The organism is Oscillospiraceae bacterium, assembly GCA_009780275.1.
GTDB lineage: Bacteria > Bacillota > Clostridia > Oscillospirales > UBA929 > WRAI01.
The window spans coordinates 57,672-115,342 of record WRAI01000002.1 but is presented as its reverse complement, the minus strand read 5'-3'; the positions used below and the strand labels follow the sequence as shown (position 1 = coordinate 115,342).

Here is a 57,671-nt window from a genome sequence, read left to right as displayed (position 1 = left end):
GGAAGGTGTTTTTTCAAATATCGAAAACCGCGTTGACCCCGGCACGAAATTATTGATACGCCAACCCAAACGAAAATTACGCAAACTGTATGATAAATTGCCAAGTGCGCTACTGCGTCGCTGCCCGCTGACAATGCATAAAAAAGCGCGAAACATCGGCAGTACATTGCTCTATGTCAAGCCAACATATGCTGCATAAGACATGCCGGCTCGCAGGCTGCTGCTCTCGGCGTGTCGCATGGAAATGGTTCATTGCCGCTATGGTCATTGCTTTACTTGCGCTCACTCTATGGCGGTTCGACAGCCAAAGTTTATTGCATAGTCTCCGGCACATCCCACTATGGTTGATGGCGTTGTTGCTTGGTCTGCAAATTATATCACAACTGCTTGTCAACACGCTGTGGCATAGTATTGCCAAACTGACGAATACGCCTATCTCGTTCGGGAAAATGTTCAAGATAAACAGCCAAGGTGCCGTCGTCGACGCCATCACCCCCGGCGTGAAATTCGGCGGCGAGGTCACGCGTGGCGTGCAAATCAAGCGTGTTGCAAACTGTGACGGCACGCAGGCGGCAACTCTTGTTGTATTGCAAAAGTTGTTCAGTCTGACCGCTTTCTTTTTCGCATTGCTGTTTGCCATCGGAACGCTGACGCGCCAAGTGCCAGTGTTGCAAGCGTGGGCAACACAAATGTTGTTCTATGGCGTTTCATTGGCGTTGCTGCTGCTGTTTCTCGGCATTTTGCTCGCTCCGCAAGCCGCGCAAAGCTATATACAGAAACGAAACGCTCTGCGCTTTGCATGGGCGCGTAAATTACGAGGTTTTGTGTTGACCTTGTTGACGCAAGTCGAAGCTGTCGGCAAGCATAGAATGCAGCTAACAGCACTCTTTGGCCTGTCGCTGCTCATCTGGCTGCTGTATCCACTGAAATTATATTTACTGGTAGTGCAGTTCGCGCCTGACATTTCAATTGTCTATATCGCCGCCATCGCTTTTGTCGCCTATATGGTCGCCATGCTGCCGATATTCCCCGGTGGACTTGGCGGCTTTGAGGGGACCATGACCGCCTTGTTGGCGGTGTTTGGGCTTGCAGCGGGCGATGCTGCTGTGACAACAATACTGTTCCGTTTCGTCACTTTTTGGTTTGTCATGTTGATGGGACTGGCTGTTATTGCCGTTGGTAAAGCAGCGCAGCACATGAGGAGACAACGATGAAAAAACATATCCCAAACATCTTTACACTGCTCAACCTGTCGGCGGGGCTAACGGTCATTTTGCTATTGTTGCAGCCTGAGCATCCGCACAAACAGCTTATTGCGCCGGTGTTGATTGTTATGGGCGGCGTGGCTGATTTCTTTGACGGATACCTCGCCCGTAAGCTCAACGCCGTAACCGACATGGGCAAACAGCTCGACTCTTTCGCTGACATCATTACTTTTGGCGTCGCACCCGTTTGCCTGGTCATGTATCGGATGCCGCACCAATACTTTACATGGATAGCCGCCGTCTGCCTGTTGTATGTTGTGGCCGGCGCATATCGCTTGGCGCGGTATAATTTGAACGATTTTCGTGACCATTTCATCGGCTTGCCCATCACTGCCGCCGGCATAATCCTCGCCGCATACTGCTCCATATACTCGCATTGGACCAATGAGGCACCCCCCGTAATAAACGCAGCAATAACAGGCATGGTCATGCTTTTGTTGGGTATTATGATGGTAAGTCGTAAGAAATTTCGCCGATTTTGCGACATTTTGCGGCAAAAATAGGGTGAGTAAAGACACAACCTTTCATACAAGCCGGACGTTTGTTCCCGGCTGCGATGTAGTCGGGTTGCCGAAAATGAAAAACGAGACTGCCTATGCATTACCCTCTGCAAATTCCATGGTTTTGCCGGTATGAGCAGAACTGATTTCCATTTTTGCCCGTTTGTTTGAGCATGCCAAAACAGCGTTCAAAGGTTACTTGTAGCAATTGCTTGTGGAAAAGAGCCAAATGATTTTGTTTAGATGTTTGATGCGTTATACCGATCGCCGCCGTATGTACAATGCAGATGCCGCGGTATCTGCTATAATGAACTTGCATTCAAACAGGAGAGACATACTATGCAACATGGGGCTTTAGCTATCTGCAAACTTACGTGTTGCGTGCAAAATATTCACGTAATGTGTAGTTGACTTATGATCAAAAGTATAGTTCAATATTGTCAGAAGCGCTTCTAAAAATATAGATAATCAGAGAGGTGTAAAAAATGACAACCTATCTTAGTGAGAAATTCAAACAGCTGCGGAAAAACCGCGATCTAACGCAAGAACAAGTCGCTGATATTTTCGATGTGACATCGCAGACTGTCAGCCGTTGGGAAACAGGCACAAATATGCCAGATATAGGGCTACTGCCGCATATCGCCATTTTCTTTAAGGTTACAGTCGATGAGTTATTGGGAACCGAGGTGGTACTTGGTGAGCAAAAAGTTTCGGAGTATAAGCGGGATATTCGCAATTTGCTCAATATCGGTAAAGCAGATAAGGCTATTGAAATGGCGCGAATCGCGTTAAAAGAATACCCTGTGAATTATTATTTGCAAAACCTCCTTGTACAGGCGTTGTGTACCGTCGATGCTGAGACGTTTAAGCAAGAAATCATAGCTGTCAGCGAACGGGTTATGGAATATTGTCCCGACCCCAATATCTGCCTGGATGCTAAATTTCAACTTTTTAATCAATATGTCGAATGGGATATGAAAGAAGAAGCGGAAAAAATCTTGGTTACATTGCCGTCTGAGGCGTGGTACACACAAGATGTCAACGCCGGCTCTGTATTAGAGGGCGAGGAATGGCTGCAGAACCAACAGCTCCAGATTGTGCGCTTTACCATTTTATTGTGTGATTTTATAAAAGGTTATGCTCGCAAAGCCGATTTGGACACGCTGCAAAGAATCAAGTGGTACAAGGCGGCAATGCAAATTGAAGCTTTGACAGACTCAATGCGTGACGATGGTGGCGATTCAGTTGAACGTGCATTTCGACACCTCGATGTTGCCGAGCTATACTGTGAGGCAGGCGATATTGAAAATGCCTTAACATGTGTAGAAAAAGCAACGCAAAACGCCATGAAGCATCTTAACATTATGTATAAAACCGAGTCACTGTTTGATGTTGTTAGGGGCACTGAGCGGTTTGTGGCATGCTTTGAATTGCTCCGGGCCAATTCGGGGGCGTTGAAGCACTGACATCGAAGCATCGTTATGGCATAATTGCTTTGCGTGCAGATCATGCATTGCGCGAGTTTGAAAAAGCAGAGGCGTATTGGGAAAAATCCTTTGCGCTTGATGATGACATGCTTGACAGTCGTTATTCGCTTGCCTTCTGTCTAAAAGACCAAGGGAAACTTTTGAACTGATTTTGAAGCAATTGCGCAAAAAAGGCTATGAATATGAAACACGTTTGGATTGAGGAAGAATTGACGAAACTGGCTAGTTGAAATGTCACAATATAAGCATTTTCTATTTAAAGATAGCAACAGGGCGCGGCCATATCGCCGCGCCCTGTTATTTGTTCAACTTTCCATCTGCTTGCCTAAGAACCCCGATACCGTTTGCACCAGTTTCAGCTCAGTTTCACTCATCTCGGTGGCGGCATCGGTTGATATCAACACCACGCAACCTGATACGTCGCCCTCGGCAAGGATGGGTGACGCCAAACCGACTAACGCACGATTGTTGCCGTCAACGATAGAAATTCCTTGTTCTCCCGATTTATGCAGATGAGTTTGGCGATCTTCCATGATTTTTTCCACATCTTCACTCAGGCGCTTATCTTGCAAGTCGCGACGCATCGGTCCGCTGGCAGCAATGACTGTATCACGGTCAGTGACAACGACTGAGAAGCCGCTTGTTTTGTGCAGTGTCTCGCAAATTTGTCCGGCAAAAGATGATAGCTCGCCCAGTGGCGAATACTTTTTGAAAATGACTTCACCATCTCTGTCAGTATAGATTTCAAGCGGGTCGCCCTCTCGAATACGCATAGTGCGACGAATTTCTTTAGGGATGACAACGCGCCCGAGGTCGTCGATACGGCGTACAATGCCTGTTGCTTTCATGTTTATTTCCTCCTAAGTCACGGTTGAAATGACCGGTTAATCGAAGCAATGCATCCTAGTATTCGTTAATTTTGGCAGATTATGCAGAAATGTGGTAAGTTGGTGAAGCTGGTTTTCATTATTATTGTCTGAAATGGTAGATTTTTAGATTCATTTTTGATATAATGGCCGCAGTAAATGTAGGGAGGTTCCTATATGAAGTCGCAAAAACCTTTGACTGCGGGTAAAAGCGTTAGAAAAAAAGGCTTGCAAGTAAGCTCTTATTTTCGCGCGCGCATTGCTGCTCTTATCATGACTTTAATTGTCATAGCGGGACAAACATGGATAGCGTATGCGATAAATCTTGATTTTATTTGGATATTACCACTTATTTCAGGTGTGATGCTAACTTCTTCTATACTTGCCTATTCGGGCAGTCATAGGAAGCCTTCGAGGTTAGCACGTGCGCTGTCAATTGCGGTCGTTATTCTTTTGCCATTGATAAACTTGATTTGTATGGGGTGGTTTATTTACGATATGCTTAATCCGGCGACCGTCACGCTCTCTCACGAATTGTTGTTGGCAGGCTTTGCCTTGTGGGTCGTAAATATCGGCGTTTTTGCCTTAGCATATTGGGAGCTTGATACGGGTGGTCCGGAGGTTCGCGCGCTGGGGTTTGCGACAGTATTTCGCAATAAAATTTATCCCGACTTTGTCTTTCCGCAGCAAACATCAAATGATTCGAGGCTGGCACCCGAAAACTGGACGCCGGGATTTATTGATTATCTTTACGTGTCAATTACAACAGCAACTTCGTTCTCGCCTGCTGCATTGACGCCATATAGCCACATGGCAAAAATAATGGCAGGCGCAGAGGCGCTGGTCAGCTTATTTATTCTTGGTTTAATCGTTACGCGTGCGATGTCGCTATCGTATTGAGAAAGGGCACCGTTATGGAAATGCTTTTATTTTATAGCTACTTAAAATATCAGAAAGAGATTGAAGACAGCACAATAAAAAAAATATTATGTCTTCCTTGGTTTAACATTGCACTGCCTACTTTAGCAATAATTGGTGCTTTCGCCTCTATTATTTTCGCATATATTTTTCAGGAGGGATTCATACTTCTTATACCACTGGCTCTTTTATTGGTGCTTGGTGTCATTGGATACCTGTATGTTAAGCATGTTCAGATTATCAATAGCAATAACAATATTTTTGATTACAGAAAGCGGTGCAGTCAAGTTTTTGAATGGCTGAAAGGACAATCAATTTTAGAAAGATCAGAGATTCAAGAATATCGAAATAGACTTTCTGCTTACGTAGAAAAAAACCAAAATATCATCGCCGCTAAAAAACAACGCTTGGATAGATGGATGCAAACATTATTGATACCTGTTACATTGGTTGTCTTTTCTGCATTTATTAGTGAGCAAACCGATACATCTAGAATAATGGAACATACTTTTACGTTTATCACAATTGTTATTGCAAGTTATAGTTTGATTTTGTTGATCAACTACACAAGTCAGATATTTACAAAACAAAAACTAGAGCGAATACAAAGATTTGTCGATGACTTACAGGGCGTGCTGGATACACAGTTTAGAGAAAAATAGTCGTAGGTGAGAATATTTATTTAGATAAAGACTTTCTTTCCATTGCCAAAATATTTGCCGCTTTAACAGCTGTACGTATCGCCTTCTCCGGGTCGTGACATGCCGAATCCGTCGCGCTCGGCTTAGCGTGCATTTGATTCCATACCACCGACAATACACACCCGCTTCTGGCGCCCAATATTTGGCAAACGATATACAGTGCTGCGCATTCCATTTCACTGGCCAGGCAGCCCGCTTTTATCCATGCGTTCCATTTGGTCATAAGCTCATCGCCGGATGGCATACGCTCAGGGCTATGTTGCCCATAAAAGGAATCCTTGCTTTGCACAATGCCTGTGTGATATGTAATGCCTTCGGTTTCTGCGGCAGCTACAAGAGCATTTGTGGCATCTAAATTTGCTATGGCAGGAAATTCTATCGGTACATATTCTTTGGACGTGCCCTCCATGCGAACTGCGCCCGTGGCGATAACAACATCGCCGCCGGCAACATTGATATTCATGCCACCGCAAGTTCCAACGCGTATAAAGTCACGAACGCCGGCTCGGTATAGCTCCTCAACGCAGATTGCCGTTGACGGACCGCCCATGCCTGTTGACATGACCATGCACGTTTCGCCGCATGGCAATTCGCCCAGCCAAGCCGTGTATTCCCTGTTCTGCGCGTAAAAACGGGGTTGATTTAATTGCCGCGCAATTTTCTCTACACGCGCCGGGTCGCCCGGAAGTAGTGCAATTTTAGCACCATGTGAATTATTGATTCCAATGTGATATAGTTTTTCCATAATCGCTCTAATCCTTTATGTCATTCCAGTGAAAAGGCAGTAATTCTCGAAGCAGAACTGATTTATTTTCAGCAACAATCACCCGCGCGTCTGCGTTAGAAAAGTTAATCTGCATAAGCATTTCGCGGCAACGCCCGCAGGGCGGAAGTATTGCGCCGTCATCTCGAACCGCAACGATGCTCACAACGTGCGTTTCGCGATTTTTGAGCATCTCCGCAATCGCTGAATGCTCGGCACAAAACCCTAAACTACAAGCCACGTCAATGTTTATGCCGGTATAAATATTCCCCTGTTCGGTTAGAAGAGCAGCAGATACTTTCCCAGCGGTATTCCCTTCAAAGCCATGTAACGCGTATTGTCCGACTATGTCTTTAGCGTATTCAACCAACTTTTTGCCCATAATTGCTCCTTTTCTAACGGTTTATCGATTTCAAAGGCACAATAATTGTATCATGCTTTCTCTATTTTTTCAACCCGCCCCTGTCATGTGTTTAGTTGCCACAACCAACACTTCTATGCTATCATGTATGGTATGGGTATAAAAGACATATGCAAATCGCTCGCAGCCAACAATGATGAGTATATTTTTCTATCCGCCATTTGCGATAAAATGGCGGACTGTAGGCGCAAAAATATCTTGACTGCTACACGATTTTTAGATTCTCGCCAACAAGCATTGGTACAACAACTGCTCTCGCGGCTGAATTACAGGGATTATCATTTTGATGGCGGCGTTTTGGACGCCGAGCGAAAGACATGTATATTCCTGCCCGATTATTCCACCGAGCATGAATTGTTCCGCGTTATCCGTGCAGAAAAAGCCAAGCAAGATATGCTCACGCACCGAGACTATCTCGGCTCGTTGATGGGCTTACAGATTAAACGTGAGTGTATCGGTGATATTTTTGTGCATGACAATGGTGCAGATATTGTTGTGTTGAGCGAAATTGCCGAGTATGTTATGATGAACTATCAAAAAGCAGGGCGAAAACAGCTCATACTTTCGTATATCATGCCCGATGAAATTTGCACAGGCTACAATGACTTTGCAATCAGTACAGTTACGGTATCTTCCCTGCGGCTGGATTGCGTTGTCGGCGCGGCTTGGGGGATGTCGCGAGCAGTCTCATCATCGCTCATAGAAAAAGGCGGCGTTGCGTTGAATGCCGCCGAATGCATAAAGTCTGACAAATTGCTGCAACCCGGAGATAAAATCACAATCCGCGGCAAGGGAAAGATTGAAATCCTCGTTGTTTTGGGGTATAGTAAGAAAGGTAAGATTTTCCTGGAAATTAAGCAGTATGGGTAGTTAATGTATTCTCATCATCATAAACGATGAGATATTTAGAGATATAGTTGATGTATGGTAGACTTTGGTATAATTTTATTAGCAATGTATAGATGTGATAAATGTTTTTACGAAGGAGCTTGTTTATGGATAAAAATATACAGGCTTGGAATGATGCGGCCCGTTCTTACTCAGCATTTGAAGACACTTCTTGCCATTCACTTTTTTGCAGAGCGTTTATATCTAAACACTTTTCGGATGTCGACAAACTAAATGTTCTTGACGCGGGATGTGGCAATGGGGAGTATACACATATTTTAAGTCAAAATGGCGGTATCGTCACAGGCTGTGACGCTTCGGCAGAAATGATAAAAATAGCTAAAGAGAAGTATCCGCTATACAATTATGAGGAAGTAAATATCATGGGAGCAATGCCCTACGAGAATAATGCTTTTGACATCGTGTTTTGTCACTTAGTATTGATGGACATTGACCCCATAGATAACGCAATTTCAGAATTTTACAGAATAACCAAAAACAACGGAAGACTTTTTTTCTCCATCGTTCACCCCGCTTTTTATCGTGCAGAATGGGAGAAAAATGAACAGGACATTGTGCTGTCCAAAAAAGTTTTCGATTATATTACACCAATAGCTGAGCAACAAATGTTTTGGGGTGCTACCATGCACTATCACAGACCAATCTCTTATTATCTCAATACAGTGGCAAAAGCTGGCTTTACTTTGAAAGAAATATTGGAGCCTAAGGTATATGGAGATGATAAAATACCTGATATTCCGTTATACTTATTTGTAGAATTTCAAAAAGATAAATGAGTCTAATAAACACACATAGTCTCAGCCACCTACCAGTCGGTGGCACAGAAAAATTTACATCTTTGGAGGTAATGCGCGACATGAACTTTAACGAATATCAAGCCTTAGCAATGAGAACGGCTGGTGACTATTCAAAAGACAGTTTGATTTTGAACGGTGTGATGGGGCTGTGCGGTGAAGCAGGGGAATGCATCGATATTGTCAAGAAACATAAATTTCAAGGTCATGCGTTGGATGCCGAAAAATTATTGGACGAAGCTTCTGATTGTTTGTGGTATTTAGCCATCATCGCGTCAGGCTTAGACATTACGTTGGAAGAGATTGCTATCCACAATGTAGAAAAGCTTAAAAAGCGTTATCCTGATGGCTTTGATGTTAGCAAAAGCAGAATTAGACTGAATAAGGAGAAATCTCTATGAAATACATCACCCAAGCTTTTGATATGGGCGCCGATTACGCCGTCAAGTTTAACATCGATGACATTGTTTTCGATCCACGAGTTGTGCTGAAATGTCTGTTTGGTTGCTCTACCTATGGCAAAAATCACACCTGTCCGTACCAAAAGTCGCCGCTCAGTATGGACGAGTACCGCGAGCTGTTCCAGCGTTACAATTGGGGCGTGGTTATCGGTTGCCGCGACAAACACCTTTCGCAAAAAATCTCATTTGAAATTGAGCGTGCCGCTTTTCTCGATGGCTATCATTTTGCCTTTTCGCTAAGCGACTGTGGGCTCTGCAAAGAGTGTGCAAAAGTGCATGACAAGGACTGCCACAACGTTATGAAAGCGCGCCCGGCGTTCCATGCTGTTGGTGTTGATGTGTTTAAGACTGTACATGGACTGGGCTTGCCGCTGGACGTATTACAAGCACACGATGAGGTTCCGCACTGGTATTCCGCGGTGTTTATTGAGTAAGGCGGAGTATTACAAATTGCTGCTAAAAACGGAATTGTGAGTAGCATAAATATGCTGCAGTTATATCGTAGACCCATAATAGATTATGATGAACATATCGCCCAACTCGTCCTCATAAGGTTACAGAGGAGGCGATTGCATGAACATAAAACTTACCAACACAGCTACCTATGCCACAGCGGTTATCACGCTGGTGAACATCACCTCACAAATCATCGCGTTTTTCTATCGTGTCGCACTAGTGCGACTGGTCGGTGCCGAAGTCATGGGACTATATCAGCTTATCGTGCCGGTTTACGCCGTCATCATGTCGCTGGTGGCAACCGGCTTGACTGTTGCTGTCAGTCGCCTGTCGGCCGAGTATACCGCCGTTGGGCAGTATGAGCGCACGCATCAATTGGTGCGTAAAGCGTTGCGGCTATTCTTTGTGGCGTTTTTAATCGTTGCGGCAGTTGTCGCGCTCTTCTCCGATGGCATATCTGTCGTGCTCATCGGTGACGCACGAACACATCTCGGGCTGCTCGTATTGCTCGCTTGTATCTTTTTCACCGGTGTTGAAAATATTTATAAAAATTATTTTTATGGCATCAAAAATATCCACCCACCCGCGCTGAGCGAAATGGTTGAGCAAATCGTGCGTTCGTGCGCGGTGCTGTTCTTGGTATGGCAATTTCCGCAGCAACATGCCGAATACACCATCGCACTCATTGTTGCGGGGCTGGTCGCCTGTGAGGTGGTGAGTTCTATGTTGCTGCGGTGGCTGTATATGAGGCACAAACGCAACGCAAGGGCTGGCATTATGTGTTCGCAAAATGGCGTTAATATGTGTGGGCGACAGGGTGCCGCCCCTGCACATCGCCGCGAAATATTAAACATCGCCATCCCCGTATCAATCTCCGCCGTTGCGCTTAACCTTATCAGCTCGGCAAACGCTGTCATCATCCCCGAGCGATTGATGGCAAGTGGTTTATCGTCAATTGACGCGTTGTCGCATTACGGCGTTATTTTCGGCATGGTGCTGCCGCTTATCGCATTGCCCATGGCCTGTATCGGCGCATTGACATTGGTGATGTCACCTCGTATTTCCGAAGCTGTGGCACAGGATAATAAACGCCTTGTCAGCCTGTATGTCAGTCGTTCACTGCGTGTCACAACCATTATTATGCTGCCGATGTTGACTTTGTTGGCACTTTTCGGCCAACCCATTGTCAATGCACTCTTTGCCAATAGTGTTGATTTTAAAATGATGGCGTTGCTATGTATCAGTTTCCTTTTTTCGTCGTATCAAGTTGTCACGGCAAGCATACTCAATGCCGTCGGCAAGCAAAAACGCGCTGCGGCAAACGTCATGGCAGCAGGGTTGGTGCAATTACTTATCACGTGGTATACCGTGGCACAACCGTCGTTGCGGTTGCTCGGTGTAGTGATTGCCATGCTCATCGGCGGTGTCATGGCGCTGCTGCTAAACGCTCTTGACGTACGGGCATGGCTGCGCAAAAAATCGGCTTGACCTAACCAGCCGCTCCGTGATATACTGACAAAAGAAAATGGGGGAGGTGTGCCTGTGAAAACATTGTCAATTTTATTGCTGATTGTCGCGCTGACGCTTGCCGCCTGCACGACAGCGCATGCCCCGACAGCTGCGCCCCGATCCGCGCCAAACCCCGCTGTACCGACAGAAGTGCCGCTGCCTGCACCCACGCCGCAGCCTACACCAAGACAACCCATAGTTGCGCTGACGTTTGATGACGGCCCTGCGCCGCACACCGAACGTATTCTGGATGTGCTGGAACAGCACAGCGGGCGGGCAACGTTTTTTGTTGTGGGTCAACGGTTAAGCACGCACCGTGATACAGTGATGCGTGCGTTTGAAATGGGCAATGAAATCGCTAACCATACTTGGACGCATCCGCATATGACTTCGCTGACCGATGAGGCCATCATCAATGAGATACAATCTACCTCTGCCGCCATCGCTGCCATTACTGGTATGTCGCCTCCAATATACCGGCCTCCGTTTGGGTTAGCCGATGAAAGAGTTATCGGCATATCCGCAGAGTTGGGCTATGCGGTCATAAAATGGACTGTCGACCCAATGGACTGGCGTGACCGAGATGCTGATGTCATTGTAGAAAGAATTATGGACCAAGTGCAAGACGGCGCCGTGATCTTATTGCACGACATACACGAGACAACTGCCCACGCCGTCGAGCTTTTAGTGCCCCGACTGCTCCAAGAGGGCTTCCAGCTTGTAACGGTGTCCGAACTGCTTGATGGACTATATGACGGCATAGAGGCCGGTACAGTCTTTGGCTCATATGATGCAGGACGAATGTGGGGATAGAATAATTCTGTCGGAGGTAACTAATGCTGGCTCTTAGCTCATCCTGCTGTCCGCGCGAACAGCTTATTCCAATGCTGCAACGACTGCAAGACAACGGCTTGCATGACATCGGCATCGAAATCTTTTACGACGCACTGCCGCTTTACGATAACGCCAATATTGCCGAACTTCTGCGTCCGCAAATTGAGCGGCAATTGGTCAGCTTTCATTACCCCATGGACGGCGTGCGCTTGATGTGTGATGATGTTGACGGCTGGGCGTACAAGTATAGCATTACGCGGTTGCGTGAATGCCTGCGCACCGCACAGCTGTGCAACGCCGAATATATGGTCATTCACGCCGCGCTGTACGGCGAAAAAACGCCGCAGGCCGAGCGGGAATCCGTGCGCCTGCGCTGGCGTGAGCGTTACGTACAATGGGCGGCATTGGCGGCGGAATACGGCGTGAAATTGCTTGTCGAGAATTGCGGCAGTTTGCAAAGCGACAGCGTACTGTTCAATCAAGAGCAGTTTGCTGAACTGTTTGCCGAGATTCCCGGCATGGAGTGCCTTGTTGACATCGGACACGCGCAAAATTGCGGGTGGGATATGCTTGCGTTAATCGAGCAATTGGGCGATAAAATCAAAGCCTATCACCTGCACAACAATGACGGCACGGAAGACAAGCACTGGCCGCTGAGGGACAAGCGCGGCGCGATAGATTACGACCCGATACTGCGCAAAGCCGACAAAAACGCGCTGATGATAGTCGAATACGGACGCTGGACGTTTGATGATTTGGAGTACATTATCGAAGAATTAAAGTGGCTGAGGAGTGAGTATGGATATTAAACTCATCGTCACCGACCTCGATGGCACACTGTTGCGCGAGGACAAAACCATCAGCGATTACACGCAAGATGTGTTGCGGCGTGTGCAAGCGCGCGGGATTAAAGTGGCTTACGCCACGGGTCGAGGGTGTCATTCAGTCGAGCTGTTTCCGCCCGGGATGTTTGACGGTTGCGCGTACAATAACGGTGCGGTTTCGATGGTTGGCGGCACGGTTGTATACGAGCGGTTCATTCAGGCTGAAACGGGTCGTAAGTTGCTGATGGCTTGCGATAATCGCGGTATGGTAACCGGCGCGCAACGCGGCAGGAAGCATTATACAAACTTTGATGTACACAAACGCTGGGGGTTGGATTTCGAGTTTGAAATCGTTGATTTTGAGCAATACAATCTTAACGCCGAGAAAATCTATGTTGAGGAGTGTGTCTCAGAAGATGCCGAATTCATCGAAAACCATCTTCCTGATGAGGCCTATGTAATCCTTGCCCGCGACGGTTTGGCAATGATTATGCACCGCGAAGCGCGCAAAAGCAACGCCGTTATGGCGTTGGCGCAACACTGGGGCATAATGCCGGCAGAAATGGTTGCATTCGGTGACGATTTGAACGATATTGATATGCTAACCGCTTGCGGCACAGGCGTTGTGATGGATGACGCCATCGACGAGGTCAAAGCTGTGTCAACCGTTCGTGCCGACACAAACGAAAATGACGGCGTGGCAAAATGGCTGGAAGCAAACGTGTTATCTTCGTAGGGGCGGCACACCGCCGTCCATACAATACAAAATACACCACATAAAGGAGCAACCCACATGACAAACCAAGACCTAAAACAATTTGCACGGCTCGCCGTAAACGTCGGCGTAAACCTGCAAAAAGGCGGCACGCTTGTCGTCAACTGTCCCGTTGAATGCGCCGATTTTGCGCGGCAAATTGCTGAGGCCGGATACGACGCCGGTGCGCGTGAAGTCGTCATGCGCTGGAACGATGATATGCTGACGCAAATGAGATATCTCCGCGCCGACGATGCTACGTTTGACGAGTTGCCGAACTGGATTGTTGAGATGTACAAAGAGTTTGCCGACAAAAAAGCCGCGATTATCAACGTCTACGCCACCGACCCCGAACTGCTAAAAGACGCCGACCCCGACAGAATTATGCGCGCGAACAAGGTCAGCAGTGCGGGCTTGAAATTCTATTCCGACAGGCAAATGGCGAACGAGTTTGCATGGAATATCGTTAGTGTGCCGACTGTCAGCTGGGCAAAGCGCGTATTCCCCGATAAGAGCGATGATGATGCAATGGCGGCGTTGTGGCAAGCTATTTCCGTTGCGACACGCCTTGAAGGTGATGCGGTGGCAAACTGGCGCAAGCATCTCGAAATTATGCACAAACGCTCGGAAACGCTCAACAGCTACAACCTCAAAAGCCTGCACTACATCAACAGCTTGGGCACTGATTTGACACTGGAATTGCCCGACCAACACCAGTGGATTGCCTGCGGCGAAAAGAGCGCTGACGGCGTACAATTTGTCGCCAATATGCCGAGCGAAGAGATTTTCACGCTACCAAAGCGCGACGGCGTGAACGGTGTATTGTATTCGTCCATGCCGTTGTCGCTTAACGGTAATATTGTCGACGGCATGAAGTTTGCCTTTGAAAACGGAAAAATTGTCAATGTAACCGCCGAAAAAGGGCAAGAATATCTCGAAAACGAACTGAACATCGACGAGGGCGCACGTTATTTGGGCGAAATTGCGCTTGTGCCGTACGATTCGCCGATTTCTAACATGAACGTGCTGTTTTACAACACGTTGTTTGACGAAAACGCGTCATGCCACTTTGCGTTCGGTAAGGCGTACCCATGCTTTCGCGATACGCCGGACGAAGAGACGGCAAAAGCCCGCGGGCAAAATGATTCGTTGACGCATATCGACTTCATGGTCGGCACGGCAGACTTGTCGATTGTCGGTACAGACGTTGACGGCAAAGAGATTCCGATATTTGTCAATGGCAACTTTGCATTTTAACGGCGAAGAGCTTTTAGGTGCGCATAGCTGCGTTGTCGTACGTGACGGCGCAGCTTTGCACACATTGCAAGGCAAGGGCTTGCGTCCGTTGTTGCAATTGCACGCCAACCACGCCGATGATTTGCAAGGCGCAAGCGTTGCCGACACTGTTGTCGGACGAGCCGCCGCGGCATTGCTGATTGTCAACGGCGTTGCGGTTGTTTACGGAAAGCTAATGAGCCGTGGCGCATACGATTGGTTGACGGCGCACGGCATTACGGCAACGTACGGGCAACTGGTCGAAAACATCCGTAACCGCGATAACACAGGCGTTTGCGTGATGGAGTTGCTGGTTGCCGATTGCATCGAGGCAGGGGAGGCTGTGAAGAAAATTTTGGTTAAAGTAAAAGGGACGCAATAAGCGTCCCTTTTGCAAATTCATTTTTTGTCAAGCGATTGTGTGGTAACGCTATCGCCTACCATCCTCGCCAGGTATCTGCATCTCTGTCATCCCAGAACCGATAGTCGATGTTGATGACCTCGCCAATCACATCGCCGTTGCTGTTGCGCAGGAAATCAACGTGGCAAGTGTCATCTTGATACAGGAAGAAGTAATAGAATGTCTCGGGGCTGCCGTACCAGTATGAAAAGTTCTCAAATTCGCCCAGTCGTGCGCCGGTGCGCTGTAGATATTTTTCGCTGTAAATAACGTTGAGCAAATAGCCACCGTTGCGCCAGTCCGGCGTATGGCGATAGGAAAGATTTGCCGGCACAAATGATGTACCCGAAATAAATGCTGCATTGCCGCCGATTTCCGGGTGCACAATTTCGGCCGCAACGATTTGCCCTGTCGTTAGGTTCTCAACCTCCATGTTGGCCATGCCATCGGAATACCAAATGGTAATCCGCACGTCATCGCGCGGGATCCACGAGCCGTTGTCATAGTCGGCCTCAACGATAGGCCCAAAATCGGTCAACCCGCCGTCTTTATTGGCCATAAAGACACGCCATACTCCGTCATTGGCATACCCCGCATAAATACCTGCGTCAACGGTAAATGTGGCATTCTGCAAAGCAAAGAAAATGTAAGCGTTGAAGCCCTGCCCGGGCTCGCCTGAGCGATCCGACTTGCGGAAGCGCGCTTGACTCAAGTCTATCACGGTTGTTACGCGTCTAAACCCGTTAAACGAATATGGTACTTTGTAAGTGTAGCCGCCGCTGTTAGGCTCCCACATATGCGGGTCGGGTTCATAGCGTTCATCTGTGGCAAAAAAACGGTAGCTGTTGTCAAAAATCGAACCATCACTGCGCACCGCATGGGTAAACGGATGATTATCGAGAAAATCCCGCGCCGATATTTCGTCATATACAACGTTGATAAACCGTGTGTGCTGGAACAAGAAGATGGCATTGGCTTCGCCCTCGGTGAACACGACACGCCCACCGTCTTCCTTAACCTGTGCGCCTGTGCGGCGGAAAGTTTGCTCCATGGCGTGAAACACGCTCTCAAATTCGCCCAAATTGCGCCCGTTGGCCGCTATGACCTGAAAGTTTCTCACGTCACGGGACTGTGTTTGCCCGTCAATACTCAGCCATTCATCCCGGTTAAAGCGCACAATTCCTTGCGCCGATTCGCCGTTGCGTTCAATTGTCACAATGTAGCCGGCGTCAGTCTGCAACGGCGCAGATATAGCCATATCATCTATCTCTTGACCGAACACTTCGCCGTCAATGCCCTCGATGGTGAGTGTAGTCGGATGGCTGACAACCTCGTCTAACGCAACAACAAGTTGCCATGTGCCGTCGTTGTGCAGCAGCGCGTTAACGCGGCGGCCTTGCGTGATTTCACCGTTACCTTGCGCCTCTTGCAGGGTGTTTTCCCACCGCGCATCGGTTCGGTCACAAGCTGTCAGCAGAAGCAGAGCTGCCGTCAGGATAAGTGCGGTGAGTAAGATAGTTTTTTTCATGGGTCAAATTCCTTTCTTTATGCAAATATCACTTAACTCACAAATATCACATTTCGCTCGTCGTGCCACGCAGACCTCGCGCCCGAACAATACGAAACGATGACATAAGTCGTTTTGTGCGTCCGGCGTGACGATTTTTTTCAACTGTTGTTCAACTTTTGCCGGGTCTTTGCTGTTGCACAATCCTAAGCGGTTGGAGATTCGTATGCAATGTGTGTCGGCGACAATGGCAGGCTGTCCATATACATCGCCGAGGATTAAGTTCGCCGTTTTGCGCCCTACGCCGGGCAAGGCGAGCAAGTCATCCATATTGTCTGGCACAATACCATTGTGCCGCTCTATTAATATCTGTGCGGCCAGCACAATATCCTTTGCTTTGGTGCGAAAAAAACCGCAGGGCTTGACAATGGCTTCTATGTCGGCAATATCGGCTTCGGCCAAAGCTTGAAGCGATTTATACCTACCGTATAGAATTGGTGTAATGGTATTGACTCGTGCGTCGGTGCATTGTGCCGACAGCCGCACAGCAAAGAGCAATTGGTAGTCATGCTCGTATTGCAATGAGCAAAGCCCGTCGGGATAACGCGCAGCAAGGCGCTCAACAACAGCAGCGGCAAGTTCTATCTTTTTCATGGTCGTATCCCCGTCCTGCGTCCGCAGACGCCATTGTCAGCGTGCGATTATTTTCTCATATCGCGCCATCACTTCATTCATAGCATCCTGCCAGCTGAAATAAACTTCTCGTTGTGCTAATATGCCCATATCGTGCAATTTCTGCGGTGCGTTCAGTAATTCGGAAATGGCTCGTGCCGCTTGCGCCGCATTGTCGTCAATATGCAAGCCGTTACGCCCATGTGTTACGCCTTCGGCAACGCAACTACCGCGCAACACCACGCCGGGGCACGCTAACGCCGCTGCCTCTTGCACGACCAATCCGCTGGTATCAAAATCAGACGGGAAGAAAAATACGTCAGCCCGCGCATAGTATGCCCGCAGCAGTTCGCGGTCACGCACCGCGCCAACAAAGATAACATGTTGAGCTAAGCCCATGGCGCGGCAGGTATTTTGAATCTCCTTTTCGTCTTGACCATTTCCCACAAAGAGCATACGAAAATCACGCCCGTCTTTTTGCAATTGCGCTAATGTATTGAGAATCAGTCGAATCTTCTTATACCAAATCATACGCCCGACAAAGAGAAATATGGGTACATTTTCGGGCAAGTGATGGGTGCGATTGACGGTCTGAAGCAACGACGCCTCTACCGGTTCAGTTGGCATGGTGCAACCGTTGCGCATGATATGTATATCACCGTTGTAGCCCAAGTTTTGCAAATCTAGGGCTGCGCCTCGCGAAACGGCCCACACTTCATCGAAAGAGGAAATGCGCCGGACAACAAAATTTTGCATAAATGTTCGGAATTTTTCCGGTACAGTGCGTTCAAAGTCCTGCGCGTACTTAGTATGATAGGTGTAGACCGAGGGGATCTTGCATGATTGCGCCGTTTTTTTAGCCAAAAGGGACAGCGAAAAGGGGCTGTGACAGTGCGCCAACCGTAATGGCATTTTTTTGAGTTTGGCGATGGTGCGCATTGCAATGGGTGTGGCTAAACGATACGGGCCGATTGCCTTGCTCGTTTTGAGCGATGGAACGCGTAGAACGGGGTAAGGATAATTGTCAACATGGTGCGGTGCTTTAGGTGCAACAACTACGCAGTCGTCGTTGCATTGCAAATACTCGGCATATCCGGCAGTCAGCACTGATACGCCGTCAACAATGGGCGCGAAAGCGTCGGAAAATAAAGCCCACATGCTAAAAATGTATCATTGCGACAGGATTGCTCACGATACCAACCAAAAACCATGCAATGGCGCCCAACAATGCCAGTAAATGTACGATAACAAGTGCGCGACCCAGTGTACGCTTACCTATATCGTGGCTTTTCAATCCCCAAACCACAGCGCAAATTAACCCGATAACGGGAACACATGCAAGCAATACCATCATCACAGCAAACCAAACCGTCAGCGTCGTTTCGCCGGATGGTGAACCGTAGCTGAGAGCAGGTTCAAATGTTGCAGTGTCAGAGCCTTCGGAAGGCTGGAACGTAAAAGAAAGAGGCGCGTCTTGAATCACCTCAGGCTTGTTAAGATGATCTGAAAGGTCGGGCAATGCACCTGTTATTTGTTTGATATTGCCGGCCGCCGCACCGAGGTCGGGCGATGCATGGAGGATGGTATCACTGAGCGGTGTAGACGGCACACCGGTATCTTGTTCGCTTTGGTTGGTGTTAGATGTAAGTTCAAGTGTTTGAGATGCCGGCATAGTTTGCAACAAAGCCTCGCTGTCACGCGTAGGCGGCATTGTCGGGGAGGGGGCGTGTTGCGCAGCAAGGTGCGGCATCTGATGCGGCATATCGTGCGGGGCAGTGTGCACCTGCGGCGGCATCGTTTGAGGTTGATGTGTCATCTGTGACGGAATGCCGAAAATATTTTGCGGCAAATGAGTTTGTGTTTGTTGCTGAGTACATGGGGCGATCATAGCCTGTTGTTGAGGGTGCGGTATCGATAAAGGCTTGGGCACGCAGAGCCGCTTTCGAGGGTCGAAAAACTGATAGCCAGATGCTTTGGGGCGGCTATCATTCCTGGGTTGTGTAGCGATTGGCGGTGGCGGGGCATATTGCCGAGGGTGGCTGTTACGCTCATGCGGCATGCCGCTTGGTTGTTGTGGGGCGACTGTCGACCCGCACCAAGGACAAACAGTGGCCTGTTCAGATATTGTCGCTGTACAAATGTTACATCTCACGGGCGTATCCCCCCCCCTCTTCGTAGGGTTATTTTAAAATAGTATACCCGAAATTTAAAGGAATGTCAATTTTTTCTATTGACAAACAAATGTTCGCATGATATGATGTGTACAAATGAGGTGGTGTTTATGCTGGAAATTGAAACAAAATTGCAGTTGCCCGACGGCTTTGATGCGGCGCAGATTTTGCGCGATCCGTGGTTGCTTGATTTGATTGACACGCCGTTTGTTGAAACACAACATCGTGCCATTTATTATGACACAGCCGATGGTTTATTGGCACAGCGGAAATGGGCGTTGCGTGTGCGGCGTGAGGGTGACGTCTATCGCGTTGCGCTCAAAACGGGAACCGAGAACATCGACATTCGCAACGAATGGCAATGTGAGGCTACCGAAATTGCTGGTGCGCTGCCGAAATTGGCGGCATTGGGCGCACCGGCAGAGGGATTGCAAGTTGAGGAGTTGTTGCCGATTTGTGAAATCAATTTCACACGCACGCATGGTGTGATTATCCTGGGTGTTTTGAGCGCGGAATTGGCGATTGATATCGGCGAAATCATAATTGGCACAAAATTCGCACCTATTTGCGAATTAGAATTGGAATTATTAAGCGGCGACGTGACAAAGTTGCAAGCCTTAACAGGCATATTCATTGCGCGGTACGGTTTAGCAAGACAGCCGCTGAGTAAACTAGAAAGAGCTTTGTCAATTAGGAATGAGTAGGGGTGCACATTGCGCACTCCTACCCTGTGACTGAAAGGAGCATTCCCATGACAGTACAAGAAAAACTTCTAATCCTTGGAGAAGCGGCGCGGTATGACGTGTCTTGTGCTTCTTCGGGGAGCAAACGTGTCAAGGAAAAGGGCAAGGTCGGCTCGACGGCGAACGGTGGTATTTGTCACTCATGGACAGCCGACGGGCGGTGTGTGTCGCTGCTCAAAGTCTTGATGTCAAACGTTTGCATTTACGACTGCGCCTATTGCCACAACCGTGTCAGCAACGATGTGCCGCGCGCAACATTTACGCCCGAAGAACTGTGTGAACTGACACTGGGGTTCTATCGCCGCAATTATATTGAGGGCTTGTTTTTGTCGAGTGGTGTGGTGAAGAACCCCGATTACACTATGGAGTTGATGGAGCGCACATTAACGTTGCTGCGCGAACAGTTTGCGGGGTATATTCATCTCAAAGTTATTCCGGGGGCGTCGGCGTTGATGATTCATCGGCTTGGACTGCTGGCTGATCGTGTGTCGTGTAATATTGAGTTGCCGTCGGCGAACTCGCTGGCATTGCTTGCGCCGCAAAAGAAGCCGCAGGCTATCATTGAACCCATGCGGCTGATTAAGACAGCCAACGCGCAAGCGCTTGAAGACGGCAAGAAATTTCGCAATGCGCCGCAATTTGCGCCGGCGGGACAGTCGACACAGATGATTGTCGGCGCGACGCCGGACAGCGATTTGACCATCATGACCTTGGCGCGGGCGATGTATCAAAAGATGCGAATGAGGCGGGTGTATTATTCGGCGTATTTGCCGGTAGGCAACCATCCGATTTTGCCCGTGTCTGATGTGCCCGTGCCGTTGTTGCGTGAGCATCGGTTGTATCAGGCTGACTTCTTGTTCCGATTCTACGGATTTGAACCGAGCGATTTGGCTGACGATCGCCACCCAAACCTTGACATGGCGGTCGACCCTAAGGCGGCGTGGGCGTTGCGCAATATTCATCATTTCCCCATCGAAATCAATACTGCCGACCGTGAAATGTTGATGCGTATTCCCGGCTTGGGGCAAATTTCGGCCGACAGAATCATTGCCGCGCGGCGGCTTGCGCCCGTACAGTGGGATCATCTCAAAAAGCTGGGCGTTGTGATGAAGCGTGCGCAGTATTTCTTGACAGCGGCGGGTAAATTTTGCGGAAAATTGCAGCCCGACAGCCCGTTTTTACGCGATGTGTTAAGCGACCTGCGTGACCCGGAGCAGACATCGATGTTTGATGCGCCAAAAGCGTTGCCGGCGCATGAAGACGCGCCAAAAGTAATCATAGGGCGTGACACCCGCGGCGCGCTGCTGTACGAACAACCCTCGCTGGCGGATAGTCTGCCGCCATCCAATTCAATACGGCGCATTGATGGCAATGCACCTTACGCGGCATTGCCGCAACAAGCTCATGGTTTTGCTGTATGACGATACCTTTGACGGATTGTTGACCGCCATTTTTGACGCGTATCATGGCGAGCACAGCATCCGTGCAAAAGGGCGAAACGACGAGTTAACGCTGTTTGACTGTGTTGAAGTTGTTACCGATACGGCGAAAGCCGACCGCGTTACGGCGGGGATGCAAAAGCTTGACGGCGAGTTGCCAGGCCTGGTTTACAATGCTTTTTTGAGCCAGCTACCCAACATTGAAGATGTGATTTTAGAGGTCTTGCGCTTGGGTTTTTCCACGAAAAAATCACCGCTGCCGTTGCGGCAAATTCGTTGTGTTTGGCAATTGCAGGACGCGGCGCGCAAGGTGGGGGGACAGGCGGGCAAGCTCATCGGGATACTTCGGTTGCACCACGTTCACGATAATTTGTGGATTGCCGATTGCGAGCCGGACTATCATATTCTGCCGTTGATTGGGCAGCATTTCCACGAACGCTACTGTGATTCACGGCTGATTATCCGTGATTTGCGACGGCGTTTGGCGGTGGTGTCGTCGCCGGATGAATGGCAAATCATGCCGTTGCCGCCGGGCGAAATCGAGCCGATTCCCGAAGACAAAGAAATGACTGAACTTTGGCGTGGCTACTTCAATATCCTCGCCAATCCGCAGCGCAAAAACCTAAAACTCCAACAGCATTTCGTGCCGTTGAAGTTTCGAAAGTTTATGAATGAGTTTGAGTAGGGGGCGAAGGGGGTCGTTTGATGATATAGGGGCGATTATCAATCGCCCGTGTGAGGATGAAATCATAGCACTTGGGCTATTTCTATGCGGCAGGCGAACAGAGTTCGCCCCTACAATGTGGTTTGATATGAACAACCACAGGTTGTGCGCTGCATATTCGCAAACACCTCACAAATCTCCTCGTGTATCTCCCAAACATCATCACCCAAATTGCTGATAACGCAGACAAACAGCCCATTGCCATCATGCGAAGACATAAAGCTGACGCCTGGGTCGCTACCCTGGAAGTAGGGGAGTTTGCCGTCCAGCCAAAAGCCAAAACCGTACTCTTTGCTCTCTACTTGTGGGGCGAGCATCTGCGCGGCGGTTTCCTTACTGACAATCTCTCCCTTTAAGAGATGCGTCCAAAAACACTCAACATCATCGGCGGTGGTAAACGCGCCACCCGCACCTGTGCCTTTGGCGTCGACGCTGTAAATGTTGGTATAGTATTCGTCGCGCGCCTCGTCGTGGATGTAAGCGTTGGCGCAGCAGGCGGGCAGGCGGTCGAGTTCGTAATAGCCTGTACCGCTCATACCACACGGCTCGAAAATGGCTTTCGACAGGAATTCATCAAAAGGAACGCCCGTGACTTGCTCAACCACCAGTCCTAAAACGACGTATCCCGTGTTGTTGTACTGAAACTTTTCTCCGGGGTTGTACATCATGGGCTTGTCGATAAAGAGCGGTAGAAGATCAGTTGATGCGCGTACGCGATAGTTGGGAAAGTTGATCCACAGCTCTGCGTATTCCTCCATCACTGATTCGTCAAAATAATCGGGAATGCCTGATGTGTGGTTGAGCAGTTGCTTGACGGTTATCTTTTGGGAAATTTCTTTTAAGTCAAAATCTAAAATGTCGCCGATACAACTGTCGAGTGAAAGTTTGTCGTCCTCTATCAGTCGCATGATTGCTGCCGCGACAAATGCCTTGCCTGCGGAAGCTGTTGCAAACCGTGTGTCGGTTTGATTGGGTCTTTTATTTGGCAAGTCGGCGTATCCGTAAGCCTTTTTGAAAACGGATTGTCCGTCTTTGCTGATGGAGATAACGCCGTTAAAGTCCTTGCCGATGATTTTTTCGATTTCTTTCATAGAAACACCACCTTAATATACGTTTTTGTAAAATAAAATCTCCCTGCCATTCGACAGGGAGATTGTCAAGCGCAAAAAACGAACCTAGCGCAAAGCAAAGAAGCTTATTACTTTGCGACTTTTGCCAACTGGCTCTTCATGCGAGCTGCCTTGTTCTTATGCATCAAACCTTTGGCAACACCGCGATCGATGTCGCTTTGTGCTGCGGCGAATACTTCCGGCGTGAGTTGATTCTCCTCGGCCTGTGCGGCTAATTTGGCTTTCTTCACCGTGGTGCGCAACGCCGAGCGCGCGGCACGATTCTTTTCGGTCTTGGCAGCGGTCACCGCCACCCGTTTTTTGGCAGACTTGATATTGGGCAAGTCAACCACCACCTTTCCTTAAAGATTTGCCGCTGAAACAAACGGCAGATAAGCATTATACCATAGTGTTTTGGAAATTGCAACCCCTAAATTTGGAGGTTGTTGCGTAGCGCAGGAGGGGGAAATACCCGCTCGCAGAAGACAATTAAAACTGCCGTAGAAACCGCATATCGCCATCATATAACAAGCGCATATCATCAATGGCAAACCGCCCTAGCGTTAGGCGTTCAAGTCCTACGCCGAAGGCATAGCCGCTGTAAATTTCCGGGTCAATGCCGCAGTTACGCAGCACAGCAGGATGCACAACGCCTGCGCCCAACATCTCAATCCAGCCCTCGTACTTGCAAACGCGACAGCCAACGTCTCCGCCGCAAATATAACAAGAAATATCAACTTCTGCCGATGGTTCAGTAAACGGGAAATGATGCGGTCGGAATCGCGTACGGGTTTCTTCGCCGAAAATGTTTTTCATCAGCACTTCTAACGTACCCATCAAGTCAGCCATTGTCACACCCTTATCCACCACAAGGGCTTCCATTTGTGAAAAGTTGGGGCTGTGCGTGGCATCGACTTCATCCTTGCGATACACGCGCCCGGGGCTGATAATGCGAATGGGCGGCTGTTGCGCCATCATCGCACGAATCTGCACTGACGATGTGTGCGTACGCAGAACCATTGACGGAAACCCCGTTGTTTCGTCAATCGGCGCATCCTTGATATAAAATGTGTCCTGCAAGTCACGCGAGGGATGGTTAAGCGGTGAGTTGAGTGCATCGAACACATAACGAGAAAACTCAATCTGCGGTCCCTCGGCGACTGAGAAGCCCATTCCTAAGAATATATCGACCAACTCGTCCTGTACAATCGACATCGGGTGCTTATGGCCTGTCACAGGCATTTTGCCCGGCAGGGTAACGTCAATGGTCTCATTTGCCAGTGCCTCCGCCAGCAACGCTTGTTGCAGCATTTCGGCACGGTCGGCAATGGAATTTGTCAACTTCTCGCGCCATTCGTTAGCAACTTGCCCAACAAGCGGACGCTCGGCTTCCGACAATGCGCCCATGCCGCGCAATACGGCTGTCAATTCGCCCTTTTTGCCCAGCACTTGTACGCGCAAGGCTTCCAGCTCGGCAACGGTCGCAGCTGATTCAATTTTTGGTAACGCCGCACTACATAACGTGATAATTTGTTCTTGCATGATGGCCTCCTAGATGCTTGGTTGTTCGCTCAAAAATAGGTAGTGGTATACGCCGCTGCCGGAGGCACCAACATGTGCACCGGCCCCGATAAATCGATGTTCCGGTGACAAGATATACCTTTGATGCCCCGGTGAGTTCATCCAAAGATTTACAAGTGTTTCAGCCGTCATGCCCAAGTGAGAGCCCCAAGCAAAATTGCCGCCGTTCCACCGCAATCGCGCGCCAAAAGCGGCCGCAATATTGGCCGATGCACCATGCGTCGCGTCCGGCTCTGCGTATGGGCCGACATTGTGACCCGCTCCGGGAAATTGTGCTACAGTTTGGGCATAAAATCGCGCGGCGTGCATCAATGAGGCGTCGATTTCAACGGCAATTAGTTCGTGATCAGCGCGTATTTCATTGACGATCTGCACGACTTCAAGTTCAAATGCGAATGCGCCGCCCATGGCGTTGTATTTGGCAATCCATGCTGCGCGTTCGTCGGCAGTCAAACGCCGATCGGGCAGAGTGATAGACATTTGCGGGAAGCCTTCCGGTGGTGGCGGGACAGGCCAATCAACATCCAACATTCTCACCATCGCAATAATCAACTGCTGTGTTTGAAACGCAAAGTTGGGATTAAAGATAAAGGCCGGCGTGCCAGGAGGTGTGCCAGCAGAAGCTGTGCTTGTCATAATGCTGTGATAGTAAAGAAACGACACCGGCTCGCGAGCCCAAGATTGAATACCGCCTTGCCCGCCGCCGATGTGCCAGTCAGCAAAGTCAGCAGCATCCGAGAAGCCTGTCGTTTGATAGCCCAGAGCTCTCATCATGTTCATCAGACCGACGGCAGCCTGTGCGCGTGTCAACGTGCCATTGGGATTAAAGCCAAACACGCCGCCAAATTCGCCGCCCGTTAGGATACCCAATCGTGCCAAAGCCATAATTTGTGTGTATTGCGGATGGCTGTCGGGTACATCAGGAAAAGTTACATTGGAGATTTCACCGCCGCGGATGACAAAGTCGACTTCGATTTGTGCCAACGTATTACTTGTATACACTTCCATAAACGCCGCCAGCAACTCGGCAATATACCAACGTGGTGCGCCGTCACGGTAGAGGACGCCATCGGGCAATGGCCCGTCAATAAGGCCGATCTCGCGTGCATCGTTCATGTAAGTGACGGCCCAGCTGTTGGGCGTGTCGCGGCGGGGAAGGATGTTGAACGGTTGGCCGTTGGGCATGGTGGTGGTATGGAAGCCGCTCTCCCAACTAGTGCCCCACTCCGGGTGAAGAACTTCACGACCCCAGACACGCAGGGTGCCGTCGCTATGCACGACAAAATTTTGGTTAAGTGCGAAGGAAATGTTGTTTGCTATTTGCCGCGAATGCCACCCAGTGCTTGTGTGCATGACATCCCATATTATGCCGCTATCATCCAATACCCAAAACGCCCAATCGGATGCAGCGACGACTTGTGTTATACCAGTTAATCCGGACACTTGGACCGGACGCAGGAAGCGCATATCTGAATTGCCGGGATCCGACCAGATGAGATTCGGTCCCCATGCCCATACTGTGCCGTCGGCGCGCAACGCGACGCTGAGAGCGGTCTCGTTGCCCCAAGAGGTGTCGACAGCGTAGATAGACGAAACATTGGTCAAACCCGGCACTTGAATGATGTCGCCGAATTGCGGCTCGCGATTAGGGCCGAATTCGCGCCAAAAGCTGGAATATGCGTAGTTGACATGCCACTCGTGGCAGTACTCGCACCACCACTCGTCGTTGAGTGTTGGTCTAAATGCTGTGGCCCATACCGTGCCGTCTTCTAGCAGGATGAGTGCGTGACACGTGACAACGCTCATGGCCGCGGCTCTGTCAGGAAACGACAAGAAGCTGGAAACCGGATTGGTGTCGTTCCAGTGCCGCTCAAAAACGCTGCCATCGTCGAGAAGCCATAGGCCGCTGCTCGAAGTCCAACCGCTGTCAACAGGACTCGCACTGCCCCATGTGCCTGTCCATGTGTCTTCCCAAACTTCCTGGAGCGTGTAGTTATGAGCTCCATCCAAGTAAATGAAAAACTGCCATCTTGTGTCGTCAACGCGGCGTATGGTGCCGTTGGCATAGAGTGTTGTCACATCGGTAATCCATGGCACTTGTATTGGTTGCGCTCGATTGGCGGGGATGGGCTGGGTGATATTACCCACACGGATATTGTTGGCGTTGCGGTCAAGATTCCATGTCCAGACCGTGCCGTCATGGCGCAGTGCCAGCATATGATTCCACTCAGAACCCGCAATGGCAACAATGTTGCTTAAGTCGGGCACTTGTGTGGCTTTGTTGAGCCGCGTGTAAGTGTAGCTGTCCCATTGGGGAATAAAGGTTCGCTCGCGCTGTACAACACGCCATACCGTACCGTCATAGCGCAAGGCATAGTCGCCTGCCATCATGGGCTCGACGCGGAAAGGTACGGCGCTGTCTATTGCTTGCGCGGGTGTTTGTGCCATGGCGGCGGGCAGCAGCGCCAACAGCATTGCGCAGGCCAGGAATAGGCTTATGATTTTTCTTGCTCTCATGGGGTTGTCTCCTATGCATTCACAAATTTGTGCGTCAGTATTGCAGCAAGTATAACACACTTGCCGGGCATCGTCTAGATAAATTCATATCGCGTTTCGCGCGCAAACAGCCGCTCCAGTACTACGGCGGTATCGGCGTGTTTATAAATAATATCGTACACGGCTTGACAGATAGGTAACTCTATTTGCTGCTGCTGTGCCAATTCAATGAATGCAGGCACGGAATGGTAACCTTCCGCCAGCTTTTGGCTCGGTTTGCCTTGGATAAACTGTTCGCCATATAAGCGATTTTGACTGTGCGGGGAAAAGAGTGTTGCCTCATAATCGCCGAGGTGGCATAAGCCATAAGTTGAGCGGATATCACCGCCAAGTTTAGCGGTTAATTGTGAAATTTCGTATGCGCCCCGTGCCATCAACGCGCCTTTGAGGCTGCTGCGTCCCGAGCCGTCAAGCATGCCTGCCGCAATGCCGACAACGTTTTTGGCTGCCGCGCCGATTTCGTTGCCGATTAAGTCATTGCCATAATAGATACGGATAAGCGGACTGGAAAAAGCATCGGCGGCATCGCGCCGCAGTGCGTCGTGCTGGCTGTCGATAACCATGCAGTTGGGGATGCCGGCAGCAAAATCCTGCGGATGTCCCGGGCCGAGCCATACGGCAGTAGGGTAATTTTCGTCCAGGCATTGCGTCGCGACTTGGCTGAGCCGTAAGCCGCTCTTAGTTTCTAAACCTTTCATGCACAAGACAATAGGGATTTGCAGCTTCTGTATTTGGCATTCATTCAACACATCGCGCAGCGATTGCGCTGCGACAGCGATGAGCAGATAGTCGCAATTTGATACAACAGTAAGATTGTCTACCAGAGCAATATCATTTTGCAACGTGACAGTGGCATTGCGGCGTGAGGTTTGTAATTGCCGGAAACGTTCCGACTGAGTCCGCCCCCAAAGCGTTACGGCATGTCCTAATTGCCGTGTGTACCATGCCAAAAACGTTGCCCAGCGACCGCTGCCGAGTATGCCGACATGCATATATGTATCCTCCGATTATGTTATGAGGACATTATAACACAGCGGCAGGGATAAGTCTATGTCGAAATTTCTGATATAAAAAAAGTCTTGCAAAATGAAAATAAGTATGGTACAATTACTAAACATGCGGGTGTAGTTCAATGGTAGAATTCCAGCCTTCCAAGCTGGCCGCGTGGGTTCGATCCCCATCACCCGCTCCAAAACGCAAGCCCCGCCTAACTGTTGCATTTTCAACGGTTTGGTGGGGTTTTTGCTTGCCGATAGTTATCCAGTGGTGCATGACCATAGTGCGGTTTAGGGAGGGTTAATGTGGGTTGTTGGTGGACAAACTGGTGGACAAAGACAACTCCAACATTGAAATAATTTATCTTTTCCTACACACAAGAATGTGGAATGCATTTCAACATGTTTCGAAAATGCTTGACATGCGCTGAACAACATGCTACAATTTGGCTATTGATACACATTACACAACAGTATCACACAAACAATGCACATGTTTACATATGTATTGATGTTGTGTATAATCCATGTGTACAGAAAGGGTACGGATAATGGTTATAGCAATAGCAAATCAAAAAGGCGGTGTGGCAAAAACGACGACCGCGCACAATCTAGGGGTTGCCCTCTCACTTTTGGATAAGAAGGTTTTAATGATTGACCTTGACAGCCAAGCGAGCTTGACTATTTCAACAGGAGTTGAACCAAACGACACGGCAGACAACAGCATAGTTTCAGTATTGGCTGATGGCAAGGAAAGAATCAAGGATTGCATCCATAAGACAAGAAACGAAAACCTGTACATTATTCCATCGGTCATCGACCTTGCCGGGCTGGAAATGCAATTATTCGCAAGAACAAGCAGAGAAAAAATACTTGCACGGGCAATCGAACCGATACGCAATGACTTTGACTTTATCATCATTGACTGTCCCCCGCAGCTTGGCATTTTAACAGTCAATGCGCTATCATGTGCCGATGGCATTATAATCCCCGTTAAAACCGACTATTTGGCGTACCGGGGCATAAAAGACCTCGAATACTCGATAAGCGATGTGCAAGAGTATTTGAACCCAAACGCAAAGATTTTTGGGGTTATTGCCACCATCTATGAAAAGGTGTCAAAGGACGATAGGAGCGTTTTGGCAATGCTAAATCAGGAATATAACGTCATTGGTGTTGTCAGCAAAAAGGTCATGGTTAAAAAGGGCGTATATGACGGTATAGCCGTCGTTGAACTTGCCCCGAGTAGTGATATTGCACAATCGTACAAAGATGTTGCTAAAATGATTGTTTCGGGTGAATACAGAAAGACGGTGAGCGCATGAGTGACAAAAACCTTAGTGGCATTGAGCAGCGAGAAGAGCGGCGCAGAAGTAGCATTGTCGCCTCTATTGCAGGGGTTGATAAAAAGTCATTAGACGAATCTACCACCATGTCGGCCGGTGCGGTTGTTGTTAAACGAAAAGGCGAAATCCGCGACCGTAGGAAGCAATTTGTGTTAAAGCCATCTACCCACGACATGGCAGAAGCGAAGTGCAAAAAGTTGGGCATTTCAATGAATGAAGCCATCAACCAGCTTTTAGAAAACTGGATAAATAGCGATTAAAAGGAGAAATAAGAAAACATAGAAATGTATTATGGTTGTGTAATACATATACACAATTAAAATGTGTAGACAATAAATCGCTGCATAACATCCAAACAAAAAGGAAACTTCGGATTTGTCAAAGTTTCCTTTTTTATCGCTCAATATTTTTTTGTAAGTTTTTTGCCTGCCTGTTCTCTGCCATGCGCTTGCTCTGATCTGTGCATCGCTTTTTCTTATCCTGTAAAGAAGGCTTACGCTCAATAAACTGATGATACTTTTCAAATGCTTCCATTGTAAAGTATTTTGCCATCATCGTTTGTTGGTTCGGATGGATATATGTATCAATGATGTCAAAAAGCTCTTTTTCGTTTTGAATGCCCAGCTCTTTCATCAAAAAGATACTATCATCCATATCCTTGGAGTTGGCGCGCGCTGATGTCAGCTTCATAGCAAGTAAACTCTCAGCATCGACACTCAGTACGGTAAGGTTGGAATAGGATAGGTGCGTTTGAAATTTCATCTTGTCGGTGACAAACCCCTTTGCGCCGTCATTGAGCCAATCCTCGTTAAGTGAATGTTTTTCGGCTATGTCACTTATAATTGCGCGTAAGTCTTCTTTGGGCGCAAAGATAGCATCAATGTCATAGGTAGACGTCCTTGCGTTAAACACCATGGTCATGGCGGCTCCGCCGACAACATAGATGTCACCATGTTTGTTTTCGGCGGCGAGCCGGCTGTTGATTTCCTCAAAATATTTGAGTATATCCTCTCTTGTCAGCTCACGCATATCATTACGCCCTTTCAATGGCGTTTGCACCGTGGAAGATATTTTTACTTGCAAAGGTAATAGGAGTGTCTTGGATTAAAAACTCTTGAAACTCTTTGTTTTTCGTGTCGAACGCAAAGACAGGGTGCGGCATCTTATACTGTGGGTCATCCACCCATTTAGGAACAGATAGGTTGTTGACAATGGCGAGGTGATGCGCCACTGCCGCCAAAATGCAGAGGTTTACTTGACCGGCATTACTAGATTGCGGCCGGGCTTCAAGCATAGCGCATTGTTCATCACTACGCTTGAACTCATCTAAGAAAGAGCCAAGCGCAAAGTTGAAGTCTTTATGCTCTATAACATCGGTTAGGTTCATTTTGCCGCCTCCTTCTTTTTGCGTATGTTAATTATACCACAATCTGCGTTATATAGCAATATCGCTATGCGGTTGTGTGCTGGTGTTGTGTATAGAGAATACACAATTCATATCTTCCTCGCTACAACAACAAGCCGATAGTCCGGCCGTGTATTGATGCAAGTAGAAAGTGTAATTAACCTATCACCATATGTAGCAGTAACACCGGTACTATTCACAGCAAGTTCCTTGCCTCGACGCACAAATTCGTCAAACTCATCTTCAACGGCAGCGTTGACAAACATATGGTATGGAAATGCAGTCGGGTTGGCGATGAATACCGTAATTATCTCATACCGTCCAAAGCCGGCAATGGTGTCAAAATTGATAATCGGATGTTCGGCAAGAAAGGTCGCGTTCCTATAATTCATCAACGAACCAAACATCCTACTGTTACCCATATTGTGTGCAAAGATAGTAATGTTGTCGCTCTGTGGTTCAAGAGTGGCATACTCAAAAATATATGGTGTGCCGAAGCGACAACGCTCACCTCGGAAGTTACGCCGCAAGTAAAAATCCGGCCGCCCCGGCGTATGCATGACAGGATAATTTATTGATGTGCCGTCAATAGAAATCCAACCTATCATATCGGGGTTTTGTGAAAACAACGCACCGTATTGGTCGAACACTGTCCATTCAGCCGGCGCATCATCGGTGTAGTTTGGTTGTCCCTGAGGCGGGGAGGGCGGCCTTTCGATTTGTGAAGTTAGCCGGTCGAATTGCTCCGCAACTTCTCGTTCTTCGGAAACATGACGCCAAATCTGTGACCCTGAAAAAGCAAAAACGCCAATCAATAAAATGACTATACAGAGCCATAAGGGTGAGAAACGACGATGGCGTTTCATTGGTCTGCTCCTATAATTTCTCGTACACCGTCAACGGCTACTATGCGTTTTAGCAAATCCTCGAATACGCCTTGGTCAGCTCCATCGCAATCAAAATATTTTTCTGCCAGTGCACCGTTTTGAATTAAGCGGCGGGTACGCTCTTTGCGAGCCGCTTCGGTTTTCTTTTTATTAAGGTCTTTCATCTGTGCATCAATTTGTTTAGCTCTTTGTTCGGCGGCCTCTTTCTTTAATTCCAATTCTTTTAATTTTTCCTCGATTGATTTCTTAACTGTTGCCATAGTCGTTTCTCCTTTTCTGAACGGTAAGTGCGATTGATTTTTCAATCCAAGAAACAAAATCGCAATGCGATTTTCCCTCCTTGCTTTTCTAAATCAATTTATTCGCCCCGTATGCTTTAACGCATTATATCATAAGATAGTTGCTTTTGCAACCGTCTTATGATATAATTACAGCATCCGCGAAGCGGGGCGAATTTCCCTTGCATTTTAAGCAAGGGCGCACTTATAAGGCACTTTTTCCATAAATGTAAAAAATGCCTGTGCGCGATGGAGTTTCACCCCCTCGACCCCGAAACGTGAAAATTGAAAATCAATCCTTTGCTGATTGTTTTTTCAACTTTCACTATTCCATTTTCTCACCACGAGAAAATGGAACGCCGTACTTGTACGGCTCAACAAATATTCAAAGCTATGCTTTTCATATTTGTGCTACTTCCGCCTAAAGCGAAGTAGCATAGCGCGGGCGAAAGATTGAGACGAAAGGAGAGTGCTTCCATATGGCAATCTATCACAACCATGCGAAGGTAATTACAAAGGCAAGCGGGCGTTCTCCGGTTGCCGTAAGTGCATATATTAACGGTATTAAAATGACCGATGAATACACCGGGAAAATACACGACTATTCGAAGAAACGGGAAGTCATGCACAGAGAAGTCATGCTGCCCGAAAATGCACCGTGGCAATTTCATGACAGAGAAATTCTATGGAATGCCGTGGCGAAATACGAAGGACAGACGGGACAGAAAGCGCGGACGTTTGAATTTTCACTGCCGCGAGAACTTGATTTACGAGAACAAACTAAGCTGCTGCAAAATTATGTGCGGGATAATTTTGTTAACGCCGGGATGTGTGCCGACTTTGCCATACATGATAAAAAAGACGGAAACCCTCACGCTCATATCAATCTGACAATACGGCCGATTGATAGTGACGGAAATTGGGAAACCAAAACGACCACTTTCTATGTTTGCAAAAACAAGCACGGCGAAGAACGAGCCTTGACCGCCGCCGAATGGCAAGCAGATAAAGCGACTTGGTACAAAAAAATGCCGTATTACAAAGACGGAAAAAAGAGCAATAGCAACCTTCTATACCTCACAAAACACGAAGCTGATAGCGACCCGAAATACAAAGATTATCAGCGTGTCAAAGGTGTAAAGAAACCTGAGCAGCATAGCGAATATACTAACCCGAAAATTATAGAATGGAGCAGTCCGGAATTTCTCGAAAATTGCCGTGAGGATTTGGCTGTTAAAATCAACCAAGCACTTGAAGAAAACGGCTTTACAGATAGAGTAGACCATAGGAGTTATGAAGCACAAGGGATTATAAAATTCCCGACCAAGCATTTAGGTGTAGCAGCAAAAGGCATCGAAGGGAAAGGGGTGTCATCAGAACGGGGTAATGAAAACAGACTTATTGAGCAAGCGAACCGTGACCAGCTTCGTGAAATTGCCGTGCTTGAAAAAGAAATGAATGACGCTATAATCCATATAGACGAGCTACGGCGGCAACAAGAACAACTTGCGGCAGTCGGCGGCAGCTTGTCGATGCGGCCCATGGTGGCAACACTTGCTGAAAAAATTGAGCAAGCCAAGATTAGAGCTGCTGAGCAAAACAAAAAACCTGTGCGTATTCACGAGCCGGAAACTCCGGTCGGGCAGGGTATAGTGACTGAGAAACGCACGGCAGAAACGTATGCCAAAGAAATAGAAAAGCTGGCATTTTATCAAACCATCAGAGAAACGAAAGAACTTGCCAAACTCCTTACTGTTATCCATAAAGAGGATATAACTTGCTACCGGGACTTTAACCAACGACTTGCCGGCATCAAACGTGATAAATGGTCTGTAAATTCTGAAAGCGAGAACAGCAAGACGATAGCCGGCTTGCTTGCTACCGTAAAGAAATATAAGCCGATTAGGGCTACATTTGAAAGTCTAAATGGGAGAGCTGCCAAAAAATATGCCGAGCAACACAAAGATGAGTTGGAAATTATATCAATGGCAGAGAATAGATTAAAAGAGCTTAATGCGGACGACAATATCAAGAATGCGAACCTGGATGGTGCGATAGCGTGTGCAAATGAAAAGGTAGCCATTGCCGACAAGGCAATAACTACCCTTAATGCTCGTGCTGTTTTAGTGCATTCAGCTCGGAATACAGTCGATAAGATTATGCGAAAAGAGCGCGAGCAAGAGAAAGAACGGAAACCGGAAACGGAGCGGTAGTATTAATAGATAAAAGACAACAAGAAATGAGCTACCCACCCGCCAAATGCAAATGTTTCGATGTACTCAAAAGGATTGTAGAAATCTGATGCGTCCATATTTTTGAGATGATATTGTTTGGTGGTTTCGCATCGACGAAACCTTTGATGCTGTGCGATGTATCCCACGGGGCGTTTTGTCAAGCACTTTTTTTGCTATATAGACGAGAAAAAAACCACAAGGCTTGTGCCGTGTAGGGTTTGACATTTTTTGGGGGTTGTTGCCTTGTGAAAAATCTCGCCCATTGCGGCATAGGGCAGGCCTTACCTCTCGACTATGACATTTGTACTTGAAAAAAATGACAATATCTGCTATACTGTGTAAAAGGCTGTCATCAACTATATGGAGGAAGTATCTATGCGTAAGCGTATACTAACGCTTGCTTTGGCAACTGCAATGCTCTTGGGCAGCGCATCGCACATCGGCGTGGCACAGCCGCATTTTCCTGTCAGCGTGGCGCAAGCAGCAAATTTCGTCATTGACAATCCCTACGAGGACGTGAATTGGGACACTTGGAATTCACACCGTGCCGCACTGCATACGCATACCAACAACTTTGACGGCAGGCTTACGTTGGACAATGTGGTGTTAGACCACTTTCAAAGAGGCTATGACATTCTTGCTATCACTGACCACAATACAGTGACGCCCGCGTTTGACCAAATGCCATGGCGGTTTGCGCCTGAAACAGGGCGTGTCGACCCTGTGTTTCGGCACATGACCACCGCCGATAAACTGGCGATTTACCATGGCACATGCACTCGTCCGCGCGTTATGCCGCAATGGCCGACACCGCGCACACAGCAGCATGGCATGATAGGCCTCCCCGACAGCAACGAGCCGTCCCTTTCTCACCATATGCTCACCTACTGGGCACCCATCAACAACTACCACCATGGTTGGGGCTTGCCGCTTTATCGCAGGGGTTACTATTACCCCGGAGACCCAACCAGATTCAGCAACACGACGCCGACCCCGGGCATTATTAACCCGGCATGGATGGAGTATCACATGTTGCGGCGAACAATGGAGGTGGGCGGTCTTGCCGTGATAGCACATCCCGGGCGTTATACGGGCGGCGTTGGAATCTGTGAAGATGAAGATTATGAAGACGATTTAACTACTGCGGAGTATCGCCTAATTAAAGGCGCTTACGCATCCAACCACCCTGTCATATACGGTCGTTACGTTGAAATGTTCCGCCGCTTTCCTAGTGCCGTTGGTATGGAAATTTTCAATAGGTTAGACAACGAAACCCGCTCCGACCGTATTTTGTGGGACAATATTTTGCAGCAAACCATGCCATACGGTCGCAATGTCTTTGGCTTTTCCAACGATGACAGTCATGATGACGTTGAAACCGGTTATAATTGGAACATGTTCTTTCTGCCCGAACTCAGTGTTGACGCCATGCGTCAAGCTATGGAAACAGGCACTTTCTATACGATTGCCCGTGTTGACCGCCGCTTGGGCATCAACGACACCTTGCCAAACGATGAAACGCCGGACGATGATGCCATTCCCATGCCCCGTGCCGGTAACGCGGACACACTGCATCTGTGGGATTTACCCGACCCGCCGGGTATTGCCAGCATTGTCGTGGGTGATGATACGATTACCATTAACGCCGTTCGCTACAATGAAATCCAGTGGATTAGCGGCGCCCCCGGCAACGGCGGCCGTGTGATACATATCGGCGCAACGCTGGACTTGAATGATACGCTGTATCCTATCGTAGGCAATTACGTCCGCGCGCAGATTATTCATTGGGATAACGGCGTTGCCATGACCCAGCCGTTCGGCGTTCGGGGCGTTGCAGAAGAGTTGAACACGAGCAATATCGTCAGTTTTACGCGACAGCCCGCCGTCATTGATGTATATTGTGATGTGGCATCAACGGCACTAGGACTGGGGTTGCCGGGCGGCACACAAATTCAGGCAAGTGACGGCCGTGTGTCTTACGCGCGTATCAACTGGGATTTGTTCGGCTTAGATTCTAATGGCATCTGCCAACAGAGCCATATCATCAACGGTCGGTTGGAACTGCCTGGCGGTGTTGTCAATGGCAACAACCTTGATTTGAATGTCAGCGTGACCGTCAATATCATATGCCGCTTGTGGCATTACGACGATAATCCCAACGCATGGGCGCGTGATTACCTCTATAATGCCTGTTACCGCAGTTTGATTTCGCATCGTGTGCTGCAAAGCAGCACATGGCGCGATGGTATTCCGCGGTTGTACATTGCCGATTTGGCGGCACGGTTCATCGAAACGCAAAGCGGTATGACGGTTCAAGCATTTGTGGCGTCGCGTGACCCAAGCACGTTGCATGACATTCCGTTCACTGACAGCAATGACCCCGATGTGCTTGCCTTGGCGCGGCTGGGTATCATTTTGGGCATGGGGTCGTACCAGTGGGACGGCGTACAGTTCCGTCCGCATGATTTAATTGACCGTCAAAGTGCGGCGGTGTTGCTGGGGCGGCTGGTGACGCTGTTTGGCGGCGAAGTGCCGGCAAATGTGCCGCAAGCCGCTTTGCCGTTCCAAGACGCGGTGGCAAGCTGGGCGCGGGGTTCGGTGTATTTCCTGTATCACCAAAACCCAAGAATCATGAGTAACACTAGCTCGATTCCGGGCGTGTATCTATTCTCGCCGCAAATGACATTCCAAAGCCAAATGATGGTCATCGCCATGGTGCGGACGTTGAATGTGTTGGTCGGTGGCGTTCTTTCGATTGACTTTGCGTCAAGTATAAGGCATAATGTTGGCAACAGAAACAATGAGGAGGAACCTGAGATGAAAAAACTGGCATGTACACTCTTGGCTTGCGCCATGTTGTTGGCAGCGACGCCGACGGCAGGTGTGGCCGAGCCGGTCGTTGAAATTGCGTCCGGCGTATTCACCGAGCATGGCAGCCATCTGCCGTGGCGGCTGTACAGCGACGGCGCGTTGATTGTGGATAGCGGAATGCTTGATAGGGGCGACACATGGCGCGGTATTTGGGCCGGTCATGGTCGTGATATTACTACCATCACATTTACCGGGCCGGTTATCGCCGGCAATTCATTGAGTGGTCTATTTAGGGCCTTAGCAAATGTAACGGCCATAGACGGGTTACATTATTTTGATACAAGCAACGTCACTGATATGAGTGGCATGTTTAATCTTTCTTTCCGTGATACGATGGGCACATTACCCTTTTACGCATCGCCCTTAACGACCCTTGATTTATCGGGTTGGGATACAAGCAATGTGACAAATATGTCGGATATGTTTAATGGCGCAATCAGCTTAACAAGCATTGAAGGCATATCCGACTGGGATACAAGCAATGTAACCAATATGAGTCATATGTTTGGTTTTGACTTTTTTGGCTTTCCCCACTGGCTTCCTCGCGAAACAAGTTTGGAAAATCTTGATGTATCGGGTTGGGATACGAGCAGTGTAACAAACATGAGAGGTGTGTTTAGAGGTGCAAGCAGCTTGACAAATCTTGATTTATCTGGTTGGAATACCGGAAATGTAACAAGTACTGCGAATATGTTCAGCGGTATGACTAGCTTACACTCACTAACGTTGGGCGAAAATTTCGCTTTTGTTGGGGGGGGGGCACTCCCCGCCGGCCCGTGGCAAAACGTCGGTTCCGGCACGGTGGCTAACCCGCAGGGTGCGTTTATCTTCACGGCGGCAGAGTTGATGGCAAACTTCGATGGCACAATCCATGCCGACACATGGGTACGCCAGCCGCACCCTGTCTATCGTTATGACAACAACCCCAACAGTTGGGCGCGTGAATATTTGGAGCAAGCGTATGACTTAGGGTTGATTTCCCAGCGTGTGCTGGAAAATAACACATGGCGCGATGGTATTCCGCGTATTTACATCGCCGATATGGCGGCGCGGTTTATCGAGGCGCATTATGGTGAGAGCATCGTAGACTTCGTAGCGTCACGTGACCCAAGCACATTGTACAGCGTCCCGTTCACAGACAGCACTGACCCCGACGTACTCGCGCTGGCGCAGTTGGGTGTCATTCGCGGTAAGGGTTCGTTCCAGTGGGAGGGCGTGCAGTTCCGGCCCAATGATAACATCGACCGTCAAAGCGCGGCGGTGTTGTTGGGGCGATTGATTACACTGTTTGACGGTGAAGTGCCAGTCTATGTGCCACAAGGTGACTTGCCCTTTGAGGACAGAGTGGCAAGCTGGACACGCGGTTCGGTGTACTTCCTGTATGACCTCGGCATTATGGGCAACACTTGCTCACAAGGCGGCTATTTGTTCTCGCCGCGCATGGAAATGCAATTCCAAATGATGGTCATGGCTATGGTACGAACGCTGGACGCGTTAGATTGAGCAACAATGAAACACAAGTGGGCGGCAAATGCCGCCCACTTGTGTTTATCGTTCCATTTCGCGGGTCTTTTGTCGTGGCTCTTTGGATAACAAGTCCTGAACAGCTCGTTTGATTTTGTATGCGTGGTTGGTGTCGCTTTTGAGTTTTTGGTATTGCTGATTTAGCCCTTGCTTTTTGGCAAGTAGCCTTTCTCGCTCGGCTCGCCATGTCTTTATCGGGATTGCCGTCCCGCCGTTTAGTGTATCTTTCAAATAGCGGTCTGCACGTTCAAACAAGATGCTGTACTTTTTGGCTAGACAATGATGTGTTTTTAGTTTAACACATACAGCCTAATTGTCATCCCCAAATAAGACATTCATATAATCTCGCCTTGCATATAGAATGCGGTCAACGAAAACAGTATCATCTATATAGCGGTAAAAAGAAATATAATTGCCACTGACCACAAACCTGTAATCGGTTTCAAAATTTATAATACTTTCAAGGGGTGAGCCGGATAACGGAAAATCTATCAACATTCTTAAACTCTTTGTTATTTTAATAAGTGTATTTGTTGCAGCGGTAGGGCTATCTAACTCTTTTTCGATGTATTCCTTGATTGATAATAAATCGTCATTGGCCAACGGTGAAATATGCAATTCAGCCATGCTACAACCCCAAATTCATTTCAACCGTGTCAACAGTAAGCCAGCCGTTTTCTCGTCCGGACTTTTGACCCTTTGCAAGTTCGCTCATAAGGCGAATTTTGGCTTGTGTTTTTTCATATTCGCCTATGTCTACAATAGCATAACGCCCTCTGCCATTTTTTGTAAGAAAAACGGGTTGATCGGCCGCTATATCACGCAAAACCTCATTATAGTTTCGTAAATCAGATACAGGTTTTATATTTGGCATAACAATCTCTCCTTCAAAATATAACTCTATTATTATTGTACCCTAATTCTTCGTAAAATGCAACAGCAATTTATCGTGACACTTTAATCGTTATTATCAAACCTCAACTTGAAATTAACAAACTTTCCGCCGGTGTCATCAAGTACAATCGTGGCATCATACTTCTTGCCTGTTTTAGCACTCGTTAGCCCCTCCGTAAACGCTTCACCATGAGTGAGCAAGAGCCGCACGGTAGTAGCATCCAGCTTGATTTTCTGGCTGGCAAAGAAACGGTTATTTTTCCAAAGAGCAAAGCCGCAATCGCGTTCTTCGCAACAATAGCCCTTGGGGTTCTCGTAAACTGTTTTACCGCAACGCGGGCAATCACCCATAGGGATAGGTATTGTGTCTGTGGCATCTTGAAACGCCATGAGATTGCACGCTCGGTTAATTGAGTCGGTAGACGGCGCATCCGGGGCAGGCGCGTTAAATTCTGCTTGTACCGTTTGCACCAAGTCGTGTACCATAGAAACAATACCACCCATAAACGTGTCAGCATTGAGGTTGCCATGCTCGATGTCGAGCAACTTTGTTTCCCATTCAGCCGTGAGCATCGGTGTTTTGAGCGTTTCGTGCAGCAGGGCAATAAGACAGCTCCCTTTTTCCGTAGGTAACAGTTTCTTTTTACTGCGCTCAATAAATCCTATTTTAATGAGCTTTTCAATTGTGCCGGCACGGGTGGCGGGTGTGCCTAAGCCTCTGTGTTTCATGAGGTCTGCTATACTGCTGCCCGATATGTTTAACGCTTCCATTGCACTGAGCTTATTAGCGGGGATGTCGTCAACATTGCCGACTGACAATGCGATGAGTTCATCATCTGACAGACTTTCGTCTAACGACATTGACGCAACAATCAGGTCGGCGGGGATGTCTTTATACGAAATGCCTGCGTTTTCCATTGCGCTAAGCAAGGTGTCCTCTGTGTAGTGCTTAGGCGGCGTTGTCTTGCCTTCGCGGATTGTAACCGTCACCGCTTCATATACTGTACCGATGTCTACTGGCGGCAAGGCTGCTTCTGTTGCGTCCTCCGGCTTTTCTTGACTCTTGCCCTTAATGTCGGACATACAACGCTCTTCAAGGGCTTTCCAACCGTTATTGATAACAGTTTTGCCTTTGGCTGTAAATGTTTCCTCAGCACATTCGATGATGATTTCTTTTGCTTCATAAGTGTGCTTATCTGCTGTTGCGGTAACAAGCCGAATCTTAACGAGTGACAAAACATCGCACTCAGCTTGATTGAGTGTATTCGTATCCGCGCTGGCCGCCGCTGCTGTGGGGATAATGGCATGGTGGTCGGTGACTTTCGCATTATCAACAACTTGCGTGATGTCATGGTTTGTCGGGAGTAGTGCTGACACAGAGCCGGCCATGTCTTCGGTAATGTACCTGCTGTCTGTGCGGGGGTAGGTGAGTAGCTTCTTTTCATAAAGTGATTGTGCTGCTGTTAATGTCTGTTGCGCCGTATGACCAAAAATACGGTTGCTGTCACGTTGTAGTGATGTCAAATCGTAGAGTTTCGGCGGCGCAGTTGATTTAACTGCCTTTTTTACGTCAACTACGACAGCATCTTTTCCGTTGCATTGCTCAGCGATTTTTTCAGCACGGCGTTGGTTAACGTGGCGTTCACCTTGGGCGATAAAACCGTTGCAATTAATCTCAGGTATGTAAAAAGTCTGTGCGCCGAAATTGTCAATTTCGTTACTTCGTTTGACGAGCAGTGCCAACGTCGGTGTCATGACACGACCGATATTGGTGGTGCTTTTGAGTAAACACGAATATAGACGTGTCGCATTGATGCCAACCAGCCAATCAGCTTGTGCGCGAGCCATTGCCGCATGGTAAAGGCTATCGTAATCGCTGCCCGGTTTGAGGTTGTCTAAACCGTCACGAAGGGCAGTCTCTTCTAAGCTGCTTGTCCACAGCCGGAGTATGGGCTTTTTGCATTTGGCTTGATTGTAAACTAAGCGAAATATAAGCTCCCCCTCGCGGCCGGCATCGGTCGCGCAGACAATCTCTTTTATCCGTTTGTCGGCCATCAACTTTTTAATGGCTGTGTATTGTGTATGTGTGTTCGCTGAAACAACATATTGCCATGGGTTAGGCACGATAGGTAAGTGTTCTAATCGCCATTTGGCGTACTTTTCATCATAAGCCTCGGTCGATGCCTGTTCAATAAGATGCCCGACGCACCATGTTATCAAATAGTTGCTGCCTTCGATATAATCGTTTTTGTTTTGCTTCGCGCCGACAACGGCAGCGATGGCACGAGCAACCGATGGTTTTTCAGCAATGATAAGTTGCATTATGATACCGCCCTTCCACCATCATTGATGGTAATGATTAAAAGTTGGCTGTCGTGGACTGTTGTGTCAGTCGGCAAAAATGTTACAAGCCGGCTGCCGGTCGTAGCGTAGGATGGCCGGAAGTGTATTGCGTGTTGCTCAATAAATCGCAGAAACTCTTGCCGCCGAGCTTTTTGTGCGTGGTATGCGTCGTGGTTGAAACCGTAACGACCAAGAAGATGGCCAAATTGCGCGTCGCCGGCGAAGAGTGCGGGGTCAATAAGGGATAGCTCGTCACCGTTGAGGATGACGACGGCCATTACACGCAAGTTGATTGTCTGCTCAGGCAAAATGATTGTTAAGTATTCGTTTGCGTCAAAAAAAGAACGGTTAAGTAATTGACCTATTGGGTCAAAAGACTGATGGCGGTTGCCAAAAATGAGCGTATTAAAGGCAGAAAAATCGGATGGCGAACGCCAATCTAAGAAAATGGCATCATTGGGATGTGTGTTGTTACCACCTTGAATAAAATGAGCATCGAGGCCGGTGCCGATGACACGCCCAACGATATTTGGGTTATATGCTTGTGCGTCAGCAACGGCGCGGTTGTCCGGATATTCATAGTGCGGGTCTTCGAAATCGTCCGGCCACGGGTCAGTTGTCGGCATGAGGGTAGGGGGTACTGTTGGAACTGCTGCCGGGCTTTCTGTTTGGGCAGATGTAGGTTCGGCATAATACGGCGACGGTTCGGCGGTGTCATTCGGACTATTGCGGGAATTGTCGCGGCTGAGTAAATTGACAACAGCCAGCAGCAAGACCATCCCGACAATCATAAGGGCTGTACGACCGCGCTTTCCGGCGCGTAATTTAGCGATTAGGTTCATGTTGCTTTCCCCCTTGTGGTGTGTTGTTATCTTGTTTTGCGGAAGCCTCTTTTGCAGCTTGGCAGCGGTCGGCGAGGGAGCTTTGCGACTTCGGTGCTATATCGCCTCTGTCAACCACATTATCCCTTACCCATTGCGCTGCCATCGTCTTGAATTGCTGGTAGTCACCCATAGTTGACCAACCTTGTAAATTCGGATGACGATACTCGTTTGTCATGCGGTCATAAGAAAAATAACTTTTCCCATCCGGCGCATCCAACGCACCGCTGCCATCGTCATATTCTCGCCAATGCCAGCCATCCGGGAGGCTTTCAGCAGGCTTTGATTTGTAGTGCATAGAGTCAGGGGCGTCAATTTCTTTTTCTTCCGTGATTAACTCTATCGCATTCAACACGCCGCTGATGTCGTAGCCTTTCGGGAATTGGCAAGCTATCTGCTTTTCAAGATACTTTTCTGCATTATTTAATGTTTTGTATGTTGCACAGCAATTCCAAGTATTCACCCATTCGCCTTGGGGGTTGAAACTGTCAGAAAAGTATGAGCTTTTTTGATAAACTGCAAACGCTGAGTTTTCCTCGCGAATTTGGAAGTTCCCGGCAATAAGTTCCTCGCGGTATTGCAAGTTGTCTTTCATAGTTTTTTCCTCCTGTAAATCTAAATAATCTTTTAGTGGCATATGCCCTTCATCGTTACCACACTTTGAGCAAGGGGACAATTTCAAAATCGGAAGAAATTTCGTATCCTTGCTTCCGTGTTCACATTTCACACAAACAAGTGCTGTCATCGCAAGGTCGTTATTCGGTATACCAAACAGGTTTTCAAGTGTGTTTTTCTGAAATCTACCATGTTTATCTCGACTTTGCATAGTGCGTTCCTCCTAACTGTTACGGACTGCTTCCGACACTTTCCAAGCCCAGCGAATTGTCATGTGCCACTCTTGCAGTAAAATGTGCGTTGGTTGTCGTTGGTGCGTTAAACAGCATGGCCAAAATATACGCCTTAATATTGCGAATGTCGGCCATATTCTCGCGAAGGCGGTCTAAAACAAAATTGATATGGCTATTATCCAGTGACAAAAACCGCTTCCGCACGACTTCGGTCGGATAGTCTGTTTTGGTGACGCAAAGCGTTTTCCGGTGTGTACAAACAGTTTCGACCATCAGCTCAACAATTTCGTCAACGAGAGGTTGATTAAAGTGTTGAATAAGTAAACCGGGGTAGTCGATATGGTCGTGGATTTTAGAACGCATCAAAGAAAATTCGTCAACGGTCGTATCCTGTCCTGTCTTATCACATCCAATGTCGTGCGTGTGTGCGGATGGATAAGATACGATAGGATTAGTATCGTTCTTCTCAGTATTATTCTTATTAGTATTATTAGGGTCGGTTTTTCCGAAGTCTAGAAGTCGGCTTTCCCGAAGTCTAGAAGTCGGTTTTTCCGAAGTCCGGACTTCGGCTTTTCCGAAGTCTAGACTTCGGGTTGTCATAAGATTGTCTTCCGGCTCATCGGAAGTTTGTGTTTCGGCATCGTCAAAGTCTTGTGTATCAATTGTTTTCGGTTGTGGTTTTTGAGTAGTCAGCGATGCGTCTAAAAACTTTCGCACATAGATAATTGCTGGCTTGCCTTGACGCTTGACGCGCTCAATAAGTGCAATTTTCTCCAACTCAGCCGTCATCTTTACGCCTTTATCACGACCGCAATTCAGATACTCGCAGATGTTTTCCAACGTGAACATAATAAATACGCGGTCTTTATCATCTGTCCAACTGTTTTTTATAGATAAGCTCATGCGGTCGAGCATGAGGCCGTATAGGATTTTTGCGCCGTCAGATAAGCTCTTATAACGAGCGTTTGTAAATAGAGCCTTTGGCAAGCGATAAAATGTATATTGTTCGGCTTCATGGCTGTAATAATAGCTCATAATTAAAGACCGCCTTTTTACATTTCTTTATGTCAGCCCCGGCATGGGGCAGGGCGCGGGATTTGCTGATGTAATAGCAATCGCCGCGCCCTGTTAAGAAGGGAGCTATGCTTTGGTTTTACGTTTGCGCTTCATCGCCATGAAGGCAAGAGGAAGGCCGGCAGAAGAGAGAACCATGAGAGCAATAAATAATGGAAGGTTGCGGCCGTCGCCGGTATGCGGGTTTTCTCTTTTGGGAATTGGGTCGTTGGTAAAGTCGATAGCAACAATTTGACCTTCTTCATAAATTGTTACATTTACACCCTCGTCTGCAATTAAATATCCGGTCGGGGCTTGGACTTCATAGATTACAAAATCGCCGGATGGGAAACGTTCAAATATTGCAACGCCGTCTTCGCCTGTGGTCGCTTCGTATAGACGAACACCATCTTGATACAACCCGAACACAGTGCCGGCAAGAACATTTCCAGTTGCGGAGCTTCGTTTGGTGACGTGGATGCAACCCCGGATGAGGTAGTTGTGGATTGACATTTCTGCTAATTTGTTCGCGGCGATGGTGATTGTTTGTTCTTCACTTAGGATAAAACCCTCGTTCAGCTCAGATGCTAACTCAATGACTGTCCATTCACCGACAAGCAAGCCTTCAAGGACAATTTCGCCGTTCTCATCCGTTTCGGCGTTGATTTCGATGCGCTCACCTACAACGGTTTCACCAATAATGGTAAACGGTACGCCGGCGATGGGCGTTTCGCGACCTTCAAATGTTTTGATGACGCGCAAATCACCACGCATGAGGTAATTGTGGATAGCAAGCTCGACAAGCTCATCTTCGGTGAGTGTAACAGTGACAGGCTCACTCAGGATAAAGCCCTCGTTTTGCTCTCCGGACAGTTCAGTTACAGTCCATTCACCGATGGGCAAGCCTTCAAGGACAATTTCGCCGTTCTCATCCGTTTCGGCATTAATTTCGATGCGCTCACCTACAACGGTTTCGCCAATAATGGTAAACGGTACGCCGGCGATGGGCGTTTCGCGACCTTCAAATGTCTTAATGACACGCAAGTCACCGCGCATGAGATAATTGTGGATAGGTTCACCGTCATTGACGGCAATCTTGATAACGGAAGTGCCTTGGTCGGCGGGTTCGATGCTGACCTCAAAATCTTCATCAGTGACACGGTAGCCTTCGGCTGTGGCCAGCTCACGGATAATGAAATTCGCCCAAGGCAATTCTGCAACAAATTCGCTGATGCCTACATCATTTAAGGTAATGAGCGATACTAAATCACCAGCTTCAATGACAATTTCACCGTCTACGCATAGGATGTCATCATACGCAAAGAGTCCAAAGACAACATCATGATACGGTGCATATTGACCGTCAAGCGTTTCCATCCATTTGTCAAGCTCAATCGCTACACGTTGCCGCACATTGACGCGGCTGATAAGTTCGTGTACAATCGGTGTGTATTGGTCGATATAGGCAAGTGTTACAAACTTCGGTGTTTCGTCCAATACAAAGCCTTGTGGTGCGTAGATTTCCACGACATGATAGTTACCCAAGAAGAGCGGCCGCGAAGAAGCGTTGCCGTTCGCGTTTGTCGTGATGGTGTCTACTATTTCACCGGCTACGGCTCGGACTGTGCCATCGGGTGTGATGATGTCTTCGGCGGCAATGATATTGAAGACCGCGCCGGGCAAGCCACGCTCGGCAAAGGCGGGGACGTGCTTGTAACCAAAGTCGGTTTCAGCGACTTCTGTGCCAACAAGCATATTGCCGACTTTTCTGACACTTATCACGCCCATGGCAGGGTCGTTGGCCATAATGACCTCGATAATGTCATTTTCGCCGGCGACGGAGCTGTGAACGGTAAACTGTACGGGTTCGCGTGACAGCAAATAGCCATATGGAGCGGAAATTTCGTGTAACTCATATTGGCCGCTGCGGAGTGGTAAAGGCATGACGAGCCAACCCTCTTCGTTGGTGTGGAAAATGTCAATTTCCGTTGGCGTGGGGTAGTTGAATGTTTGCGATACCCATTGCCCCGTTGCTAAGTCGCGGATGCGGAACGCCACGCCGGCCGCGGGGATTGTCTGCCCTGTGGTGGCATCAGTTTTTACGATACGGATTAAGCTCTCAAAAATAGGGTTACTGAGTATAAAACGATGGATTTGTCCGTCTTGGCTGATGAAAACGTCGAACGGATCAACCAATCGCACATCGCCGGGTGCGTAGACTTCGCGCACCGTATACCAACCAAATGGTAAGTAGCCTGTTTCAGCAAAACCGTTGGCATCGGTAGTGATTCGCGCCCTTTCAGTCGGCAATGCGTTTTCAAAGCTACCGGCCGAGCGCAAGAAAATGTCGAAGATTGCACCTTCCAGCGGCGGCATGATTTGTTGATTGCCTGTGTCCGGGTCAGTGAATTTAACAAGCGCAATTCGCCCCTGAATAACACGATTTAGCAACTCGGCGTCTGTGTTAGATACCGTCACAAGTTGCCCGTCATAGGCGATTGTTACAGGGTGACGCTCAGTGTTGAGTGTGTAGCCGTGGGGCGCGACACGTTCTACAAAATAGTAATCCCCAAGGGGCAGCTCGCGACTCGTGCCGACATTATTCGTGCCTGTGTAAATTGTATCAACCAATTGGTCTTGTGTAAAAATAATTGTGCCGTTCGGCTGACGGATGTCCCGTGCCGCGAAAATGTCAAAGATTGCGCCGTTGAGGGTGGCATCGCCTTGTGGGCGGTCACCGGTGTCGCGGTCTAGTTTGGTGATGGTGATGCGGCCGACCTGCGGACGATTGCCAACACTTACGTTGCCCCAAAAAACGGTTGCCGTTTGGTTGGTCGATGTTAATGTTACGCTGCGGGGTGTAGGGTCAAGAACGAAGCCATAGGGCGCGGTACGTTCTACAACGGTATATGCGCCCAACGGGAGCAAGTTTGACTCTGCGATACCCTCCGCGTTGGTGGTTATGGTTTCGACGACCGTACCGCCGGCGTTACGGATTTCAAATACCGCACCTGCAAGATTATACACGCTCATGCCGGGGTTTGTGCTGTGCTTCTCAACACGAATGCGTCCTTGCTGGCGCACGTTGTTAAATGTTGTATTTGCCGCCGCGCTACCTGTTTGCCCTGCGACAACTGTGATAACGCGCGGGTTGGGCGTGGGTGCGACGAAGCCATACGGCACGATTTCACGAACGCTATAATCTCCGGCCACGAGGTTTGGGACATAGACATAGCCGTTGGCGTTGGTGGTAAAATTGCCGATGAGGACGTTGCCTGTAACGCGCCTTACTTCAAACTCAAATCCTGCGCGGGTATGCCAATTTTCGACCGTCTTGTTGATACGCAAACTGCCGTGCGCTTCCCGCCATGTGACAGCAAAGCGAATGGGGTCAGCGGGGTCAACGCGATATGACCAGCCACCCAAGACTTGCGTACCCGGATTATTTTCGTTGAACAGGAGCGCGTACCAGTGCCTTGTTTCAGTACCGCGCAAGTCGCCGCTGTTGCGTATCCCTGCCGGTGTCGGAAGTGGAGCGAATAGTCGGAATTGGTCGCCACCGCGTAATTCCACGTTGCCGGTATGTCCTGTAATTGTGCCGCCGCGATTGCGTTGCAATGTTACACCGGTACCGAAATTGCTAACGGGCATGGTGATGGCGTTGCGTGTGTCTGCGTTGAACGTAATCCACGGCGTTTCTTGGCGATTTTCAGCAATATTGAGTGTGGCATTTACATTGGCATTGGAAAAAGATTTGTTTGCATGCGGCGGATGTGGTGCTGTTTCCAGCCATGCACGGAACGCCCGCGCTGCTGCAATACCTGTTGCGTTAATGCCAAAGAACGCATCGGGCGCACCGTAGATATATGCTAGTGTAATGCGCGAAAGGATGTACAATGAGTCACCACGTTGACTGCCGGTAAAAGATGTTATTGCCAATGGCACATTTGCAAGCGTGTCGAGATAATAACGTTGTCCGGGCGCGCCGAACGAATAATACAATGCTCGCGCCAACAAGAGATTGTTTGCTAAGACACGGTAAGCATAGTTACCCGGTAATGGTGCTGCGACAAGGGGTTCAAGGCAGTAAATGGGATATAGATTGCCTTCAAGCCGCATTTGGAAAAATTCCATTGTCCGTGTGCCGCCGGGGAGCTGCCACGCACCCGGCACATAGATAAAATGACCGGGACGGACAAATTGTACTGTGCCGCCTTGGGTTGGTGTTATATCTATCGTTTGGGCTTGTGCCGGCACGATTGATACCAGTGATATGAGCATCACCAGCGCGAGAATGAGTGAGATTTTCTTTCTCATGTGAGTTACCTCTTCTTTCTTTTGTTTAAGTTGTTTTTATATAAATCCCTTGCGGGAGTAAAGCGCGGTTACAGACAGAAAAATATTTACAGAAAATTGTACAAAAGTGCTTGACAAACATATAAACTATGTATATACTGTGAGTATAGACATTGTATACACTGTCGAATTGAAGGGAGTTGATTACAGTATGAGTACTGGTGTTATTCAAAAATGGGGCAACAGCAGCGGTATACGAATACCAAAGGTCATATTGTCGCAAGCGTCAATTAGTCCCAATGATGAAGTTGATATTATGGCAGAAGATGGGAAAATCATAATCAGGAAAGCAGCGCGGAAAAGACATATGCGGCTGGAAGAAAGACTTAAAGATTTTCAAGGCGAGTATGTCTTCGAAGAAGCAGATTGGGGCAAGCCGGTGGGGAATGAAATATGGTAATGATTTTTGAACAAGGTGACATTATCTTGCTGGATTTTGACCCACAGGCTGGACATGAACAAAAAGGAAGAAGACCGGCTATTGTGGTGAGTAATAATGTGTTTAACCAATTTACACGCGCCGCTATTGTTTGCCCGATAACCAATACAAACCGAGGCTTGCCGATACACATTATGTTGGATGCCAGAACGAGGACGACCGGCGTGATTATGTGTGAGCAAGTTAAGGCGTTGGACTTGTCCAAGCGAAACGCAAAGTTTTTAGAAAAAGCACCACAAGATATTATTGACGAATTGGTTGATATGGTGTTTTCGTTCTTTGAAATATAGTGAACAAATCTTGACTGTTGCGCCATTTTATGGTATAATTTAAATAACTAGAAATTCTATGATAAGGACAGGAACTATGAAAAAGAGATTGAGTATATTTTTAGGGATTGCATTATTGATGCTGTTATTTACAGCTTGCCAAAGGTCTGAGAGAGCTACATCATTGACCAAAGATACAGTCCCAACTGTTGAAGTGACGCCGCCGATTAGGTCTACGCCGCAGTTACTTGAATTTGCAAACCCGTGCCCGGAGGTTCAGCGACCCATAGTGATTGCGTCAAGGGCTACACCTGAGTCTGAGTATGAAACTGAGCATGAAGTTGAACCGCAATACGAGCTTGAAACTGAGCCGGTGGATATTTCGATGAATGTTCCTGCGCCTACTTCGCAACCTACTACACCTACTACTGCGCCGGGGGCTGCTAACACACCAAGACCGGCTCAGCAGCCTGTCCCTGCACCTACACCTGCACCTACTCCCGTACCAACGCCGCAATCTACACCGCAGGTTGTTGAAAGAGAGTTGAATAATGATAATTATTTAGGAACGCGAGATGGCGGAAGAAACTATGGCGATGGCGGTGCAGGATGTTTTTGGGAGCAAGGTAATTAAATAGTTCGAGGGCGGGGCTTCCCGCCCTCTTTTTGTTGCGCTAACGCTTAGGCGTTTTTGTATCTAAACACCGATTTGAGGTCGATGCCAAAGCGCGTCGGGTCGCCACCAATTCATGGTTGTAATCCTTGCCGCCTTTTGGGAAATAAACATCAACGCTGTACCCTTTGTTCAGTAGTGTTTTTCGTATTTCAATGGCGGCGGCCTTACCGGGGTCGTCGCCATCGAGCCGAAGGTCAACGTGCTTGATATTGGGATGGTCTTTGAGGTAACGGTCAAGGGCTTTGATTGAAACGCCGCCGAGGGAAAGGCGGTGGTGCGGTGCGCTGTGGTATGCGTTGTCACGTTGTTCATGTATATTTTCAAGCGTGAGGTGACTCAATAGGTCTATTGGCGACTCGTAGACAATCACCCTGTCACTGAGGCGAGGGATTGAAAAACAGTATGCTTTATTACTGCCGGCGACGTCTTGCTTAAAATTGCCTTTGGTAGCGCGGACGCTGGCATGACGTGGTTGGCCGTCTTTATCCTTTCCCACAAAGACACAAGCACCGTATTCATTTTCGTAAATGAGACCATCACGGACGCAATTTCCGATAACTCCTACATCAATGCCGCGCTCACTGGCAAGATAATCGAAAACGCGCTGGTTGTCGGCGTTAGGCAATGGGAGCTTAAAAGGTTTTGGCGGTGGTGGCCTTGATGCCGTTGTTAGTGTCGGTGACATGGTCGGTGTGTTTTTACCAACTAGGCTTTGTACTGCATCCACAAAATGTACGCCCCGGACTTTAACGAGAAAATCAAGTGCATTTGCGCCGCCAATATCCTGAGAGTGCCTATACCACTTGCCGTTGCTGATAGTAATGCTGTCATGGTCGCGGAGGCGGTACTCGTTGCCAACTTTGCGAAGGTTGTCCGGTTCATAGACCTGTAAATATGTGAGTATGTCGATGTTACGGGCAGCTTCGATTTGGGCTTTTGTTACGTTGTTGGTGGCTACGGTAGCCATATCTTCACCTCATTTCGTTATTTAATGCTTCCTTAATTTGTTCAATTGTGTAATGGTTTGCGGCATATGGCTCACAGATAGACCCGACACATCCGCTCATATATTCAATTTCAATACCTTTCTGCTTACACCATTGTGTAATATAAATATCAGCACTATTCCAACGGATGGCAGCTTTTCTCCGTGCTTCGATTTCTGCAAGTAGACGTTTTGGCAAATTCATCATCTTGTACCTACTTTCAAACATAGTGTTATCGAATGACCCGCCCGAACCCAAAGAAATGTCTTGTCCAGTATGGAGTATGGATATTGGCGTAGTGTATGGGGCTACCGGCGTGTATCATATAACCGCCGCCCATGTAGAGTCCGACATGGGATGTCATACGGTCAGTTGGGAATGTGCTATGAAAGAAAATCAAGTCGCCGGGCATTGCATGGTCAGGCGGTATTCGGATGGTGTAATTGATGTACATGGAAGTCGAACCGACGCGGCTCATATTTGCAATACCGGCTTGGCGCAGCACCCATATGACGAACCCGGAACAATCAAAGGCTGGTGGAGCTGAACCGCCCCATTGGTACGGGAAACCTAGGTAGCGTTCTGCAACAGTTCGTAAGCGTTCTGCCTCATCGAGTGTCAACGGGTAGCCGGCGTTGCCGTAAGATTGTCGTTCGTCCGACGTAGCGAGGTCGTTCTCCATATAGAACAATGGGTTAAGCCTTTGGCCATTAAGCCGGAACGCGATAGAAGTGTAACCACCGGCGATGCCAATCTGTTCACGATTATGCACTGCGTCGCCTTCGGATAATGTTGTGGATGTTAGGCCGGAGAAGCGGATGCGCTCCTCAGCGTTTGAGAAAACAACGTGATATGTGCCGTCGGCTTGACGGGTTACTTCCCGGACTGTACCAAAGGTTGGCGCGTGGGTAGCCGTGCCGGGCGGAACAGTCACGCCGATAGCGTTGTATTCTTGGATAGTGTTATCTGCAAGCAATCGCCAACCGAAACGCTGTGTTTTATGCCAGTGCCAATTTATATCAGGGAATGGCGATGACAATATGTTTCGGAAGGTGTATGTTCCCACTTCACGGATGGCCTCGTATCTTTCGCGCTGCTCTTCGTCCAGCCGGGCGATAAGTGTCTGGTCTACATATTGGTCAAACGTCATTGTTTCCAGCATAATGTTACGATGCCGAATGGTAATTGTTTCAGGCTCGGGGTATTCGCCGTATTCGTTGGGGTATTCGGGATAAACTGTTATGGTTTCTGTCCAATCGTAGTGGGAGAAATTGTGCATTGCGTTATGGATATTATTGATTCGCTGCCGTACGGTTGTATCGTCTGTCCAAAACAGGATTGTGCTGTTGAGCTGATATTCGCCATAACGGGTGTCGAAATAATTAAGCATATTATCGGCGTTGGTTTCGATGCGCATAGCCATGCGTGTAGATGATTGACCGTTTAGATAAAAGTGAGTTTGCCAATCATCAGGAGTCGCGTTGATAGTTCTATTTATGTCTTGTTGGAAACGCACATCGCGCCGGACAATATACTTATATGTGATGCTCAGTTCCCAATCTGTATTTGTTAGCGAGAACGTGGGAATAATGCCGACAACTAAGATAATGGGCGCAATAATAGCAATTAGGGGCAAGAGCAATCCTATCGATTTAATTGCTAAGGCGGCTACTCTGATACCGCCACGGGCGACACGGCGGGTTGTTCGTATCGTCGTGCCGGCGGTGCGGCGCGCTGCTCTTGTTGTCCTTCGCGCCTTTGATACAGCGGAATAGCTTGCACCGGCTGCCTTTGCGCCTAAATCATCACTACGACGGAGTAAACTCGTAGTGGATTGCCCGGCATTTTTAATACCGGCAGATGCAAGACCCGCACCGCTTTTTACAACGCCACCCGCGCCTTTGGCGACATCTTTTGCCGCTTCCCCGTATTTTTTCGCAGCGAGGTCGCGGAGCATTTTACCTTCGGCCGTGATAACACCACCAACACCTTTTGCTGCAATGGTAGTCGTGTGTACACCTGTTTTTACACCGCGATAGCCTGTGCCGATTGTCTTTGCGCCGATGTCATCACTTTGTCCTAAGGTATTGGCCGCTGAACCGACAACGCCTTCGCCCCTTTTCGCAAGGTTTTTGCGTATGCGTTTGGGTTTGTACACAGTGCGCTTCTGCCCCATGTTTTGACTTATTTTGTAGACTGTATCACTGCCGCTTGGCTTCACTGCCGTTTTTCCGGCAGTCTTGACCGAACTTGATGCTCGTGATATATTAGGTGCAGTCATCGCTGCCGTTACGTCAAGATTGAGAGAGTCAGCCGCGTTGTGTGTAGTGAGTGTCGAACGGGCGACTTTGGCAGCATCATTGTCCGACAACATTGATTGATGGGCGGCTGAGTCATCACGACGTTGGAGGAGCGAGTCAGCGTATTCAGATTTAGCCTGTTCGCGCCGTTGTTCGCGCTGTGTTTTGTAAGCTGGTTCACGCATGATAAGCTCCTCTCTCGAACCGATTTATTTATCCGGATTTGTCGTCTTGCTGTGCTGCTACATCTTCGGGCTTTGTGGTCATTAACTGGTAGATTTTTAGATGGTTTGGTATCTTGTTTTTGAATGGGATGATTGTTTCCCCGGCGCGTAACAATCCTTCGCCCGGCTTTGGATTGATAACGTATTCCATCTGCTCGGGGCTGATGTCAAGCAGCTCGGCAAGCTCTACGCGGTCGGTATGACTTTGTGCCAACAAGGCGATAACCTCACTATTAGATAGCATTGTCCGGGCGATGTCTGATGTGATGAGGTCTTCGACGTTTTGAGTGATGCCGGTTGGAATTGCGCCCCATTTTCTTGCGCGTTTCCATAAATCACGACAGTAAAGCGCGGCGTATTCGTTAGCAAAAAGGAGATGGATTTCGTCGATGAATACCCAAGTCCTGCGCCCTTTGGCGCGGTTGGCAGTGATACGATTCCAAATTTGGTCTAACACAACCAACATTCCCAATGTTTTGAGTTGTTTACCCAAGTCCTTGATGTCGAAGACAATAAAGCGGTTGTCGGTTTCCACGTTTGTTCTGTTCGCAAAAACATTCAAACTGCCGTTGACGAAACGCTCTAATGCCAATGCGATGCTTCGTGCTTCGGGTTCTTCTTGTTCTCGGAGAATGTCGTAAAAATCTTTCATCGTTGGCATTGGTGCATCGTCGCCGTGCTTTTTTGCATTAAAGTAGCTTTCGTATGTCAAATCACAAACGCGCGATATAACAGACTTCTGCTGCGGTGACATACCTTCGTGGGTGTGCATAATGACTTCGCACATTGATGTGATGAAGTCTGTTTTGAACGCCAACGGATTATCTTTGTCATAATCATCTGTAATGTCAAAGGGGTTAATAAAGGTTTTACTGCCCTCTGAGATATTGATGACCTCACCGCCTGTCGCATCAGCGAGATTTTTATATTCCCGTTCGGGGTCGATAGCGATGATGTCGTCGTCAGGACGTATGAAACGTAGGCAGCCGATGTTCCATTTGGCCATCATCGACTTGCCGCCGCCGGGGATGCCTAAAATAAAGCCGCTGCCGTTGACGAGTTGGGTTCTGTCCAACATGATAATATTATGGCTCAAAGCGTTAATGCCGTAGCTGATGCCGCCTTTATGCACAAGGTCTTGCGTTGTAAAGGGAATAAAGATAGCTGTGCTGGCGGTCGTGAGTGTGCGGATGCGGTCGATATAATTCATGCCTAGTGGTAGACAGGAATTAAATGCTTCTTCTTGTGCGAAATCTAGCTTTTGGAGTTTGCAGCCCGCGACACGTGCCGTTGTCATTAACGAATGGACGTTGTTTGTAAAGGATTCAACGTCATTATCATAGGTGTACAATAAAATCGTTACCTTAAACATACGTTGTTTTTTATTGAGCAACAGGTCTTGAAGCTTGTAGGCTTCGTCAAGGCTGCGTTGGAGTTCATAGGGAATATGCGCTGGCAGGTTCTTGATGGCAGCTTTGCGCTCAACATCGGATTTTGCGCCCTCCATCATGCCAATTTTCACTTTGACACGCTCGATGGCGATGTCCTGCTCTTCCGATTGTATGTGCATTGATGTGACTAAGCTGCCGTTTAATGTGGTGAGCTGGCTCAATAAGTCGTCAGGTAATTCCGTTGTTGTAATTTCCAATAACATCACTTGACCGATTTGGTCTTCGACCTCAAAAAATGATTTTTCTGAGAAGTCAAAGCTAGACGGCGCAATAAAGTCTTTCGTTGTTAAACTTTCGCCTAGCAGCTGTTCGTAGCGGAAAGTAAATGTCTCGTTGGGTTTCATGATGTAGTTGAGTAATTCTAACCGCTCAATTCCGTCAAGGACTTGCGTTTCACAGCCTAGACTCTTAAAGTTGTTCTCTATCTCAGCTTCGACACGAGCTAACTCCTTGACGGCATCATCATATTCTTCGGTATAGACGGTGAATGTGAGGTATTTAGTAATAACGATGGAGTTGTCACCCTCGCACATGTTGGACGCAACAAGTTCATTTATTTCGTCCCGGTACTCTTGGTTGCCGTCGCTTGCGGCCGGTATCATCACCGAGTCAACGAATACTTGGCGGTCAGTGCGGCGGTTGATGGTATTGATTTGTGCTGAAATTGACGATGGCAGGCTGTTGAGTAATTCACAATATTTTGTCCAAAGGGCAATTTTGCGCTCCTCTTTGGCAAGGGAATAGTTGATGTCTGAAAATTTGATTGTTTTTGAATATACACCCGGCACAATTTCGCAGATGCCATTTTCAATCATCCGTGTGTAGCGGATGGTTTCTGCGGTAGTGTTTATCTTACCGGGACGTTGAAGTTTTTTTGCCAGTTCTTTTCTTCGCCGCGCTTCGTTTTTGTCGAGTTGCTTTGCGCGAGCCATGTGCGTTTGCACCTTGCTCTTGAACCCAGTTCTGGATTGTTTCGTCGTCGCACTCGAAGAGTCGTTGCTTGCCTCTTGCTTGGGCTGTTTTTGAAATAATTTCATTGCGTCGTGTTGCCTCCTTATCTAATATTTTTATGTTTTTATGTGTCCGCTTTTTTACACATATGTAATGGCTATAACGGTTTCGAGCGTACTGCTCGAAGTTGAGGCCACCGGGACGTAGAAAACCTACGCTTAATGCCGGGAACGCCGCTGCCATTGTGATGTAGCTGGCTATGTCCATCGGAAAGTCGAGAATTTGCCGGAAGAGGAAGAAAACTGCCGCGCCGCATACGATGGCGCACAACAACCCGATTGCTTGCCGGAGTGTGAGGCCAAGCACCAGTTTAGGCTTGTATTCTGTAATCTCTTTTGGCACATAAGTTGCAAGTGCATTAGACATACTTCGTAGCTATCCTTTCATTTTTAGTTGATAAAAATTGTGGAATGGTGTATAATTAAAAGATTTTGCCTTAAAAGGAAGGTTTGCTTATGGATAATCTTTGGATGCCGTTTATAACCGCTGTTTTGTTTCCTTTTATGTTGGCCTTGCTGTTGAAGTTGATTGAGGGGAAGAAAAACCTAAGCGTGTTAGAAAAACAATTTGAAGTTTATAAAGAACTTTACTACAACGTGGTTGAAGACAATTTGCACCAAAAAATTGATAGGGATAGAGCGCGTCAATATTTGAGGGATTTTAGTAACAGGCTTTCAAGCGACTTAGATTTTAATATGCTGTTTTCGCAAAACATCATTATAAGGCTGAGAAAGTATCTTAAAAAGGAATCTTCTTATATA

56 protein-coding genes and 1 tRNA gene (2 of these 57 cut by a window edge) are annotated in these 57,671 nt (G+C 48.1%); 28 read left to right on the top strand and 29 right to left on the bottom strand.

Annotated elements, in window-relative coordinates; all coding sequences use genetic code 11:
• The 4 genes from FWE06_01245 to FWE06_01230 all read left to right on the top strand — a co-directional run.
• Positions 1–199, top strand: partial view of a hypothetical protein gene (locus FWE06_01245; protein MCL2545806.1) — the final stretch only. The gene continues 374 nt to the left of window position 1, outside the view; only the last 199 of its 573 coding nucleotides appear in the window; its start codon lies beyond the left edge, outside the window; the stop codon is at positions 197–199.
• Positions 174–1,214 carry a flippase-like domain-containing protein gene (locus tag FWE06_01240; GenBank protein ID MCL2545805.1) on the top strand — a complete coding sequence of 347 codons (1,041 nt, stop codon included), beginning with the start codon at positions 174–176 and terminating at the stop codon, positions 1,212–1,214. Before FWE06_01245 ends, FWE06_01240 begins: the two co-directional genes overlap by 26 nt.
• Positions 1,211–1,768 (top strand): CDP-diacylglycerol--serine O-phosphatidyltransferase, encoded by a 558-nt coding sequence (gene pssA, locus FWE06_01235; protein MCL2545804.1) that lies wholly within the window; start codon positions 1,211–1,213, stop codon positions 1,766–1,768. Before FWE06_01240 ends, pssA begins: the two co-directional genes overlap by 4 nt.
• A 482-nt stretch (positions 1,769–2,250) precedes the next feature.
• On the top strand, positions 2,251–3,231 hold the full coding sequence (locus FWE06_01230; protein MCL2545803.1) for a helix-turn-helix domain-containing protein: 981 nt from the start codon (positions 2,251–2,253) through the stop codon (positions 3,229–3,231).
• 326 nt (positions 3,232–3,557) lie between these two features.
• On the opposite strand, the gene FWE06_01225 is transcribed toward FWE06_01230, so the two are convergent.
• Positions 3,558–4,100 (bottom strand): AbrB/MazE/SpoVT family DNA-binding domain-containing protein, encoded by a 543-nt coding sequence (locus tag FWE06_01225; GenBank protein MCL2545802.1) that lies wholly within the window; start codon positions 4,098–4,100, stop codon positions 3,558–3,560.
• Positions 4,101–4,295: 195 nt separating this feature from the next.
• Between FWE06_01225 and FWE06_01220 the strand changes: the two genes are divergently transcribed.
• Complete coding sequence (locus FWE06_01220) at positions 4,296–5,018, top strand: hypothetical protein (protein ID MCL2545801.1); 723 nt, start codon at positions 4,296–4,298, stop codon at positions 5,016–5,018.
• Between the two features lie 14 nt (positions 5,019–5,032).
• Positions 5,033–5,698, top strand: a complete 666-nt coding sequence (locus tag FWE06_01215) for a hypothetical protein (protein ID MCL2545800.1) — start codon at positions 5,033–5,035, stop codon at positions 5,696–5,698.
• Positions 5,699–5,714: 16 nt separating this feature from the next.
• Here the strand turns inward: FWE06_01215 and FWE06_01210 are convergent, their stop codons facing one another.
• Together FWE06_01210 and FWE06_01205 are read right to left on the bottom strand one after the other, a co-directional pair.
• Positions 5,715–6,482, bottom strand: a complete 768-nt coding sequence (locus FWE06_01210) for a nucleoside phosphorylase (GenBank protein MCL2545799.1) — start codon at positions 6,480–6,482, stop codon at positions 5,715–5,717.
• A 7-nt stretch (positions 6,483–6,489) separates the two neighbouring features.
• Entirely contained in the window at positions 6,490–6,882 is a 393-nt protein-coding gene (locus FWE06_01205) for a cytidine deaminase (GenBank protein MCL2545798.1), read from the bottom strand.
• A 237-nt stretch (positions 6,883–7,119) separates the two neighbouring features.
• Between FWE06_01205 and FWE06_01200 the strand changes: the two genes are divergently transcribed.
• The 10 genes from FWE06_01200 to FWE06_01155 all read left to right on the top strand — a co-directional run bounded on the left by FWE06_01200 (position 7,120) and on the right by FWE06_01155 (position 15,119).
• The gene (locus FWE06_01200) at positions 7,120–7,791 is read left to right on the top strand and encodes a YlmH/Sll1252 family protein (protein ID MCL2545797.1); all 672 of its coding nucleotides are present in this window, start codon (positions 7,120–7,122) and stop codon (positions 7,789–7,791) included.
• Positions 7,792–7,916: 125 nt separating this feature from the next.
• Complete coding sequence (locus tag FWE06_01195) at positions 7,917–8,606, top strand: class I SAM-dependent methyltransferase (protein ID MCL2545796.1); 690 nt, start codon at positions 7,917–7,919, stop codon at positions 8,604–8,606.
• Between the two features lie 80 nt (positions 8,607–8,686).
• Positions 8,687–9,025: a nucleoside triphosphate pyrophosphohydrolase family protein gene (locus tag FWE06_01190; protein ID MCL2545795.1), complete on the top strand. Its 339-nt coding sequence runs from the start codon at positions 8,687–8,689 to the stop codon at positions 9,023–9,025.
• On the top strand, positions 9,022–9,519 hold the full coding sequence (locus FWE06_01185) for a DUF2284 domain-containing protein (protein ID MCL2545794.1): 498 nt from the start codon (positions 9,022–9,024) through the stop codon (positions 9,517–9,519). The genes FWE06_01190 and FWE06_01185 overlap by 4 nt, the downstream gene beginning before the upstream one ends.
• Before the next feature lie 139 nt (positions 9,520–9,658).
• Complete coding sequence (locus tag FWE06_01180) at positions 9,659–11,029, top strand: polysaccharide biosynthesis protein (GenBank protein MCL2545793.1); 1,371 nt, start codon at positions 9,659–9,661, stop codon at positions 11,027–11,029.
• Positions 11,030–11,083: 54 nt separating this feature from the next.
• Positions 11,084–11,863, top strand: coding sequence for a polysaccharide deacetylase family protein (locus FWE06_01175; protein ID MCL2545792.1), 780 nt, complete (start codon positions 11,084–11,086; stop codon positions 11,861–11,863).
• A gap of 23 nt (positions 11,864–11,886) precedes the next feature.
• Complete coding sequence (locus FWE06_01170) at positions 11,887–12,693, top strand: sugar phosphate isomerase/epimerase (protein MCL2545791.1); 807 nt, start codon at positions 11,887–11,889, stop codon at positions 12,691–12,693.
• Positions 12,683–13,444 (top strand): Cof-type HAD-IIB family hydrolase, encoded by a 762-nt coding sequence (locus FWE06_01165; GenBank protein MCL2545790.1) that lies wholly within the window; start codon positions 12,683–12,685, stop codon positions 13,442–13,444. Before FWE06_01170 ends, FWE06_01165 begins: the two co-directional genes overlap by 11 nt.
• Positions 13,445–13,501: 57 nt before the next feature.
• The gene (locus tag FWE06_01160) at positions 13,502–14,719 is read left to right on the top strand and encodes an aminopeptidase (protein ID MCL2545789.1); all 1,218 of its coding nucleotides are present in this window, start codon (positions 13,502–13,504) and stop codon (positions 14,717–14,719) included.
• Complete coding sequence (locus tag FWE06_01155) at positions 14,700–15,119, top strand: DUF1893 domain-containing protein (GenBank protein MCL2545788.1); 420 nt, start codon at positions 14,700–14,702, stop codon at positions 15,117–15,119. The genes FWE06_01160 and FWE06_01155 overlap by 20 nt, the downstream gene beginning before the upstream one ends.
• Before the next feature lie 55 nt (positions 15,120–15,174).
• On the opposite strand, the gene FWE06_01150 is transcribed toward FWE06_01155, so the two are convergent.
• The 4 genes from FWE06_01150 to FWE06_01135 are packed head-to-tail and all read right to left on the bottom strand — an operon-like array spanning position 15,175 to position 19,468.
• The gene (locus FWE06_01150; protein ID MCL2545787.1) at positions 15,175–16,665 is read right to left on the bottom strand and encodes a hypothetical protein; all 1,491 of its coding nucleotides are present in this window, start codon (positions 16,663–16,665) and stop codon (positions 15,175–15,177) included.
• A 3-nt stretch (positions 16,666–16,668) separates the two neighbouring features.
• On the bottom strand, positions 16,669–17,298 hold the full coding sequence (gene nth, locus FWE06_01145; protein MCL2545786.1) for an endonuclease III: 630 nt from the start codon (positions 17,296–17,298) through the stop codon (positions 16,669–16,671).
• A gap of 36 nt (positions 17,299–17,334) precedes the next feature.
• Positions 17,335–18,474 (bottom strand): glycosyltransferase, encoded by a 1,140-nt coding sequence (locus FWE06_01140; GenBank protein MCL2545785.1) that lies wholly within the window; start codon positions 18,472–18,474, stop codon positions 17,335–17,337.
• Between the two features lies 1 nt (position 18,475).
• A complete protein-coding gene (locus FWE06_01135) occupies positions 18,476–19,468 on the bottom strand; it encodes a hypothetical protein (GenBank protein ID MCL2545784.1) in 993 nt (330 codons plus the stop codon).
• A gap of 129 nt (positions 19,469–19,597) precedes the next feature.
• On the opposite strand from FWE06_01135, the gene FWE06_01130 reads away from it, so the two are divergent.
• Genes FWE06_01130 through FWE06_01120 form a run of 3 tightly spaced genes read left to right on the top strand, consistent with a single transcriptional unit; the run spans position 19,598 to position 22,354 of the window.
• Positions 19,598–20,191 carry a CYTH domain-containing protein gene (locus FWE06_01130; GenBank protein MCL2545783.1) on the top strand — a complete coding sequence of 198 codons (594 nt, stop codon included), beginning with the start codon at positions 19,598–19,600 and terminating at the stop codon, positions 20,189–20,191.
• Positions 20,192–20,238: 47 nt separating this feature from the next.
• A complete protein-coding gene (locus tag FWE06_01125) occupies positions 20,239–21,651 on the top strand; it encodes a putative DNA modification/repair radical SAM protein (protein ID MCL2545782.1) in 1,413 nt (470 codons plus the stop codon).
• Positions 21,596–22,354, top strand: coding sequence for a TIGR03915 family putative DNA repair protein (locus FWE06_01120; protein MCL2545781.1), 759 nt, complete (start codon positions 21,596–21,598; stop codon positions 22,352–22,354). Before FWE06_01125 ends, FWE06_01120 begins: the two co-directional genes overlap by 56 nt.
• A 110-nt stretch (positions 22,355–22,464) precedes the next feature.
• On the opposite strand, the gene FWE06_01115 is transcribed toward FWE06_01120, so the two are convergent.
• From FWE06_01115 to FWE06_01095, 5 genes are all read right to left on the bottom strand, one after another.
• Positions 22,465–23,484 carry a beta-lactamase family protein gene (locus tag FWE06_01115; protein MCL2545780.1) on the bottom strand — a complete coding sequence of 340 codons (1,020 nt, stop codon included), beginning with the start codon at positions 23,482–23,484 and terminating at the stop codon, positions 22,465–22,467.
• Positions 23,485–23,591: 107 nt separating this feature from the next.
• On the bottom strand, positions 23,592–23,846 hold the full coding sequence (gene rpsT / locus FWE06_01110) for a 30S ribosomal protein S20 (GenBank protein ID MCL2545779.1): 255 nt from the start codon (positions 23,844–23,846) through the stop codon (positions 23,592–23,594).
• Positions 23,847–23,991: 145 nt separating this feature from the next.
• The gene (gene pheS / locus FWE06_01105) at positions 23,992–25,044 is read right to left on the bottom strand and encodes a phenylalanine--tRNA ligase subunit alpha (protein MCL2545778.1); all 1,053 of its coding nucleotides are present in this window, start codon (positions 25,042–25,044) and stop codon (positions 23,992–23,994) included.
• Positions 25,045–25,053: 9 nt separating this feature from the next.
• Positions 25,054–27,600, bottom strand: coding sequence for an S-layer homology domain-containing protein (locus tag FWE06_01100; protein ID MCL2545777.1), 2,547 nt, complete (start codon positions 27,598–27,600; stop codon positions 25,054–25,056).
• 74 nt (positions 27,601–27,674) lie between these two features.
• Positions 27,675–28,631, bottom strand: a complete 957-nt coding sequence (locus FWE06_01095) for a glycerol-3-phosphate dehydrogenase (protein ID MCL2545776.1) — start codon at positions 28,629–28,631, stop codon at positions 27,675–27,677.
• A 126-nt stretch (positions 28,632–28,757) separates the two neighbouring features.
• Here FWE06_01095 and FWE06_01090 point away from each other — a divergent pair.
• The 3 genes from FWE06_01090 (at position 28,758) to FWE06_01080 (ending at position 30,240) form a co-directional block, all read left to right on the top strand.
• Positions 28,758–28,831, top strand: a tRNA-Gly gene (locus FWE06_01090).
• A gap of 354 nt (positions 28,832–29,185) precedes the next feature.
• Positions 29,186–29,959 (top strand): AAA family ATPase, encoded by a 774-nt coding sequence (locus tag FWE06_01085; protein MCL2545775.1) that lies wholly within the window; start codon positions 29,186–29,188, stop codon positions 29,957–29,959.
• Positions 29,956–30,240 (top strand): hypothetical protein, encoded by a 285-nt coding sequence (locus FWE06_01080; GenBank protein MCL2545774.1) that lies wholly within the window; start codon positions 29,956–29,958, stop codon positions 30,238–30,240. The genes FWE06_01085 and FWE06_01080 overlap by 4 nt, the downstream gene beginning before the upstream one ends.
• A 133-nt stretch (positions 30,241–30,373) precedes the next feature.
• Here FWE06_01080 and FWE06_01075 read toward each other — a convergent pair whose 3' ends face one another.
• The 4 genes from FWE06_01075 to FWE06_01060 all read right to left on the bottom strand — a co-directional run bounded on the left by FWE06_01075 (position 30,374) and on the right by FWE06_01060 (position 32,532).
• Positions 30,374–31,009 carry a DUF6036 family nucleotidyltransferase gene (locus FWE06_01075; protein MCL2545773.1) on the bottom strand — a complete coding sequence of 212 codons (636 nt, stop codon included), beginning with the start codon at positions 31,007–31,009 and terminating at the stop codon, positions 30,374–30,376.
• A gap of 4 nt (positions 31,010–31,013) precedes the next feature.
• Positions 31,014–31,367, bottom strand: coding sequence for a hypothetical protein (locus FWE06_01070; GenBank protein MCL2545772.1), 354 nt, complete (start codon positions 31,365–31,367; stop codon positions 31,014–31,016).
• Positions 31,368–31,474: 107 nt separating this feature from the next.
• Positions 31,475–32,251 (bottom strand): class B sortase, encoded by a 777-nt coding sequence (locus FWE06_01065; protein MCL2545771.1) that lies wholly within the window; start codon positions 32,249–32,251, stop codon positions 31,475–31,477.
• The gene (locus tag FWE06_01060) at positions 32,248–32,532 is read right to left on the bottom strand and encodes a DUF3847 domain-containing protein (GenBank protein ID MCL2545770.1); all 285 of its coding nucleotides are present in this window, start codon (positions 32,530–32,532) and stop codon (positions 32,248–32,250) included. Before FWE06_01060 ends, FWE06_01065 begins: the two co-directional genes overlap by 4 nt.
• A gap of 497 nt (positions 32,533–33,029) precedes the next feature.
• Here FWE06_01060 and FWE06_01055 point away from each other — a divergent pair, with 497 nt between their 5' ends.
• Entirely contained in the window at positions 33,030–34,763 is a 1,734-nt protein-coding gene (locus FWE06_01055) for a MobA/MobL family protein (protein MCL2545769.1), read from the top strand.
• Between the two features lie 396 nt (positions 34,764–35,159).
• A complete protein-coding gene (locus FWE06_01050) occupies positions 35,160–39,158 on the top strand; it encodes a BspA family leucine-rich repeat surface protein (GenBank protein MCL2545768.1) in 3,999 nt (1,332 codons plus the stop codon).
• A gap of 45 nt (positions 39,159–39,203) precedes the next feature.
• Here FWE06_01050 and FWE06_01045 read toward each other — a convergent pair whose 3' ends face one another.
• From FWE06_01045 to FWE06_01010, 8 genes are all read right to left on the bottom strand, one after another.
• The gene (locus FWE06_01045) at positions 39,204–39,410 is read right to left on the bottom strand and encodes a hypothetical protein (GenBank protein ID MCL2545767.1); all 207 of its coding nucleotides are present in this window, start codon (positions 39,408–39,410) and stop codon (positions 39,204–39,206) included.
• 78 nt (positions 39,411–39,488) lie between these two features.
• Positions 39,489–39,806: a type II toxin-antitoxin system RelE/ParE family toxin gene (locus FWE06_01040; GenBank protein MCL2545766.1), complete on the bottom strand. Its 318-nt coding sequence runs from the start codon at positions 39,804–39,806 to the stop codon at positions 39,489–39,491.
• Position 39,807: 1 nt separating this feature from the next.
• A complete protein-coding gene (locus FWE06_01035) occupies positions 39,808–40,053 on the bottom strand; it encodes a type II toxin-antitoxin system prevent-host-death family antitoxin (GenBank protein ID MCL2545765.1) in 246 nt (81 codons plus the stop codon).
• Positions 40,054–40,136: 83 nt separating this feature from the next.
• A complete protein-coding gene (locus FWE06_01030) occupies positions 40,137–42,395 on the bottom strand; it encodes a DNA topoisomerase (GenBank protein MCL2545764.1) in 2,259 nt (752 codons plus the stop codon).
• A complete protein-coding gene (locus FWE06_01025) occupies positions 42,395–43,258 on the bottom strand; it encodes a hypothetical protein (protein MCL2545763.1) in 864 nt (287 codons plus the stop codon). Before FWE06_01025 ends, FWE06_01030 begins: the two co-directional genes overlap by 1 nt.
• Positions 43,242–43,892: a hypothetical protein gene (locus FWE06_01020; GenBank protein MCL2545762.1), complete on the bottom strand. Its 651-nt coding sequence runs from the start codon at positions 43,890–43,892 to the stop codon at positions 43,242–43,244. The genes FWE06_01025 and FWE06_01020 overlap by 17 nt, the downstream gene beginning before the upstream one ends.
• A 250-nt stretch (positions 43,893–44,142) precedes the next feature.
• A complete protein-coding gene (locus FWE06_01015; GenBank protein MCL2545761.1) occupies positions 44,143–45,180 on the bottom strand; it encodes a DUF6017 domain-containing protein in 1,038 nt (345 codons plus the stop codon).
• A gap of 105 nt (positions 45,181–45,285) precedes the next feature.
• Positions 45,286–49,515 carry a SpaA isopeptide-forming pilin-related protein gene (locus FWE06_01010; protein MCL2545760.1) on the bottom strand — a complete coding sequence of 1,410 codons (4,230 nt, stop codon included), beginning with the start codon at positions 49,513–49,515 and terminating at the stop codon, positions 45,286–45,288.
• A gap of 190 nt (positions 49,516–49,705) precedes the next feature.
• Here FWE06_01010 and FWE06_01005 point away from each other — a divergent pair, with 190 nt between their 5' ends.
• From FWE06_01005 to FWE06_00995, 3 genes are all read left to right on the top strand, one after another.
• Positions 49,706–49,954 carry an AbrB/MazE/SpoVT family DNA-binding domain-containing protein gene (locus tag FWE06_01005; GenBank protein MCL2545759.1) on the top strand — a complete coding sequence of 83 codons (249 nt, stop codon included), beginning with the start codon at positions 49,706–49,708 and terminating at the stop codon, positions 49,952–49,954.
• Positions 49,948–50,283: a type II toxin-antitoxin system PemK/MazF family toxin gene (locus FWE06_01000; GenBank protein ID MCL2545758.1), complete on the top strand. Its 336-nt coding sequence runs from the start codon at positions 49,948–49,950 to the stop codon at positions 50,281–50,283. The genes FWE06_01005 and FWE06_01000 overlap by 7 nt, the downstream gene beginning before the upstream one ends.
• Positions 50,284–50,359: 76 nt before the next feature.
• Complete coding sequence (locus FWE06_00995) at positions 50,360–50,896, top strand: hypothetical protein (GenBank protein MCL2545757.1); 537 nt, start codon at positions 50,360–50,362, stop codon at positions 50,894–50,896.
• 40 nt (positions 50,897–50,936) lie between these two features.
• On the opposite strand, the gene FWE06_00990 is transcribed toward FWE06_00995, so the two are convergent.
• Genes FWE06_00990 through FWE06_00970 form a run of 5 tightly spaced genes read right to left on the bottom strand, consistent with a single transcriptional unit; the run spans position 50,937 to position 57,276 of the window.
• On the bottom strand, positions 50,937–51,905 hold the full coding sequence (locus FWE06_00990; GenBank protein ID MCL2545756.1) for a DUF3991 and toprim domain-containing protein: 969 nt from the start codon (positions 51,903–51,905) through the stop codon (positions 50,937–50,939).
• Between the two features lie 4 nt (positions 51,906–51,909).
• Positions 51,910–52,131 carry a hypothetical protein gene (locus tag FWE06_00985; protein ID MCL2545755.1) on the bottom strand — a complete coding sequence of 74 codons (222 nt, stop codon included), beginning with the start codon at positions 52,129–52,131 and terminating at the stop codon, positions 51,910–51,912.
• A 25-nt stretch (positions 52,132–52,156) separates the two neighbouring features.
• Positions 52,157–54,409, bottom strand: coding sequence for a C40 family peptidase (locus FWE06_00980; GenBank protein MCL2545754.1), 2,253 nt, complete (start codon positions 54,407–54,409; stop codon positions 52,157–52,159).
• A 28-nt stretch (positions 54,410–54,437) separates the two neighbouring features.
• The gene (locus FWE06_00975; protein MCL2545753.1) at positions 54,438–56,831 is read right to left on the bottom strand and encodes an ATP-binding protein; all 2,394 of its coding nucleotides are present in this window, start codon (positions 56,829–56,831) and stop codon (positions 54,438–54,440) included.
• Positions 56,752–57,276, bottom strand: a complete 525-nt coding sequence (locus FWE06_00970; GenBank protein MCL2545752.1) for a PrgI family protein — start codon at positions 57,274–57,276, stop codon at positions 56,752–56,754. Before FWE06_00970 ends, FWE06_00975 begins: the two co-directional genes overlap by 80 nt.
• 89 nt (positions 57,277–57,365) lie before the next feature.
• On the opposite strand from FWE06_00970, the gene FWE06_00965 reads away from it, so the two are divergent.
• Positions 57,366–57,671, top strand: the 5' portion of a protein-coding gene (locus FWE06_00965) for a hypothetical protein (protein ID MCL2545751.1). Its footprint extends 363 nt past the window's final position; only the first 306 of its 669 coding nucleotides appear in the window; the start codon lies at positions 57,366–57,368; the stop codon falls past the right edge of the window.

Bases quoted from the DNA above. Each gene is read 5' to 3' on its own strand.
- FWE06_01240 (MCL2545805.1), top strand. From the start codon at position 174: ATGTCAAGCCAACATATGCTGCATAAGACATGCCGGCTCGCAGGCTGC.
- pssA (MCL2545804.1), top strand. From the start codon at position 1,211: ATGAAAAAACATATCCCAAACATCTTTACACTGCTCAACCTGTCGGCG.
- FWE06_01230 (MCL2545803.1), top strand. From the start codon at position 2,251: ATGACAACCTATCTTAGTGAGAAATTCAAACAGCTGCGGAAAAACCGC.
- FWE06_01225 (MCL2545802.1), bottom strand. From the start codon at position 4,100: ATGAAAGCAACAGGCATTGTACGCCGTATCGACGACCTCGGGCGCGTT.
- FWE06_01220 (MCL2545801.1), top strand. From the start codon at position 4,296: ATGAAGTCGCAAAAACCTTTGACTGCGGGTAAAAGCGTTAGAAAAAAA.
- FWE06_01215 (MCL2545800.1), top strand. From the start codon at position 5,033: ATGGAAATGCTTTTATTTTATAGCTACTTAAAATATCAGAAAGAGATT.
- FWE06_01210 (MCL2545799.1), bottom strand. From the start codon at position 6,482: ATGGAAAAACTATATCACATTGGAATCAATAATTCACATGGTGCTAAA.
- FWE06_01205 (MCL2545798.1), bottom strand. From the start codon at position 6,882: ATGGGCAAAAAGTTGGTTGAATACGCTAAAGACATAGTCGGACAATAC.
- FWE06_01195 (MCL2545796.1), top strand. From the start codon at position 7,917: ATGGATAAAAATATACAGGCTTGGAATGATGCGGCCCGTTCTTACTCA.
- FWE06_01190 (MCL2545795.1), top strand. From the start codon at position 8,687: ATGAACTTTAACGAATATCAAGCCTTAGCAATGAGAACGGCTGGTGAC.
- FWE06_01185 (MCL2545794.1), top strand. From the start codon at position 9,022: ATGAAATACATCACCCAAGCTTTTGATATGGGCGCCGATTACGCCGTC.
- FWE06_01180 (MCL2545793.1), top strand. From the start codon at position 9,659: ATGAACATAAAACTTACCAACACAGCTACCTATGCCACAGCGGTTATC.
- FWE06_01170 (MCL2545791.1), top strand. From the start codon at position 11,887: ATGCTGGCTCTTAGCTCATCCTGCTGTCCGCGCGAACAGCTTATTCCA.
- FWE06_01165 (MCL2545790.1), top strand. From the start codon at position 12,683: ATGGATATTAAACTCATCGTCACCGACCTCGATGGCACACTGTTGCGC.
- FWE06_01160 (MCL2545789.1), top strand. From the start codon at position 13,502: ATGACAAACCAAGACCTAAAACAATTTGCACGGCTCGCCGTAAACGTC.
- FWE06_01155 (MCL2545788.1), top strand. From the start codon at position 14,700: ATGGCAACTTTGCATTTTAACGGCGAAGAGCTTTTAGGTGCGCATAGC.
- FWE06_01150 (MCL2545787.1), bottom strand. From the start codon at position 16,665: ATGAAAAAAACTATCTTACTCACCGCACTTATCCTGACGGCAGCTCTG.
- nth (MCL2545786.1), bottom strand. From the start codon at position 17,298: ATGAAAAAGATAGAACTTGCCGCTGCTGTTGTTGAGCGCCTTGCTGCG.
- FWE06_01140 (MCL2545785.1), bottom strand. From the start codon at position 18,474: ATGTGGGCTTTATTTTCCGACGCTTTCGCGCCCATTGTTGACGGCGTA.
- FWE06_01130 (MCL2545783.1), top strand. From the start codon at position 19,598: ATGCTGGAAATTGAAACAAAATTGCAGTTGCCCGACGGCTTTGATGCG.
- FWE06_01125 (MCL2545782.1), top strand. From the start codon at position 20,239: ATGACAGTACAAGAAAAACTTCTAATCCTTGGAGAAGCGGCGCGGTAT.
- FWE06_01120 (MCL2545781.1), top strand. From the start codon at position 21,596: ATGGCAATGCACCTTACGCGGCATTGCCGCAACAAGCTCATGGTTTTG.
- FWE06_01115 (MCL2545780.1), bottom strand. From the start codon at position 23,484: ATGAAAGAAATCGAAAAAATCATCGGCAAGGACTTTAACGGCGTTATC.
- pheS (MCL2545778.1), bottom strand. From the start codon at position 25,044: ATGCAAGAACAAATTATCACGTTATGTAGTGCGGCGTTACCAAAAATT.
- FWE06_01100 (MCL2545777.1), bottom strand. From the start codon at position 27,600: ATGAGAGCAAGAAAAATCATAAGCCTATTCCTGGCCTGCGCAATGCTG.
- FWE06_01095 (MCL2545776.1), bottom strand. From the start codon at position 28,631: ATGCATGTCGGCATACTCGGCAGCGGTCGCTGGGCAACGTTTTTGGCA.
- FWE06_01085 (MCL2545775.1), top strand. From the start codon at position 29,186: ATGGTTATAGCAATAGCAAATCAAAAAGGCGGTGTGGCAAAAACGACG.
- FWE06_01080 (MCL2545774.1), top strand. From the start codon at position 29,956: ATGAGTGACAAAAACCTTAGTGGCATTGAGCAGCGAGAAGAGCGGCGC.
- FWE06_01075 (MCL2545773.1), bottom strand. From the start codon at position 31,009: ATGCGTGAGCTGACAAGAGAGGATATACTCAAATATTTTGAGGAAATC.
- FWE06_01070 (MCL2545772.1), bottom strand. From the start codon at position 31,367: ATGAACCTAACCGATGTTATAGAGCATAAAGACTTCAACTTTGCGCTT.
- FWE06_01065 (MCL2545771.1), bottom strand. From the start codon at position 32,251: ATGAAACGCCATCGTCGTTTCTCACCCTTATGGCTCTGTATAGTCATT.
- FWE06_01060 (MCL2545770.1), bottom strand. From the start codon at position 32,532: ATGGCAACAGTTAAGAAATCAATCGAGGAAAAATTAAAAGAATTGGAA.
- FWE06_01055 (MCL2545769.1), top strand. From the start codon at position 33,030: ATGGCAATCTATCACAACCATGCGAAGGTAATTACAAAGGCAAGCGGG.
- FWE06_01050 (MCL2545768.1), top strand. From the start codon at position 35,160: ATGCGTAAGCGTATACTAACGCTTGCTTTGGCAACTGCAATGCTCTTG.
- FWE06_01040 (MCL2545766.1), bottom strand. From the start codon at position 39,806: ATGGCTGAATTGCATATTTCACCGTTGGCCAATGACGATTTATTATCA.
- FWE06_01035 (MCL2545765.1), bottom strand. From the start codon at position 40,053: ATGCCAAATATAAAACCTGTATCTGATTTACGAAACTATAATGAGGTT.
- FWE06_01030 (MCL2545764.1), bottom strand. From the start codon at position 42,395: ATGCAACTTATCATTGCTGAAAAACCATCGGTTGCTCGTGCCATCGCT.
- FWE06_01025 (MCL2545763.1), bottom strand. From the start codon at position 43,258: ATGAACCTAATCGCTAAATTACGCGCCGGAAAGCGCGGTCGTACAGCC.
- FWE06_01020 (MCL2545762.1), bottom strand. From the start codon at position 43,892: ATGAAAGACAACTTGCAATACCGCGAGGAACTTATTGCCGGGAACTTC.
- FWE06_01015 (MCL2545761.1), bottom strand. From the start codon at position 45,180: ATGAGCTATTATTACAGCCATGAAGCCGAACAATATACATTTTATCGC.
- FWE06_01010 (MCL2545760.1), bottom strand. From the start codon at position 49,515: ATGAGAAAGAAAATCTCACTCATTCTCGCGCTGGTGATGCTCATATCA.
- FWE06_01005 (MCL2545759.1), top strand. From the start codon at position 49,706: ATGAGTACTGGTGTTATTCAAAAATGGGGCAACAGCAGCGGTATACGA.
- FWE06_01000 (MCL2545758.1), top strand. From the start codon at position 49,948: ATGGTAATGATTTTTGAACAAGGTGACATTATCTTGCTGGATTTTGAC.
- FWE06_00995 (MCL2545757.1), top strand. From the start codon at position 50,360: ATGAAAAAGAGATTGAGTATATTTTTAGGGATTGCATTATTGATGCTG.
- FWE06_00990 (MCL2545756.1), bottom strand. From the start codon at position 51,905: ATGGCTACCGTAGCCACCAACAACGTAACAAAAGCCCAAATCGAAGCT.
- FWE06_00985 (MCL2545755.1), bottom strand. From the start codon at position 52,131: ATGATGAATTTGCCAAAACGTCTACTTGCAGAAATCGAAGCACGGAGA.
- FWE06_00980 (MCL2545754.1), bottom strand. From the start codon at position 54,409: ATGCGTGAACCAGCTTACAAAACACAGCGCGAACAACGGCGCGAACAG.
- FWE06_00975 (MCL2545753.1), bottom strand. From the start codon at position 56,831: ATGGCTCGCGCAAAGCAACTCGACAAAAACGAAGCGCGGCGAAGAAAA.
- FWE06_00970 (MCL2545752.1), bottom strand. From the start codon at position 57,276: ATGTCTAATGCACTTGCAACTTATGTGCCAAAAGAGATTACAGAATAC.